The sequence below is a fragment of the Aurantimonas sp. A3-2-R12 genome (assembly GCF_036016755.1).
In the GTDB taxonomy this organism is placed as follows: Bacteria; Pseudomonadota; Alphaproteobacteria; order Rhizobiales; family Rhizobiaceae; genus Aurantimonas; species Aurantimonas coralicida_A.
In genome coordinates this window covers 1-43,494 of sequence record NZ_JAYXIH010000037.1, presented here as the reverse complement: position 1 = coordinate 43,494, position 43,494 = coordinate 1, and the positions used below count along the sequence as shown (strand labels likewise).

The following is a 43,494-nucleotide window of genomic DNA, read 5'->3' as shown; positions in this document are numbered from 1 at the left end:
GGCCACCGGCACCAAGCCAGAAACCGTCCGCATTTCCACCGCAGCCGCCTGAAACGGAGCCGCTTCAGTTACACCCCAATTTCCACCACGTTGACGGACACGACCCCGCATTGATGCGGATCAATGTCGAGGCTTGATCTTCCTGCACGGTGCACATCCCCCCGAGTGCGCGGGGCGTGCGGGGCGGAACATGCCTCGGTCTCTCCGGATTGAGACGAGCCCAGGGTTCAGGGGAAATTCCTCACGGAGGAGCACGAAAGAAGGCGGGCACAGTGAGATCACCGGATCTGACGCAGGAAGAGCAGGACGCGCTCGCTTTGCTCGAGTCGCGCATCGGACATCTGCATGTCCGACAGCGGCTCGGACTGGAGAGGGACTACGAGGCCCACGTGTTCCGACCGGGCACGCACTTCTTCCACATCGAGAACTGGTATTCGATCCACGGGCTGATCCGCGGTGGGCTGAAGCTCGTCGGCCTGCATCGGCGCGGCCAGCGCAACGCTCACGCCATCCGCGTCCGTCACAACGAGGTCCGCCTGGCGGGGTTGCCCGCGGCGTTCGATGGCTACACGATCCTGCAGCTCTCCGATCTGCACTTCGGCATGAGCTCCGGTTTTCTCGGGTCGCTCCTGGAGATGCTCGCGCCGCTTCGCTATGATCTCTGCGTCGTCACCGGTGACTATCGCGCACTCACCTTCGGCCCGTGGGAGGCAGCGGTCGACGACCTCCGCCGTCTGCGACCGCATCTGTCAGGCCCGGTCTATGCGATCCTTGGAAATCACGACACCATCCGCATGGTGCCGGCGATGGAGGAGGCGGGCTACAGCCTGCTCCTCAACGAGTGGGTTCGATTGTCGCGAGACGGCGAGACGGTTTATCTCGCAGGCATTGATGACGCGCATTTCTACCGACTCGAGAATTATCATCGCGCCGCTCACGACATCCCGCAAAACGCCGTCTCGATTCTGTTGTCCCACACCCCCGAGGCCTATCGGCACGCGGCCCATGCCGGGTTCGATCTCATGCTGTGCGGCCACACTCACGGCGGTCAGATCTGCCTCCCGGGCGGTATTCCCATCCTGACCGATGCCGACAGTCCCCGGGCCATGGCCAAGGGATCGTGGCGCTGGCACGACATGGCCGGTTACACGTCGGCGGGGGCGGGCACCTCGATCGTGGACGTGCGGCTGAACTGCCCGCCCGAAGTGACCCTGCACGGACTGCTGCGGGCATAGCCTCAATAAGGCCGGTCCCGGATCTTGAGCCGGTACAGCAAGACGGAAAGCAACGTTTCGAGGAGGATGAACGCAGCGATCAGGACAACAATATCGGCAGCGCCCAGATTCAGCTGAGCCTGGAGAACGAGGAGGGGCAGCAGGGATTCTGGAATTTGATCGAGCCCGAACGCCCGCGCATGCACCGCGAGGCCCAGGCGCCGCTTGCTGAAACTGGCAAAAAGATCGCCCGTCAGCGCCAATGCCGCGAGGATCGCGCCAAACCCCCAGCCCAGCCCGAAAAGACCGGCCGTCAGGCTGGTGCACAGAACCGAGGCGACGACACCGCGCATGGTCTTTGCCGCGCCAAACAGGCGTCGCCCGTCGAAGAATGTCGATCCGCCGTCAAGTGGCACAGCCAAGCGACCCGCTAGAAGCTTGGTCGCGAGGATAGGAGCGCCATTGGCGACGAGCAGCAGCGCAAGGATTCGAGCAAGCAGAGATGGGTCGGCTATCGTCAAAGATCCTTTCGTCAGCGAGAATCTCGGTCGGCTCGGCGGCGAACCGGCACTTTGTAGCAGCCAAGCATTCGGGCTTTCGCAGATGGTGTCATTGATCCCGCGCAAAGGGTTTGCCGACCGTTGCTTCGATCGTCCAGCGGCGCGGAGGGGGCTGGTCGAATTTGACGGAGGTCAATGCCGCGTAAACGAACTGGCGGATGCTGGGGGATCGCATTGGCGGATCGGCATGCCGCGGGCACGTCAAGAGCGACGACATGCGGCAAGGTATCCGCTGGCCCGGAAAATGAGGAGCGCAACCGGTGAAACGCCTTGAGACGACCATCGCCCCGCTTGGACTTTCGGCGACCTTGCGGCAGCCGGCTGCAGCCAAGGGCCTGATCGTGTTCGCCCACGGCAGCGGCTCCAGTCGCCTCAGTCCCCGCAACGTCGCCGTCGCCGAGGTGCTCGGCGAACGCGGGTTTGCGACGCTGCTGTTCGATCTTCTGACCGAGGTCGAGGAGGGGGATCGACGCAACGTCTTCGATATCCCGCTTCTGGCCGATCGCCTGCTTGACGCGGTTCGGTGGATCGAAGGCGAGTCCGGGCTATCCGAACTGCCGCTCGGTCTCTTTGGTGCCAGCACGGGTGCCGCGGCCGCATTGGTCGCGGCCTCCCGGCTCGGAACACGGATCGCGGCGGTCGTGTCGCGCGGCGGTCGTCCGGATCTGGCCGGCGACTTTCTGCGTGACGTCACCGCGCCGACACTGCTGATCGTCGGAGAGGCCGACCGCGAGGTGTTAAAACTCAACGAGGACGCCTTTGCCCAACTGCGCTGCAAAAAGGCTCTTCGGATCGTCCCAGGCGCCACCCATCTCTTCCCCGAGCCAGGCGCCCTCGAGACCGCGATCGAATTCACGGCGGAATGGTTCGGCGAGCATCTCGCGGGCGTTCCCAAGGCTGATTGACCTCGAGACACTCATCCGTCGGAGCGGCGGACGACCGACGCTGGGTGCCGTATCCCTCCATTCGGAGGCGCCCGGACGGATGCGTAGGACGCAGATGTCATTGACGGGCCGCTACTCCGATTCTCGGTAACCTATTCGATCCCGCTCCCCCCAGATTTCGATGAGCATGATCGTGATCGTGACGGCCAGAGGCCCCAGAATCAGACCGGCCATCCCGAACAGGACGATGCCACCAATCATGGAGATGAATGCGGGAACGGTATGAAGACGGAGCCGGTTTCCGACAAAGATCGGGCGCAGGATATTGTCGATCCCGCCGACGACCAGGGCGCCCCAAAACGGCAAGGATGGCGGCCTTGCCCAAATCGCCGTTCATGGCGAGGAGAATGGCCGCGGGTATCCAGACGATGAACGCGCCCAGCACCGGCACGATGGACAACAGGCCCATCACCAATCCCCAGAGCAGCGGGGTTGGCAAACCAAGAAACCAGAAGATCAGGCCGCCCAATGTGCCCTGGATCGCCGCGACCGCGATCGTCCCGAAGACCGTGGCATGGACCGTATCGAGCACCCCCGTGAACAGCCGCTCGGTCTCGGCGCTGGTCAACGGCAATCGTTCTGTCAGAAAACGTCTTGCCGTGGCCTGATCGCGCAAGAAATAGAACAACAGGTAAAAGGTCAGCACGAGCTCGATCACCTGCACGGCGGAGTTTCTCGCGAAGGCGGCGCCGGCGTTGCTCAGCCAGCTCGCGAGATTCGCTATCATCGCCGGCAGGTCGATCTGCTGCTCGATCCACTGGCCGACCGGGGCAATGCCGGGCTGGGTGTCGAGAAGCTGCTGGATAGCGCCCGACCTGAGCCTGTCTTGAATGAGCGAAACGCTCGCGGCCGCCTGTTCGATGAGGCGCTCGACCACGAAAATGGCTGGTGCCGCGACGAGGAGGGCGACGATCAGCACTGACATCAAGGCTGCGAAACTGGGGCGCGTCAGTGCCCTTCGATCTTCGCATGCAGCCGGGCAAAGAGGATCGCGAGGGTCAATGCCCAGGTGAGGGCACCCAGAAAAGGCGCAGCCAACAGGATACATATGACGAACCCGGCAATCGTTGCCGCGGCAAGGACGAGGACACCGACGTGTCCGCCTGTCTCCTTGCCCTTGCCCTTGCCCTTGTCTGGCGATGCGATGGATTCCGTGGTTCGCTGCTTCATCGGAAAGACGCGTTCCTGTCGTGCTCGCGGTCTGGCGATGCTGGATCAGCCTTGGCTCGGCTATACGCCGAACGGATAGGTGTCCGGCACTCCCTTCGGCCGCGGTGCCGGCAGGGGGGTGATTGCTCGCGTTTCTTCGAACCAGACATAGGCGTCGAATTGCTCGGACAGCACCGCCTCGAAATAATGGCTGTTGATCTCCGTTTCCGGACGGTAGACGACGCCGATGGCGCGCTCCAGGCGCGGCTTCGATAAAAGCTCGCGCACCTCGCCGTGTTTAGGATCGCGCAGGTCCGTCAGTGAGCGCGCGATCCCCGTCTGCCGGAAGACACGCTCGAAGGAATCGGGTCGCGACGGAAGCACGCGCTTGATCTGCATCCGCCCACCCCAATCGTCCGCGGCCGCAACGGTGCCGCGATCGGTGCCGAACCCGATCAGAGCGGCTTCGTCACGGTAGGCGGTCCGGCAGAGTTCGCCGATGTTGAATTCGCCCTGCCAGCCCATCGCCGTGGCCGCCGCATTGCCGATGTGGGAATTGTGCGCCCATACGACGGCCTTCGCCTTGGGGCCGCGCGCGTCCATGAGATTTTGAAGTGTATCGAACATGTGCCGGTCACGCAGGTTCCAGGACTCGGTCGAGCCGCGATACATGATGCGGTAATATCGCTCGGCCGTTCGCACGATGCGGGCATTTTGCGCTGCGTCGAGATAGTCCTCGCCATCCTTGCGCATATAGTCGAGGCGGTTTTCCAGAATGGTCTTGAGCTGTTCTACGACCGCGTCTTCGCAGGTGTCGCTATGCCCCAGCACAACCGACCTGCCGTAGAGAGCTGGATCCGCCCGCCAGGGCGTCAGGCAGCTGTAGCGCTGTAGCGCTGTCGTGCGGACTCGGCGGCTGTCGGGTCCACGCGCTCCAGATAGTCGAAGACGGCCGTCATCGAGGCGTACATCGAATAGACGTCGAGGCCGCGAAACTCGACGCGACGTTCAGCCGGGAGGTCTGCATTGTGCTGACGCAGCCATTCAGCGAACGCCGCGACCTCTTCGTTCCGCCACATCCAGGTCGGGAAGCGGGCAAATGATTCCTCATCATAGATCCCGGCCGCGCGGTGGCGGACATGACGATCGACCCGTGCCGCGTCGGGCCAGTCGGCTTCCACCGCGACGATGTTGAAGCCGTGTCGCTCGATAAGCTGCCGCGTGATGGCCGCCCGGGCGCGGTAGAATTCCGAACTGCCGTGCGTCGCCTCGCCAAGAAGGACCACGCGGGCATCGCCGAAGCGATCGAACATCGCGCCGAACGCCTCGGCTTTCTCGGGGGCGGGGAGCGGCTCGCAAGTGTGCCGGATCGCGGCGGCGGTCTCGTCGGCGCCTGCCGCCCGGAACAGTTCGGATGGAAGTAAATCTGCCATCGAGATCTCCTGTCGCGGGGAGGGCGGGTGCCATCTGGCCTCGGGGGCATCCGCGAATGTCAGCCCGCAGGTCGTGGGGTCGTTGCGACCAAGCTTCCCAACGATGGCGATCAATCTATCGGGGCGAACGACAAGCGCGTTGATATCCATCAAGACGTGCCCCGATGACGACCTGCGGGGCACGATCACATTCTTCCTGACAGACCCATTCGTCGGACGGATTGACGCAGATCAAGATATCACCTCGGCTGGCTGATAAAGTCAGGCTGAAAATTTCGCGCCTTGCATGCGCCGGCGCAAAATACGTCGTTCGTCGATGCATCGAACAAATGTGCTGCGTCGGGTCCGAGAAACCAATCATTGGCGGCGGGCATACGACTGTATTTTTTCGGCGGCCTTGCTGCCGCCCCCGCATCCGCTCCACTTGGAGCCGTCGCGGCAGCCGAGTTGGCGGTTGCTCGACGCAGTGGCGGATATGCGGACGAGGTTGAGCGCGTCACGGCTGGGTTGAGAAATGCCCCGCGGCACGCAGCGGTTCTGACGCCAGTCGTCGATGAATGTCCAACAGCGCGGTGAAATGAAGCGCGGAACAGCGGCCTTCATCCTAGGAGGAGCGTATCATGTCCGAAGTTGAACGTCCGGCAGCGACCACTTGTGAACCGCCTCTGCCATACCCGCAGGCCGGCGAGCCGGTCTTTCGACACGTCCTGGCCTGTCTGGATATGTCGCCGTTTTCGTACGCCATATTGGCTCATGCATCGGCGATTGCCTCGGCAATGAACGCCAGATTGACCATCCTGCATGTTCTCGAACCGTCGGGCGGCGGCACAGTGCCAACGGATCCGGTCGAATGGACGCTGCGCCACCGCGACGCGGAGGCCGAGTTGCACGACCATATATCGCGATTTGACAGCATCGACGCCGAAATCGTGGTTATCGATGGGCCGGCGGCCGAATGCATCTGCGCCTGGGTCCGCGATCACGGTGTCGATCTCACAGTCCTGGGAGTGAGCGGCAACAGCAACTGGCCTTTTCCGGGACTGGGGGGGACAGCGCGCCGCGTCGCCGAAACGATTGACGGTTCGGTCTTGCTGGCCCCGTCGGTCGACGTCGGCGACGATCCGATACGCTATCGCCGGGTGATGACGCCGCTTGACGGATCACCGAGGGGAGAATCCTCCTTGCCGATCGCCGTTGGCATCGCGGCTGCTCACCAAGCGGAGATATTGCTCGTCCATGCGGCACCTAACATCGATCTGACCGAAATCGGCCCGATCGAGGCGGAAGCCCGCGCCTTGCGAGATCAGCTGCGCCGTCGCAACGAACGCGTCGCTGAGCAATACATGGTGCAGGTGCGGTCGTGGTTGCCGATTGCCAAGTCGTGCGCGCGAACGCGGGTCATCGCGAGCAGCGATGCCCGCCATGCCCTCGCGGTCGCCGCCACCGAAGACCAGGCGGACATTATCGTCCTCTCCTCGACGGGTTCGAGCGGACATCCCGACATATCGGTGGGGAGCGTTGCGGATTATCTGATCAATCATGCCGAAAAGCCTATTCTTCTGGTGCGAGGGCATGAATGGAGCCCGCCGCGGGCTCTGCGATGTGCCGGTGATTTGCAGCCCGCAAGGTTGCCGAGTCGAGCGCTGATGTGATCGTCGCGCCCGTCCCGGAGAGCGCTGACGCTCCGGATAGGGTGCCAGCGCTTGCCGCCGCCGCCCTCAGGGCACGACACGACATCAACCCGGGCCAGCCTGAGCCGGCGCCCTCATGGCGTCGGCTTTCCCAAATCATTCCCTGGTTGGATCGCGCCCGCCAGTCTTGTGTCGAGCCACCGCATCACGCGGCCAAGGCCTCCGAATGGTTGCTCGACAACGAGTTTCATGTTCGCCGCGCGGTCCGCCAGGTGCGCGAGGATATGCCCGCGGCCTTCTACCGGCGGCTTTCGCGTCTTGCCGCGCCCGAATACGAGGGCATGCCGCGGGTCTTGGCTCTGGCCCATGGCATGCTTGACGCGGCGCATATGCAAATTGGTCTCGCTGGCGCAGCCGAATTCGTCAACGCCTACCAAAGGGATGCGCCTCTCACGATCGCCGAACTTTGGGCATTCCCGGCGATGCTTCGACTCGCCTGCCTGGAAACGCTGGTTCTGGCATTCTGCGAACTCGTGCCGGATCTGGCGCCACCGTTCGCGCCGACGCCAGGGTTGCGGCCGCACGAACCTGTCGACCCGACCGAAAGCGTGTCCCGCGCGATCTCCGCGCTTATGGCGGTTTCGAACACGTCGTGGAAGGCCTTTTTCGATCAGGTCAGTCGAGTTGAGGCGATCCTGCGGAACGATCCCGCAGGCGTCTACCGCACAATGGATTTCGACACCCGTGATCGATACCGCAAGGCGGTCGAGGAAATCGCCGCTGGCGCGGGGGCCCTCGAATGGAATGTCGCCGAGAACGCAATAAGGCTGACGCGCGCTCACGCGGGGACGTCGCGACGCGGCCACGTCGGATGCTGGCTGGTCGCCGAGGGACGGAAGGAACTGGAGCGAACGGTTGATTTCCGCCCACGGCTTGGCGCCGCTCTGCGTCGCGCCGTGAGCGGTCATCCGGGCCGGTTCTATGTCGGCGCTCTGACGGGTCTCGGCCTCGCCGCGCTCGCGGTTCCAATCTGGGCACTGGCCTCGCTTGGCGCGGGGGCAATGGCCTGGGCTGTCGGGATCGCCCTGTCGCTGATGCCCGCATCGATCATCAGCATCACGCTGACCCACTGGATCGTCACGCAGTTCATCCCGCCCTGGGTGCTGCCGAAGCTGGACGTCGAGCGCGGTCTTGGCGAGGGCTGCGAGACGGCTGTTGTGATGCCGGTGATCTTGCGCCGAGCCGAGGAGGTCGGAGCACTGATCGAGCGGCTCGAGGCCCATTGGCTGTCGAACCCGGATCCGTTCATCCATCTAGCCCTATTGAGTGATCTGGCGGACGCGGATTCAGAGCGTCTCCCAGAGGATGCTCTGATCGAGACGGCGCTGATCGAGGGAGTGCGGCGCCTGAACGCGCGCTATGCGGAGCACGCGCCGTTTTCGCTGCTTCACCGGGCGCGCCGCTGGAACGAGCCCGAGGGATGCTGGATGGGCTGGGAGCGAAAGCGTGGCAAGCTCGAGGAGTTCACGGCTTTCATCCTCGGTCATATGCCCGAGGCCTTCGCCGTGCAGGAGGGCGCTTGCGACGTCCTGTGTCAGGCCCATTTCGTTGTCACGCTGGACGCTGACACCACAGCGCCACCAGGCGCCATCAATCGGCTCATCGGGACGCTGGCTCACCCCCTCAATCGTGTGGAATTCGATCCCGAAACTGGCAAAGCATCCCTTGGCTACACCTTCATCCAACCGCGTGTCGAAATTTCCCCCGAAGCCGGCCAAAGTTCGCTGTTTACCCGGCTCTATACCGGCGACACGGCAATCGACATCTACAGCCGCGCGGTTTCGGACGTCTATCAGGACCTGTTCGGCGAGGGCATATTCACCGGCAAGGGCGCTTACGACGCCTCGGCCTTCCACAAGTGCCTGTCCCAGCGCGTTCCCGAAAACGCGCTGGTCAGCCACGATCTGTTCGAGGGGCTGCACGGACGCGCGGCACTGGCGAGCGACATCGTCTTTTACGAGGACTTCCCGCCGAATTATCTCGCCTATGCCCGCCGGGCCCATCGCTGGATTCGGGGCGACTGGCAGCTTCTGCCCTGGCTCGGTCGAACGGCGCCCATCCGCGGCGGGGCACGCGTGGCCAATCGGCTGTCGGCGCTGGATCGCTGGAAGATCATCGACAATCTGCGGCGCAGCCTGATTGCGCCAGCGCTGGTCGCGTTCGCGGCGGCGGGATGGCTGCTCCTTCCGGGCGAGACGCTGATCTGGACGATGCTGACGGTTGCCGCCCCCGGCGCCTACCTGTTCACCGACCTCGTGACGAATCTGGCGCGCGGGCGCCGCCGAGGCGCCGCCCGGAGCATGCTGCGGCAATTGGCCGATCATGCTGGTCGCTGGCTGCTCGCGATCGTCTTCATGGCGTATGAAGCCGTGCTTGCCATGGCCGCGATCGTCCAGACCGTATGGCGAGTTTTCGTCTCGCGGCGAGGCTTGTTGCAATGGACGTCGGCGGCGCATTCGGCCGCGCGGGTCGCGCAGGGGCGGACCGGGGTCTGGACCGACATGGCCGCGGCGCCGACGCTTGCGGCCCTGCTCGCGCTTCTGCTAGCCACGGTCGATCCCGCCAGCTTGCCGGGTGCCCTGCCGCTGCTCCTGGTTTGGTTCTTGTCGCCTCTGATCGCCGATATCATAGGCAGGCCGATGCGGCTCTTCAAGGAAGAGCTCGACGCGGAGGACCGCGTCTATTTGCGTCACGTCGCGCGGCGGACATGGCTCTATTTCGAAACCTTCGCCGGACCCGACGATAATTGGCTGCCGCCCGACAATTATCAAACCAATCCCCATGAGGAGACGGCGCACCGCACGTCCCCCACCAACGTCGGCATGCTGTTCCTGTCCTCGCTGACGGCTTGCGATCTCGGCCATATCGGCCTCTTCGACCTCGCCGCGCGGATGACCTGCGCGCTTGATTCGCTCGGTCGACTTGAGAATTACCGCGGTCATACGCTCAACTGGTTCGAGACGAAGACCCTCAAATCCCTTGAGCCGCGCTACGTTTCCACCGTCGACAGCGGCAATCTAGCGGTAAGCCTGCTCACCCTGCGCGAGGGCTGCCGCGAATATGCCCGGGGACCGGCGATGTCTGCTTCCCAATGGGCGGGTCTCGACGACGAACTCCGGTTGTTGCGCGAGGCCCTCACCGCGCTGCCCGGCCAGCAGCAGCGCGCGGTCTTCGAGCCGATCGATGCGATGCTGGAGCGTCTCCCTTCGATCCAATCCGACCCCGCGACCTGGCGGGCCGCGCTGGCCGACATCGCTACCGGGGACTGGCGGAAGGTTCAGACGCTTGTCGCGCAAGCTCTCGATGGCGTCGATCAGGTCGATCCGCATGCGATTCACGCTTGGCTGGAACGTGCCGATCATCACCTTTTGAATATGCGACGCGACCTCGACGCCCTGGAGCCGTGGCGCACGCTCATTGAATCCGGCCCGCCCGGCCTCGAGGTGCTAGCCGAAGTCTTCGAGGCGCTGCCGGTCGCCACGGACTCTCTCGACGGCAGCATCGAAAAGCTCGGTCGCGCGCGCGCTGCCTTATCCGGTTTGGTGCCAGCCGACGCTGCCGCTGAGCACTGGCGCTGCGAGCTGACCATCGCGCTTGGACAGGGAGAAACCGCGTGCAATGCCCTGCGCGAAAATTTGGAGAGCATTGCCCGGCGAGCCGGCGAGCGAGCGTTCGGAATGGACTTTTGCGTCCTTTTCGACAGCGAGACCCGCACCTTCTTGATTGGCTACAATCTCGGCTCGGACCGGCTCGACCAGCATCATTACGACCTCTTGGCAAGCGAAGCGCGGCTGGCGAGCTATTTCGCGATCGCCAAGCGCGATGTGCCTGTCGAACATTGGTTCCACCTGGGCCGGCCGATCACCCAAGCCGGCGGTGCACTGGCGGCGCTCTCCTGGAACGGCTCCATGTTCGAATATCTCATGCCGGCGCTGTTGCTGCCGAGCGATGCCGGGCGACTTCTGGGGCAGAGTGAACGTGCCGCAGTTTCCGCGCAACGCCAGTATGCAGATAGGCTCGGCCTGCCCTGGGGAGTATCGGAGTCCGGCTTCGCCTCCCGCGATGCCGCGCATCGCTACCAGTATCAGGCATTCGGGGTGCCAGGTCTCGGTTTGAAGCGCGGGCTATCCGCGGACTACGTGGTGGCACCCTACGCCAGCGCGCTGGCGCTGGCCGTGGCACCGGTCGCGGCCGTTGCCAATCTCCGCCGGTTGGAAAAGCTCGGCCTGTGTGGCCAGTATGGGTTTTTCGAAGCGGCGGATTTCACGCCGGACCGACGTCCGGCCGAAGGGGGCTTCACACCGGTCCGAGCGTATATGGCGCACCATCAGGGGATGATCGCCGCCGCTATCGGCAACGCTCTGAATGACAATATCCTCGTCAAGCGTTTTGGCCGGGAGCCCCACATGCGCGCAACCGAACTGCTACTGCAGGAACGTGTGCCCTGGGAGTTCCCGCCCGAGCAGGCCACCGATGCGGAAGACGCCACGCCCGACCTGGCGCGAACGCAGACGCCGACACTGCATGGCTGGACCGCGCCCGACGAGCCCATTCCACAAGTGCACGTCATCGGTAATGGAAGCCTCGCATCCTGGATCACCAGTGTCGGCGGCGGCGCGCTCTGGTGGCGCGGTCAGGCTCTGACGCGGTGGACCGGAGACCCCGTCAGCCGCGCAGGCGACGCACGGCTCTATCTCAGCGAGCCGGACAGCGGCGCGATACGGTCGGTCGGCGAGCATGGCCGGGGATTTTCTGAGACAAGCTTCCACGCTCACATGGCTGAGTTTCGTGATCGCGGAGATGAGCTCTCGACCCGTCTCGAAATCGCGATTGCGCCCGGCGACGATGTGGAGATCCGCCGCGTCACTCTCTTCAACGAGAGCGGCAGGACCCGCGAGATCGACCTGACCAGCTACGCCGAAGTTGTGCTCGCGCCGGCGGCGGCACATGAGCGGCATCCGGCGTTCAGCAAGCTGTTTGTCCACAGCGAGCGGATTGCCGAGCATGGTGGCCTCGTGTTCACCCGCCGCCCCCAGCGCTCTACGGACCGGCCCCCGGTTCTCGTTCATCGTCTGGTGGCTCAGGATTCGGCGGTGACGCCGGCCGGCTTCGAGACCGACCGTCGGGCCTTCTTGAGCCGCCATGGAAACGCGGAGCACCCGCCGGGCGCAATCGGAGTCTTGGCCGGCGGCGCCGGATGGGCGCTCGATCCGGTCATGGCACTCCGCGCTCGAATTCGCCTGGCTCCGGGAGCCCGGGCGCAACTCGCCTTCGTGACTTGCGCCGCCGGCTCGCGTGAGACGGCGCTCGAGATCGCCGAGCGCTATGCAACCGTGCCGGCGCTCGACTGGGCGATGGAAGACGCCTTGCGATCCGCGGCGATCGACGCGCGGCGTCTCGGCCTCGATACGCCTGCACTGGCCGAGGCGCAGGCACTGTGTCGCGATCTCGTCCTCCCGCGGCCGCCGGCGCACCTGTCGGCCGCCGCGTCGCAAACGAGCCTTCCCGCGCAGGCGCAGCTCTGGAGCATGGGCCTTTCCGGCGATTTGCCGATCGTTCTCGTGCGGGTAGCGGATGATTTGCATGCGCAACTGCTCCCAGGCGTGGTCCGGGCGCATCAGTGGTGGCTTCGGCGGGGCCTTCGGGTGGACCTCGTCATTCTGCGCGAAGGTGCTTCCGGCTATCAGGAGCCGACCCGCGAACTGTTGTTCTCCACACTCCGCGAAGCGCGCGTACCTGCGGGCCTTGGCGGCTCCGGGGGCGTTCATCTCCTGGCGGCGGACCAGTTCGGAGCGGGGGAGAGGCTCGCGCTCACCGCTTCGGCACGGTTGTCGCTCGACGGCGCGGCGGCCTCCCTCGCCAACGCGGTCACTGCTCCGCGCCCGGTGCGTATCGGACCACCCCACTTTCAACCGGTCGGACCGCGACCGCCGGAGCCGACGCCGGTCGCCGAACTCTCACGTCCGCCGGATACCTTGTTCGACAACTCCTATGGCGGGTTCTCACAGGCCAACGGCGATTACGTGATTCATCTCGACAGTGGACGCCAGACACCGGCGCCCTGGTGCAACGTCTTGGCCAACGAGCGTTTCGGGACGATCGTGTCGGAGTCCGGACTGGGTTTCACCTGGTGCATCAACAGTGGCGAGCATCGGCTGACACCCTGGTCGAACGACCCCTTGGTCGATCCGCAGGCGGAGGCACTCTACCTGCGCGACGAGGAGACCGCCCGGATCTGGACGCCGACGCCGCTCCCCTCCGGCGGCGATACGACGTGCCAGATCCGTCACAGCCCCGGAGCCACGACCTGGCAACGCCATGGAGAGGGGCTGGAGCAGCGTCTCACCGTCTTCGTTCCGCCCGACGCCTCCGTGAAATTGGCGCTGCTCAGCCTATCCAACCCGGGCTCACGCGGTCGCCGATTCACCGCCACCTACTACGCTGAATGGCTGCTGGGAGCACTGGGCAGCACGGCACGGCCGCACGTGGTCTGCGGCTATGATGCCGAGAGCCGGGCGCTGATCGCCCGCAACGGATGGAATCCGGAATTTGGCGACCGCACGGCGTTTCTGGCGGCAAGCCGCCCGCCTCATAGCCTGACATGCAACCGCACGACGTTTCTCGGCCGGCAGGGCGATTCAGCCCAACCCGCCGGACTCCTCGCGTGGAGCCTTGATGGCGTGCTCGATAGCATCGCCGACCCCTGCGCGGCGTTTCAGGTTCACATCGACCTCGCGCCCGGCGCGACGGAGGAGGTTGTTTTCGTGCTTGGCGAAGGCAACGACCCCACCGACGCGGGGCGGCTGGCCGCGCATTGGGCCGACGTCGGCACGGCCAGGATGGCGCTGGCCGCAAACCAGGCGATCTGGGAGCGGCGACTTGGCGCCGTCACGGTCACGACGCCGGACCCGGCCTTCGATCTTCTGGTCAACCGCTGGCTCGTCAACCAGACCCTCGCTTCGCGGATTTTCGCGCGCGCCGGCTTCCATCAGGCCGGCGGTGCCTTCGGATTCCGCGATCAGCTCCAGGACATGACGGCGCTCTTGTTCGTCAAGCCGCAGCGGGTGCGGGCGCACATTCTGGAGTGCGCAGCACGGCAGTTCGAGGAGGGCGATGTGCTGCATTGGTGGCATCCGCCGGCGGGACGCGGCGTGCGGACGCACTGCTCGGATGACCTTTTGTGGCTCGTCTATGCGACGGGCCGCTATGTCGGGGCCACCGGCGACACCGCGATACTGTCCGAAGAGGTTGCGTTCCTGTCCGCCGCTCCGCTCGGGGACGACGAAGAGGACCGTTACGCTCTCTTCGAGCCGGGTTCCGAACGCGCAACGCTGTTCGAACATTGTCGACGGGCCTTGGCGCGTGGAGTCACCGCGGGCGCTCACGGACTGCCGCTCATGGGGACAGGCGACTGGAACGACGGAATGGATCGGGTCGGCAGGGAGGGACGCGGTGAAAGCGTATGGCTCGCCTGGTTCGCCGCCGTCTGCGCCGACGCATTCGCGGAGCTGGCTCGGGTCGTCGGGCGCGAGGATCTGGACGAATTGTGGAAGGCGCGCGCAGGCGATCTGCGCATGGCCGGCGATACGGCCGGGTGGGATGGCGGGTGGTATGCGCGGGCCTTCGCCGACGACGGTCTGCCCTGGGGCTCGAAGGATAACGACGAATGCCAGATCGACAGCATATCGCAATCCTGGGCGGCTCTGGCCGGCGGGCCATCGCGGACGCGGACCGCGGCAGCGGTTGCCGCCGCGACCGAGCGGCTCGTTGATCCCGAAACACGGCTGGTCCGCCTGCTCACTCCGCCCTTCGATCGAACACCGCGCGACCCCGGCTATATTCGCGCTTATCCGCCGGGCGTGCGCGAAAATGGCGGCCAGTATACCCACGCGGCGGCTTGGCTGGGCTTGGCTCATGCGCGGCTCGGCGACGGCGATCGGGCTTACGAAATCTTCGACCTGATCAACCCGATCCGCCGCACCGCCAGCCGCGCGGGCGCGGAGCTATACGGCGCCGAGCCCTATGTCCTGCCGGGCGACGTGCGTGGTTCCGAGCCTGGAATCGGGGAGGCGGGCTGGACCTGGTACACCGGTGCCGCAGGCTGGACATGGCAGCTCGCCGTAGACGGCATTCTCGGCATCAGCCTTCGGCAGGGTGCCGTGCACATCGCTCCGCGCCTGCCGAAGCTCTGGGGCGGAGCCGAAGTCAGGGTGAAGGGACCTGCCGGAAGTTTGATGATCTGCATCGAGGATCCCGATCATCTAGGCACCGGACGGGTCGAGCTCACGGTCAACGACGCGCGCATCAAGGGCGATTGCGTCGCGTTCCCGACGGACGAAACGGAACACCGCGTGGTCGCACGCTTGTGTCCCATCGAGGCTGGGATCGCTTAGGCGAGATCGTCGTGACAACCCAAGGCGCGCGGCCGCGACACCGGGAGCGAGGCGCATGCGTCTTGCGGCATGGCGCCGCCGAAGCGGGCGGTGCAATCGTTGATCGGAATCAAAGGCCGCTGGTGCGCTGTAGCCTAGAGTGCCTCCCAACGGGTTCGGACCCCGCGGACGCGTATGCGCCGTGCCGGGACAGCCGCCGCCCCGGGATTTTGAGGCCGCGATGCAGGATGAAGGGGCGACAGGCACGGTGATCGCGGTTCGCGGCGCGGCTGGCCGGTCGTTCCGGACGACGTCACGCTTTCCAAGGCTCACTCCATACCGCGTGACGCAAAGAAGTTCACGCCGTGACCATTCTCGAAGCAGCCTCTACTCCGTAAAATGAAAAGATTGCATTCAGGGCACCGTTGACGGCGGCACTGCAAGAACATCACGATCGGCATTACGGAGCACTTTCTCCGCCACGCTACCAAGGAAAAACTTGGCCAGACCACTCCTGCCGTGAGTTCCGATGACAATCAAGTCCACCGCTCCGGCCTTCGCGGCGTTGAGAATCTCCTGCGCAGGTGTGCTCTCGTCATGGCGAACGATTTTATTAATGCGTCCTACCTCGGCGGAGTGCACGAATTCCGAAAGCGCCCGTGTGGCGTTCTTGCGTTCCCCTTCAAGGTAATGCTCCTTGTCGCTTTTTGGCATCGCATGGCTCATGCCCAGACGGAGGGCCGGTGCATCGAACACATGGAGGATCGAGACCCTCGCCCCATGCCCGATGTCCAGCGCAGAGAAATTCCGAGCCGCGCGTCTCGCGCCTTCGGAGAGGTCGGTGGTCAGCATTGCATGGCGATAAGGGCCAGCTGGAGGGGCATTCGCCATCAGAACTGGCAAAGTGACCGTCCGGATCGTACGCTCTGCCGTAGTGCCGATGAACACGTCCCGAAGCGCCTGTCGCCGATGAGGACCGATGACCAGCATGTCTGGTGCAATCTCTTCGACGGCTTGAGCGATGCCGGCAAACGCCGCGCCGAGAATTACCCGGGTCGCGCAGGTCACTCCATCGACATCTCTGACTGTCGCTGCCAGCTCATGCAGGAGTCGACCCGCGATATCGCGCTCACTTTCCACGATGCGCCGGGCCTGGTCGTCGTCGACGACATGAACAAGCGACATGGCCGCGCCGAAGTGCTTGGCAAGCAGCGTCGCGCGCCGCAGCGCCCGATCAGATCTCTCAGAGAAATCCGTTGCCACCATGATCGTCTTCATCGTGTGCTCCTTGCGGCGGTTCCTCCACGCACCGAAGCATGAAGGAACATCGCTTGCTTTGACTCACGTCAACGAAGATCGGCCATTCCTCGCTAATCTGCAGCAAACCGCTGCTTAGAGGCGTCTCCCCGATGGCCCGCGACCAATACCAGACCGTCAAGGAGGTTGCCGATCGTTTGAAGGTCAGCGAGGCAACGGTTCGTCACTGGATCAAGGGCGACGAGATCCACGCAATCGACATCGGCAAGGGATGGCGGATCGCAGACTGCGATCTCGAGGCATTTCTGCGCAGTCACGCCACACGGTCGCGGGAAGTCGATCCCGATGCGGAGAGGTCAGAGAAAGATGAGCCCCGGGCCGGTGGCGAGAAGGCCAGATGGACGCGCTGATCCATTCTCCTTTCGCCGAGGTGGCGTTGCTGCTCGTCATGGCTGCGGCCATCGGCTTGCCCGGCATCCTGCTCAGACAGCCGCTGATCGTCAGCTTCATCACGGTGGGCCTGATCGCGGGACCCTCGGCGCTCGACGTGGTGCATTCCGACGAGCAGATCGACCTTCTGTCCGAACTCGGGATCGCCGTGCTTCTGTTCATGGTCGGCATCAAACTCGATGTGAAGCTCATCCGGTCACTGGGCACGGTCGCACTTCTGACAGGGGTTGGGCAGGTCCTCTTCACGTCCATCTTCGGATACCTGATCGGCCTCGCGCTCGGCCTTGGATACGTCACCAGCCTCTATGTCGCGGTTGCGCTGACCTTCTCCTCGACGATCATCATCGTGAAGCTCTTGTCCGACAAGCGCGAGATCGATTCGCTACACGGCCAGATCGCACTCGGCTTCCTGATCGTGCAGGATCTCATTGTCGTGCTAGCGATGATCGTGCTCTCGGCCATCGGGATCGGCGCGGGGGACGGGCATGGCAGCGGATCGGTGGTGACGGTCCTCGCCTCCGGCGCGGCGATGGTGGCGTTGGTCGTTCTTCTCGTCAGATATGTGGCCAGTCCGCTGACAGAACGGCTGGCGCGCGCCCCTGAACTGCTGGTGATATTCGCCATCGCCCAAGCGGCAATGTTCGCCGCGGTAAGCGATTTGGTAGGATTAGGCAAAGAGGTGGGTGGCCTCCTCGCCGGCATGTCGCTCGCCTCCACCCCCTATCGCGAAACCATTGCGGCGCGGCTCGCCCCCCTGCGGGACTTCCTGCTGTTGTTCTTCTTCATCGCTCTTGGCGCTACGCTCGACCTGTCGCTGCTCGGTGCGCATGTTGCCGGCGCCGTCGTCTTCTCGCTCTTCGTGCTAATCGGGAACCCGCTGATCGTGCTCGCGATCATGGGAGCGATGGGCTACCGCAAACGCACGAGCTTTCTTGCTGGTCTGACCGTGGCACAAATCAGCGAATTTTCCCTGATCTTCATCGCCATGGGCGTCTCACTCGGCCATGTGCAGGAAGATGCGTTGGGGCTCGTGACGATGGTCGGTCTCGTGACCATCGCAGCCTCCACCTATATGATCACCTATTCCCATCAGCTTTACGCCGTCTGCGAGCCGCTACTTGGCATCTTCGAGCGCAGGGGCACCCCGCGCGAGCGGAGCGAGGCCGGCGCCCACCACGGCGACAGTTGCAAGGTGCTCATCTTCGGGCTTGGCCGTTTCGGTACGGCGATCGGGATACGCCTGAACAAGCGCGGCATCCGTGTGCTGGGAGTGGACTTCAACCCGCTGGCGGTGAGGCGATGGCGCGAGCTCGGACTCGACCCTGAATTCGGTGACGCGAGTGATCCCGAGTTCGTGGCCAAACTGCCGCTGTCGCGGGCCGAGTGGATCGTCTCCACCATCCCGATCCACCCCACGGGTCTCAGCCACGAGGACACGCGCATTACGCTTATCCAGCTGACCCGCGCCTCAGGGTTCCGCGGGCGCATCGCGGTGACGTCCCACAGCACGCGCGATACGGAGAACCTGTTTGGCGAGGGTGCGGACATCGTGCTGGAGCCCTTCCAGGACGCGGCCGACCGTGCCGTGGATCTGCTCTGCGGCGCTCCCGAGGAAGATCGCACCGAAATTCCTCCGATCGAGACGGAAGAAAAGCAGGCGTCATGAGCGTCGGGGCCGCACGCTCACGACCATCACCGAAAGCGATCGAATGACCGAGCAACGCCGAGTATCCGCCTTCCACGCCCTGCCATCAGATGAAGCGCTCAATCTGCTACAGGCTACCGCAGCGGGCTTAGGCTCGGAGGAAGCGGCCGTCCGCTTGCAGTCGCATGGGCAGAACCGCCTGCCGGAGCCGCCAAGGCGAAGCGCGCTGTTGCGGTTCCTTGGGCGTTTTCACAACGTGCTGATCTATGTGTTGATTGCCGCGGCGGTGGTGACAGCGGCTCTGCAGCACTGGGTCGACACGGGCGTGATCCTCGCGGTCGTCCTCGTCAACGCTGTGATCAGCTTTGTCCAGGAGGGGCGGGCCGAACAGGCGATGGAGGCGATCCGCGGAATGCTCGCGCCCCACTCGGCTGTGCTGCGCGACGGGCGGAGGCAGAGCGTCGACGCCGCCGACATCGTGCCGGGTGACATCGTTCTCGTGGAGGCGGGCGACCGGGTGACGGCCGATCTGCGCCTGATCGAGGCGCGGAGCCTCAAGGCCGAGGAAGCGATACTGACGGGCGAGTCCGTTCCGGTGGACAAGGGCACCGCGCCCGCGCTGGAGGAGGCTCCGCTAGGCGATCGGACATCGATGCTGTTTTCCGGAACGCTGGTCGCGGCAGGGGCAGGGCGCGGGGTCGTGGTTGCCACGGGCGGCGCCACACAGATCGGCCAGATCAGCGACATGCTGTCCGATGTCAAAACGCTTGCCACCCCGCTCGTCGAGCAGATGGACGCCTTCGCCCGCTGGCTGACGGTGTTCATCCTTCTGATCGCCGGCTCGCTCCTCGCCTACGGTTACTTCGTAGGCCACCTTCCATTCCCCGAGCTATTCATGGCCGTTGTCGGCCTCTCCGTCGCCGCGATCCCCGAAGGGCTGCCGGCAGTGCTGACGATCACGCTGGCCGTGGGCGTGCAGACCATGGCGCGCCGCAACGCCATTGTTCGCCGCCTACCGGCGATCGAGACGCTGGGCTCGGTTTCCGTCATCTGCTCCGACAAGACCGGCACGCTTACCCGCAACGAGATGATGGCGACGACGCTCGCCGCGGCCGAGCACGTCTATTCGGTGGGCGGCAACGGATACGCACCGGAGGGCGCAGTGCGCTGGCGCGACGCCGACGCGAGCCCGATAGAGCATGCCGTGCTGATGGAGTTCGCGCGCGCAGCAGCGCTCTGCAACGACGCGGTGCTTTACGGGGCTCAGGACATCTGGCGCGTCGAGGGGGACCCAATGGAGGGCGCGCTGATGGCGCTTGCGGGCAAGATCACCCGCGCGGGCCACCTTCCCTTCCGCGAGTGGAGCCGCACAGACGCGATCCCTTTCGACGCCGCGCACCGCTACATGGCTGTGCTGCACCACGACCATGAGGGTCACGCCGGCATCTTCGTCAAAGGCGCGCCCGAGGCGGTTCTGGCCCTTTGCGCCAACCAGCGCACGGCCGATGGCGGCGCCGAGCCGCTCGACGAGCGGCGCTGGCACGCGATGGTGGAAGATCTCGCCGCCGAGGGCCAGCGCGTGATCGCCGTCGCCGCGCGCGCCGTGCCGCAGGATCACACGATCCTGAACGCCGCCGACCTGGAGGGGCAGCTGACTTTGATCGGGCTGATCGGCCTGATCGATCCGCCCCGAGCCGAAGCGATCGAGGCCGTGGCTGAGTGCCACGCGGCGGGCATTCGGGTGAAGATGATCACCGGCGACCATGCTGCCACCGCCCGCGCCATCGCCGCACAGATCGAGCTGAAGAATACGACCCGTGTCCTGACGGGCGCCGATATCGAGACGATGGACGATGCCGAACTCGCCGAGGCCTCCGTGGGGACGGACATCTTCGCGCGCACCTCGCCGGCCCACAAGCTGCGCCTCGTCACCGCGCTCCAGTCGCGCGGCCTGACAGTCGCGATGACCGGCGACGGGGTGAACGACGCGCCCGCGCTCAAGCGCGCCGACGCCGGCATCGCCATGGGGCGGAAGGGCAGCGAGGCCGCCAAGGAAGCCGCCGAGTTGGTGCTGGCCGACGACAACTTCGCTTCCATCGCCGCGGCCGTGCGCGAGGGGCGCACGGTCTACGACAACATCAAGAAGGTTATCAGCTGGACCTTGCCTACCAACGCGGGCGAGGCCCTGACCATCGTCGTCGCGCTTTTCGTCGGCATGGCGCTGCCAATCACGGCGGTGCAGATCCTCTGGATCAACCTCATCACCGCCGTCACGCTTGGCCTCGCGCTCGCCTTCGAGCCCTCGGAGCCCGGCACCATGCGCCGGCCGCCCCGCCCGCGTAACGAGCCGCTGCTGACGGGCGGACTCGTCTGGCACATCGTTCTCGTATCGACGCTCTTCCTCGTCGCGGTGTTTGGCATGTACTTCTACGCGATCGACAGGGAGTATCCGGTCGCGCTGGCGCAAACCATGGCGATGAACACGCTAGTGGTGCTGGAGATCTTCCACCTCTTCTTTATCCGCAACATCCACGGCACTTCCCTTACCTGGTCGGCCGCAAAGGGCACGAAGGTCATCTGGGCCTGCGTTGTCGCCGTTACGTCCGCGCAGTTCGCAATAACTTACTTGCCCCCCTTGCAGGCCGTGTTCGGCACGCAGGGCGTCCGGCCGTCGGATGGACTCCTTATTATCGCCATCGGCGCGTTTTTCTTCGCTCTGATCGAAACCGAGAAGCAGATGCGCCTCGCCTTCCGGCGAGCTACACCGGACAACCGCTTTCGAGGCCTTGCTGACCATAAAGGAGGGCGGTTACCTTGACGATGAATAGGTCCGTGTCTGCTTCAACAGCCGACAGCTTGAAAACCCCAATGCCTTGAGTTCACGCTCCGCTGTCATCTCATCTATCACGATCCGGAATTCCTCAATGATCCGTCGCATGAGATTCCTACGGCGCCATCTCACGACCTCGCGGATCGCCGTGAACAGGCCCGCTCTTCGCGATCTTCGCCAGCGCCTGGCGTTGCGGTCATTCAACTCTGGGAGGGCTGCCTGGGGCTTTGCCGTCGACCAAGTCTTCCGGTCCCCGGGCGTTGAAGCGGAGCGGCTGGTTCCAGATGATCTGGAGGGCGACACTGCCGATTGTCGCGTCCGACCGCCACCCGCCAGTACCGAGGCGCCGCCTCCGCCCGACCGGACGAGCAAGGCAGCGCTCGTCGTCTTCGGCGCCGAACAGGGGTTCGCCGGAGCCTTCAACGAGCGTGTGTTGGAGACGATCGCCGACGAGGTGCTGGTGCCGGTGCTTTTTCTTATCGGCACGCGCGGATTATCCCATGCCGTCGAACGCGGCATTGCGGCCGACTGGACCAGCGCGATGCCATCCCATTCCTCCGGCATTCCGAAGCTTGCCAGCGACATTTGCGATGCGTTCTACCAGAGGATCGGAACAGGAGGGGTCGAACGGGTGACGGCGGTCTTCGCCAATGGGTCCGTCGGGGCCGAGCCGACGGTCGTTCGTCGGCTTCTCCTGCCGCCGGACCCTGCCACCTTCGCGGGGGCTGAGCACAGGGAGCCGCCGATCCTCAATCTGCCGGCCCGCAAGCTCCTGGCCGATCTCACCGCCCAATATTTGCATGCTCTGTTCTGCGAGATCGCGCTGCACGCCTTCGCCGCGGAAAACCAGGCACGGATGACGGCAATGGCCGCGGCGCATCGCGAAATCGATCGGCAGCTCGGCGCTTTGCGGGCGACGTTCCGACATGTGCGCCAGGAACAGATCACCGCGGAGATCATCGAGCTCGCAGGCGGCGCGGCGGCGAGCCAGGGGCGACCAGGAGTGTGAAGGCCGTGGGCCTGCCGTGAGGCGATTACCGACCTGAACGCGGCGACCGAGGGCAATCAATTCTGACGATAACGGCTGGAGCTTCCAATGAGCCAAGATAGCACGAAAACGGGCCAGGGGCCGATCCTCCGGTTCCACGGAGCGGCACAGGCCGTCACCGGCTCATGTTTCGAACTGGAGGTTGCCGGCGGCCGGCTTTTGATCGACTGCGGCCTGTTCCAGGGATCGAAGTCGGAGAAGGAGCTGAACTACCGCGCCTTTCCGTTCGAGCCGAAGCAGGTCGATGCGGTGCTGCTGACCCACGCCCACATCGACCATTCCGGGCTGCTACCGAAGCTGACCAAGCATGGGTTCGGCGGCCCCGTCTTAGCCAGCCGCGCGACCCAGGACCTGTGCAGCGTCATGCTGCCCGACTCGGCCTATATCCAGGATACCGAAGTCGCGCATCTCAACCGCCGCAACAAGCGGCGCGGTCGCAGGGTCGTGGCGCCGATCTATGACGCCGCCGACGTCGCCCAATGCCTGAGCCAATTCCGGGCCGTTGCGTTCGACGCGTGGTTCGAAGTGATGGCCGGCGTCAGGGCGCGTTATTGGAACGCAGGGCACCTTCTCGGCTCAGCCTCCATCGAAATCGAGATCGCCAGCTCCGGAGATCGACCACTGCGGCTGCTGTTTTCCGGCGACCTCGGCCCGGCTCACAAGCTGTTGCAAGCCGACCCGGACGCGCCGAGCGGCTTCGACTATGTCATCTGCGAAAGCACTTACGGCGACGAAGATCGAGCCGGGGCGTCGGAAGCCGATCGTCGCCGGATACTGCGGGACGCGGTGAGGGCGGCGAACAACCCGGACGGGGCGCTGCTGATCCCGTCCTTCGCGGTCGAGCGGACGCAGGAGCTCCTGGTCGACCTGCAGCGTCTCATCGAGACCGGCGATCTTCCGGCGATTTCGATCGTCATCGATTCGCCGCTCGCCACCCGTGCCACCCGGATTTTCCACGACCATGCGGGGGAATTGGAGCACGGCGACATTCTGTCCCGCGCTTTGCGCGCATCCAACATCCGCTTCACCGAGACGGTCGACGAGAGCAAGGCGCTGGACCGGCTGAAGGGCTTCCATATCGTGATCGCGGCCAGCGGAATGTGCGAGGCCGGACGCATCCGGCACCGTCTGAAGAACTGGCTGTGGCGGCCGGAAGCGACGGTGTTGTTCGTCGGCTTCCAGGCCCAGGGCACGCTGGGCCGGATCCTGAAGGACGGGACCCGCCAGGTCCGTATTCAAGGCGATGAGTTTGTCGTGCGGGCACAGATCCGCGAGATCGATCTCTACTCCGGCCATGCCGACGGACCCGAGCTTTGCGACTGGCTGTCGGAACGGCGTCCGGTGGAGGCCGGTCTGTTCCTTGTGCACGGGGAAGTGGAGGCGATCGAGGGGCTGAAGCAGCGTGTGAGCGCGGTGGTTCCGGAAGACCGGGTCATCGTGCCGCGATTGGACGACGGCTTCAGGCTCACGGCCGAGGCCGCCATCCCGCTGAAATCCGACACGCCGCGCCGCATCGACCCGGGCAAGCTGGCTCATCTCGACTGGCACAACGACGTTTCGAAACTCTTCCTCGACATCAACGATCGGCTCGAGAAGGCGGCCGACGACAAGGCGCGCGGGGTGGTGATCCGGACGCTTCGGCGCGCTCTCGGCGCGAGTGACGGCTAGATGCGTGAAGCTTCCTTCTCGGCTTGATCCGAATCCAGCGCCGCCAAGATGCGAAATCTTGATCAGGATCAATGCTGAAGTCGCATGCGCGGGCTTTGGTCATTCCGTTCAGCGGCACCGGCGGACGAGTCCGGTATCGCGACATGCTTCTAAGCCCGCAAGAAGGAAAAGGACTACTACCTCTCCGAGTGCCGTTACGGGTCCTTCACGCGCTCCTTCCGGGTTCCCGACGGGGTCGACGCCGACCAGATCGCGGCGAGTTTCACTAAGGGCGTGCTGACGGTCAAACTGCCGAAGACGGCCGAGGCGCAGAGCAAGGAAAAGAAGATCGCCGTGACGGCCGCCTGACCGGCTGGTCTGCCAAGGCGGGTGGTCGTCGCGGGTGTTACGGCGACCGCCGTGATGGTCTTGCCGCAGCCGCATTTCCCGCAGGTCTTGATGCAGTCGGAAGTGGACCGTCAAGACCGCGTGTTTCGATTGACGGGAGCCATACATGGCCAAGGATTCGCCGACGACGCTGCAAAAGCAGACAATCATCATCTGGTACGTCCTCGCGGCGATCTTCGGCTTCACCTTGCTGCAATGGGTCTGGGGAACCTATTCGGAAATCGAGACCATCCCGTTCAGCCAGTTCGAGGAGCTTTTGTCCAAGGACCGGGTCGCGCAGGTCACCGTCGGCGACGACACCGTCCAGGGAACGCTGAAGGAGGCTTTGCCGAGCGGCAAGACGCGTTTCGTCACGACCCGTGTCGACACCGGGCTGGCTGACAAGCTCATCGCCCATGGGGTCACCGTGACCGGCGCGCCATCCAGCGGTTTTTTGGGGACCCTGCTCGCCTGGGTGCTGCCGTTCTTCGTCATCTACGTGATCTGGATGTTCCTCTTCCGCCGCATGGCCGGCGGCGGGCAGGGCTTGGGCGGTCTCATGTCGATCGGCAAGTCGCGGGCCAAGGTCTATGTGGAGAAGGACACCAAGGTGACCTTCGCCAATGTCGCCGGTGTCGACGAGGCCAAGTCGGAACTGCAGGAGGTCGTCTCCTTTCTCAAGGACCCGACGACCTATGGCCGACTGGGCGCCCGCGTGCCCAAAGGCATCCTTCTCGTCGGGCCACCGGGCACCGGCAAGACGCTGCTGGCCCGCGCGGTGGCGGGAGAGGCGGGTGTGCCGTTTTTCTCGATCTCCGGGTCCGAGTTCGTCGAGATGTTCGTCGGCGTCGGCGCGGCGCGGGTCCGCGATCTGTTCGAACAGGCGCGCAAGGCCGCACCGTCGATCATTTTCATCGACGAGCTCGACGCCCTCGGCCGCAGCCGCACGGCGGGTGGCTATGGTGGCTTCGACGAAAAGGAGCAGACGCTCAACCAGCTACTGGCCGAACTCGACGGGTTCGATCCGAGTGTCGGCGTCATCCTGCTTGCCGCCACCAACCGGCCAGAAATTCTCGATCCCGCGCTGCTGCGCGCCGGTCGCTTCGACCGCCAGGTGCTGGTCGACAGGCCCGACCAGGCGGGCCGCCTTGCCATCCTCAAGGTGCATGCCGGCAAGATCATCCTCGATGACGACGTCGACCTTGCCAAGGTCGCTGGCCTGACCACCGGATTCACCGGGGCCGACCTTGCCAATCTGATCAACGAGGCGGCGATCGCCGCGACCCGCCGCGACGGGGCCTCGGTAACATTCGGCGACTTTACGACCGCCATCGAGCGCATCGTCGCCGGCATCGAAAAGAAGAGCCGTGTTCTGAGCGAGAGAGAGCGTCGCCGCGTCGCCTATCACGAAATGGGCCATGGGCTGGTCGCGGCCAATCTTCCGGGCGTCGATCCGGTACAGAAGGTCTCGATCATCCCGCGCGGCGTCGGCGCTCTCGGCTATACTATGCAGCGGCCGACGGAGGATCGGTTCCTGCTCGCCGCCAGCGAATTGAAGAACCGGATCGTCGTCCTGATGGGTGGGCGCGCCGCCGAAGATCTGATCTTCGACGGCGATGTGTCGACCGGCGCCGCGGACGATCTCCAGAAGGCGACCGATATCGCCATCGAAATGGTGACGCGGTACGGCATGGATTCCGGTCTCGGCGAACGGACCTACACGCGTCCCGCCCAGGCGTTTCTCGCCGTACCGCAGACCCGTTCATTCGAGGCCTCGCAAGCCACCGAGCGCGAGATAGATCTGGCCGTCCGGGAGATCGTCGAGGCCGCGCGCGTTCGCGCCAAGGATATCCTCGCAGGACAGCGTACCGATCTGGACGCCGGGGCGGAGATGCTGCTCACCCGGGAAACGCTGACGGCTGAGGAATTCGCGCCGCTGCAGAGAAGGCCGCAATCCGAGGCGGGTTCGCCCGCCCCGCCGTCGCCGTCGCCGAAGGCCGCGGTGAAGGCCTTCAGGACAACCGGATCAAAGCCGGCCTGACGGGCGATCCGAGGGAGGCGCCGACGCCTTTGCTGGATCTCCGCCGGCGGATCGACTGCAGGTGCTGGCGCCGAACAGGGCGTAGGCGGGACAGAACCGGATGAGCGCAGTGAGGACGAGGATCGCGGCGACGGCATAGGCCACCCACGACCAGGGCGATACCAGCGACGCATAGGCATAGGTGGCGAGCGCTATGCCGAGAAGGATTCGGATGACGCGGTCGGCGGTGCCAACGTTGGCGGTACTGAACATGGAAAGACCTCCTGCTGGGGGTAAGGCAGGGCGCACGTATCGTACCGTGGGCGCGCCCGCCGACTGGTCAGAGTTCGTTGATCGGCACCTTCAGATATCGCTTGCCGGAGACGTCCGGCTCGCCCGTCGCGGGTCTGAACCGACCCGGTCTCGAAGGCCGCGCGCGGGCCTTGCCTGGCTTTGACGGTTGCCCGGATTGCGGATTGATCTGTCGGGTCATCGCGTTCGCCTCATCGGTCGATGGTGCACATTCGCAGGGAGAAACCGTCGCGGCATTGATCTGGATCAGTGAATGTGTCGATGATTATCGGCATTTGAGCGGCGGCCAATCTCGTCCGGGATTTCTACGAAACCGCGCTGGCCGAGCATTCCGACGAGGTCGGAACACTGATGGAGCTTGGCGCCAAGGGGATGTCCTTGAGGATGGACGGGATCGGTAGGGAAACAGCGGCCGTGATCAACGCAAAGACCGGGCGGCAAACCCACGCGGTAAACTGACGGGCGGGACGCGGAGCACCGCGTGCGGCGCTTTGTGATGGTTCGGGGCCCGTCAGGAACCGCTCTGTCGCGGCGTCACCGCAACCCCGTCGCTGACAGTGTCGCTGGGAAACAGAATGATCTTCGCTTCCGGCTCCAGCCCGTCGATCAATTCCGCCGCCTCGGTGTCGCGATGGCCGATGCTGACTCCCGTCAGAACCGCGCGGCCGTCTTCCACGGCGTAGACGCTCCAATGATCGCCCGTACGGAACAAGGCGCCGAGCGGCAGCCGACGAACATCCTCGCCGTGCCAGAGCACGATGCGGGCGACCACGCGGTAGCGATGGCCGGGCCGCTCCTCGCCGTCGAGGGGTGACACGATGTCGAGCCGGACATTGACCCGTTGCTCCTCGATGCCGAGGGCAGAGACCTTGGTGAAGGCGGTCGGTTCGATGCGGCGAATGCGAGCCTGCAGGTCCGGCCCGCCCCAGCCCGTGATCGTCGCATCCGCGCCCTGACGCACAGCGACGGCATCGGCGGACAACAGGTCGACCACGACTTCGAGCCGCCTCGGATCACCGATTTCCGCGAGCGGAGTGCCGGTCGGTACGACCGTTTCGCTCTCCAGCGGGACCGACAGGACGACGCCATCGCTCGGCGAGAAAAGCGGAACGCAGTGGCAGGAACTGCCGGCATCGAGCGGGTCGCCCGGCTGCAGGAGCCGCGCCCTGGCGCTCGCGAGTTCGCTCTGGCGTATGGCGAGCTGAGCCTCTGCCCTGCGCAATTGGGCACGCTGGCGATCGACATCGGTGGCAGCCAGTTCGAGCGCCTTCGCCGAAAGGGTGCCGGTCTTGCGCAGCGTTTCGACCCGGTTCAACTCCGACTCCGACTGACGCAGATCGGCCTGGGCGTGATTGAGATCGGCCTCGGCCAGCGCCACGGCGGCATTCGCGGCGTCGATCGCTGCGCCAAGTTCGGTCTCGGATCGGGCGTCTATGAAGGTGGGATCGGAGGGGCGCAGGGTCGCAATCTGGGTCCGGTTGGCGATGACCGTATCGCCCACATGCAAGGAGCTGCGCTCGATCTTTGCCGGAAACGGCGCGGAAATCGCGTAGATCTCGCGAAATTCCACCACCCCTTCCTCGTCGATCGTGACCGTCAATGGTCCGCTCGCGATCGCCGCCACGTCCACGGGCACCGGCTTCGGGCGAAGCGCCTCGTAAAACGCGAAACCGACCGCCAGGGCGGCCAGAAGCGCGAGAAAGACTTTCAGCCAGCGGCCCATCTTCAGTCTCTCGTCTTGAGAACGCGGATAAGATCGAGCCGATCGACGCGTCGCCTTATGATGAAGGCGGAGAGCGCTGCGGCCGCCAGAACGACGAGGCTCGCCTTGGCAAATGTATGCGCCTCGAGGACGATCGGAAGCTGGAACAGGTCGCTTTCGAAGCCGCGGCCAACGAGGATGGCGAACCCGGCCCCGAGGCCCCAGCCAAGCGGCTGGGCTATCAGCACGATGACCGCCATTTCGATCAGCAGCACCCGCGACACTTCGCCGCGGGTAAAGCCGAGGACCCTCAGGCTCGCGAGTTCCCGCGCCCGTTCGGACAGTTGGATGCGGGCCGAATTGTAGATGACGCCGAATGCGATGATGACCGCCAGCGTTACGTAAAGCGTGGTCATGATGGTGATGTTGCGTTCGATGGTTTCGCGGAATTTTTCCCGCGACTGGTTTAGAAGGGTGATCGACGCGATCGTCGGGGTGTTCTTGACAGCGGAGTACAGCCGATCCATCGCCCGCGTGTCGAGGGCCAGATGGGCGCCGCTGACCCGGGGTCCATCGCCGGTCAACCGCCATAGGGCGTCCATGTCCATGAAGACCGCCAGGCCAAGGTAATTCTGGATGACCGCGCTGATCCTCACGTCGACCACCTCCCTCCTTCCGGTCAGGATCTCGACGGTGACCGTCTGGCCGCGGGTCAGGCCGAGAATGGCGGCGACCCGTTCGGAGATGGCAAGTCCGTCTGCCGGTAGGACCACCGGCTTCAGGTCTTCGTCGAGTACCCGCGAGAGCGTCGCGCCGGGCGGCTTTCCTGTGATGGCGAGTCGGTGCGACAGGCTGCCGTGTCGGAGCACGACCGGAAGGCTGCGAAAGGGCTCGGCCGTGAGGATTCCCGGCAGGCGGCCGACGGCCGCCATCACGGACGGTGGCCGTTCTTCGGCAAAGGCCAAGCTGGCATGCTGGCGGTCCGAACGGAAATAGATCGTATCGATCATGAAATTCACGGAATCGCCGGCAAACAGCGCCGTCACCAGCAGCGCGACCGAGAGCGCGATGCCGAAACTCGTGGCCGCAGCCCGCAGCGGCCGATGCACAAGATGGCGGATCGCCATGACCGTCAGGCGAGAGAACAGCTTAAACAGACCTAAAGTCTCGACGAAATGGTGGCGGTAGCGTGAGGGCGGCGGTGCCTGCATGGCGATCGCCGGCTCCAGGGCAAGGACCGATACGATCGCCTTCATCGCGCCAATCAGCGCCGCGGCGAGCGAGACGCCGGCAGCAAGAACATAAAGATCCACACTCGACTGGAAAATCAGGAAGGGGAAGGAGAAGAATTCGCCATATAGCCGTGTGAGACCTTGCCCGAGCCAGGTTCCGGCAATCGATCCGATCGCGATTCCGACCACGGATATGGCGATGACCAGCTTGGCGTAGTGCCAGGCGATCGCCCGGCCGAAATAGCCGAGGGCCTTGAGCAGCCCGATCTGCTCGCGCTCCAGCGCGATGAGCCGCGACAGCACGATGTTGATCAGGAAGGCCGAGACGACGAGGAAGATCGGCGGGATGATCCGAGCCATCGCCGACAGCTCCGTCAGTTCCGCATCCAGGAACGCGTGCGACGGCTGGTCCTTCCGGCCATATGCGGCCGTCCCGCCATAGGGGCGCAGCAGGCGATCGACGGTGGCGATGACGGCGGCCTCGTTCGCCGCGGGCAGGAGCCGCAACACCACATCGTTGAACGCGCCGTCCCGATCGAAGAGCGGGGCGAGCACATGCCGCGTCATGTACAGAATGGCGAAGCGGCGCGGATCGGGTACCAGGTCCCCAGGACCGAAGGAATAGATGAATTCCGGCGAGAGCACCGTTCCGGCGATCCTGAGCCGCTTCTTGCGGCCGTTGAGGATTGCGGAAAATTCGTCGCCGACCTGAAAGCCGTGGGCCACGGCGAAATCCTCATTGACCGCCACTTCCTCGGGGCGATCGGGCTGTGGCAGGTGGCCGGTGCGAATGACCAGGCGATTGACGCCAGCGCGGCCACGATCCGGGATGGAGACAACCTGTCCCGTCGCCGGTTCGCGGACACCGTCGAGATCGAGAAGAACCGTGCGGCTGATCCGCAATTCGAAAGCCGCGACTCCGTCGATCGCCGCGATCGACTGGCCGAGAGCGATCGGCGCGCGATTGGCCTGGGCAAAGACATGGGCGAAGCTGTAGCGCTCGTAATAGGCTTCGCGCGTCGCCAGCAGCGAGCGGTAGGCGCCGACGGCGATGATGATGGTCATGACCCCGCAGGCCATGACCAGCGCGACGGCCAATCCCTGCGCCCAGAGACGAGCGAGATCACGCAAAAGCTTGCGGTCGAGCGCGGTCATCGCATCACCACGTCACCTGGTTGGGCGCGACGCGTGTCTCGTTGCGGATGACCTGGGCGATGCGCCCGTCGACGAACTGGAAGACCCGATGGGCGATCGCCTGAATCCCGGCATTGTGCGTGATGATCGCCGTTGTCGTCCCCAGCGTTTCGTTGATTCCAATTAGCGCCTCGAGCACCTTGATGCCGGTGGCCGAGTCGAGCGCGCCCGTCGGCTCGTCGCACAAGAGCACTTCCGGCTGCTTGGCGACGGCGCGCGCGATAGCGACCCGTTGCTGCTCGCCGCCCGACAGCTGGGCGGGAAAGTGATCCTGCCGGTGTGAAAGACCGACGAGAGCAAGCGCATCGGCCGGGTTCATCGGCCTTGGCGCGATCTCGGTGACGAGCGCCACATTCTCGCGCGCCGTGAGGCTCGGGATCAGATTGTAGAACTGGAAGACGAAGCCGACATGGTTGCGCCGGTAAAGGGTCAACGCCCGGTCGGAACTGCTGGTCAGATCTTCGCCCTGAAACGTCACCCGGCCGGCGCTCGCGCGATCGAGTCCTCCCATGATGTTGAGGAGTGTCGACTTTCCCGAGCCGGACGGACCCAGCATGACGACGAATTCGCCGGCCTTGAGTTCGGCGTCGACGCCGCGCAAGGCCCAGACCTCGACACCGCCGGTCCGGTAGACCTTGGTGACCCCCTGCATCTGGAAGACTGAAGTGACGCTGGCCATGCTGATCAGCCTATCGGTCGCGCGGCCTCGGCACGTTGACCTCCATCAATTCCATTTGCTGAGCGGCGTTGTGCCCCGGTCCTGCGGCACGATCAACGGCCTACCGAGTCCTCCCTCAGTCGATTTCCACCTTTTCCGACAGGCTCTCGAGGCTGCGGGTGATGAGTTGGATCGCGTAAGCGGGGTTATGTGCGTAAGCGCCCGGATCCTTGGCGACGAACTGATAATTGTAGGCCGCTTTCAAAAGGCGCGGGGTCCAGCGCTGGTAGCGGTTTGGATAGGTGGCCTCGTCGGCTCCGACGTCGCCGTCGGAATTCGTGTCGTTGAAGAAATAGGGGTAGGTCCCCGACGCGTAGGCGATAGGCATGCGCGCGACCTCGGCCGCATAGGTCCGGATCGCGCCGGCCAGCTTGTCATGCAAGGTGTCGATTTCGCCTGCGATACCTTCGACACTATTGCCGTCTCCATCAACGTCGAGCCGGGTAGTGCGGATCGCTTTGGGGCTATCGACGTCCGTGTGGCAGGTCGTGCATTGCGTGACTAAGACCTTTGTGCTGTGCGGATCGTGACACGCGGCGCAGGTATCGAACGACGGCACGTGATTGAACCGCCCGGCATAGTCTTTTCCCTCGTACTGGTATCCGCCCCGTACCGTATCGCCGAAAAGCGTTGCAGCCGCTGCGCGATAGTGGATGTTGAGGAAGGTCAGATCAGCCGAGACCGTGTCGTTCTCGACTCCTTTCAGAGCCACATTGACGGCGTCGGTTGAACTGCGTCCCTGATGGCAAACCATGCAGATCGCCGAACGTCCCAGTCCGCCGATTTCTTCGCCGGACGGGAACGTCACGGTATTGAGGGTCGTGGCGGCGCTGTTATGACAGGCGGCGCAATCGATCGGCGATCCGACGGGGGCAGGGTGGTCGACCACGCTGGGAGCACTACCGTCGGCCCCCGCGAAATCAATGAAGCCGGGTCCCGAGTGGCAGGCGGCGCAGCTTTCCGGCACTTCGCCTTCCTTGTCCCAATGGGTGAAAGCTTCAGCCGTTCGATCGGCATGCGGCGAGGCGAGCCAGCTATCCACGATATCCGACAGCATGGGGCCATTCTGCGCCGGCACCGGTAGAGTGATGGCGAGCCAGGCGGCGCCCGCGGCTATCGATAGACGAATGGCGTGGCGAGCGAACATGGGTTGGCTCCTGTGGGGGTAGAGGGGCGTCTCTCCGTAGTGCCTTCATCCTAGCAGATGCATCGATCCGAAAATTGACGTGAATCAAGGCCGATCGCTACGGCAACGCCGATGCTGCTCCATCCCAGGGCCACGACCGGGCGGTAGCCACGGTGCCAAGCGGAGGGGCGAGAGAGGCCAATGCAGGTCAAGATTTCGCGGGGATGCGATATGGGGCTCGTCGGATCACCGGAACAGGCTATTCACGACGGCCCCGTGGTCCGCTCGGTCGCCCTCTCGGGCGTCGATTATCCCGGTATGCGGCCCAAGTTTGCGGTCGCCGAGGGAGATCGGGTAAGCGTCGGCCAGGTGCTGTTTATTGATCGCAAGCGGACGGAGATCGCCTTCGTTTCGCCGCTTGCGGGCATTGTCGCGGCGATCGATCGCGGCCCGCGCGGAACGCTCTCGGCCCTGGTTATCCGTCAAGATGACGTCGACGTGAGCGCCGACGCGGAGCCGGTTTGTCGCGCCACTGGCCAAGAGGTTCGCCAGACGTTGCTTGCCCGCGGCCTCTGGCCTGCCTTCCTGACCCGTCCCTTCGGCCGCGTTCCCGCGCCGGATGCGAAGCCCGATGCGATCTTTGTCACCGCGACGGACACCAATCCGCTGGCCGCCGATCCGCGGGTTGTGCTCGAGCCGCAGTTGGACATGTTCCGCCGTGGCGTGGAGCTTTTGACGATGCTGACCGACAAGCAGGTCTACGTCTGCCAATCGCCGGGGGCTGATCTGGTCGAGAGGTCGGACCGGGTCCGCACCGTCAGCTTTTCCGGTCCGCACCCGTCCGGTCTCGCCGGGACGCATGTGCATCGATTGCATCCGCTCGGCATGGGAGACCAGGTCTGGACCATCGGTTGCCAGGATGTCGCCGCGATCGGCGATTTATTCGAGACCGGCTGTTATCGCCCTGAGCGAGTAATCGCGCTGGCCGGCCCCCGCATTAGCCGGCCCCGGCTGATCCGCACGGTCCTGGGCGCCAATATCGACGACCTGACGAAAGGCGAAAAAACCAGGGCGGAGGGCAGCGCGAAGGTTCTGTCAGGCTCGGTGCTGGCCGGACGTGACGCCACGTATCTGGGCCGCCATCACTGGCAGGTCAGCGCCGTCGATAGCCCGCCGACCGTTCGCAAGCCGTCGCTGCTTGAGCGTCTCAATGCCCGGCGGGCAAGCCAGTCCCCGCGCCCGCTGATCCCGACCGAAGCGCTGGAAGGTGTCCTGCCCGCCGGTCTCCTGCCAGTCCCTTTGATGCGGGCGCTTAGCGTCGGCGACGCCGAGGCGGCCCAGCGCCTCGGCTGCCTGAGCCTGGTCGAGGAGGATCTGGCGCTGCTGTCTTGCCTTTGTACCAGCGGAGCGGATTACGGCGGGCTTCTGCGCGATGTTCTCGACGAATTGGCGGAAGCGGCATGAGGCGGCTTGCACTCACGGTCCTCGCGCCGCATGCGCCGTATCTGCGCAGGGGCTGGAGTGGGGCGCGGGTGACGGCGATCCAGGCGGCAGCGCTGGTTCTTCCGTTGCTGGCGGCACTGGCGGAGGCGGGAGGGGCGACCTTGGGCGTGCTCGCCGTGGCGCTTGCGGTGACGTTGGGTTGGGAGCTGCTCTTCACCCTTCTGCGCGGGCGGATCCTGATGTGGCACGGCCTGACCACGGCGATGATCGTCACGGTCATGGTGCCCGTCACGGTACCGCTGTGGCAGATCGCATTGGTGGTCAGCTTCGGCGCGGTGTTGGGCGAGCTGATCTTCGGCGGGCGCGGCTTTGGTTTTCTCAACGCGGCGGCCGCCGCGCTCGCGTTCCTGGTCTTCTCGTTTCCGGGTACATCGCTCGCAGGGAACGGTCCATGGGTGGCGGCGGCAACCATTCCGGCCGCCGTATTGCTGCTGGTGGCCGGGCTGATCTCCTGGCGTGTGATCGTGGCGTCGGTCGCCGGCTTCGTGGTTGTTACGCTGCTGGGAGGCGGGGCGCTGGCGTGGGGCGCGACTGGATCGGGGTTGGCGTTCGGTTTGGTGTTCCTCGTTTGCGATCCGCTCGGGGCGGCCGCGACCAATCCGGGCCGCTGGCTCTACGGCGCGCTGGCGGGCGGGCTGGTGGCGGTATTCGACACGGCGGGGGGCGCCGAGGTTCCAGCGTCGGCGCTGGTCTTCGCCGCTTTGCTCGGCAGCATCTTCGCGCCGCTTCTGGATCATCTGGTGGTGCTTGCGAATGCCCGTAGGCGGCGACATGGCTGATCCGCTCCGCCATTGGCGCAATTTTCTTGCGCGACCGAACGATGATCGGGTGAAGATTTTCGGCATTGCGGTCCTCGTCGCGCTAGCCTCCGCCGTGGTGGTTTCGGTCACGGCGGTCACGCTGAAACCCTTGCAGGAGGAAAATGCCCAGGTCGAGCGACAGGCACGCATGGATGCCATGCTCGACACCTTGCCGGGACTGCGCGACGTGATGGCCGAGGCCGGTGTCGATACGCTCGAAACCCGTGTGGTCGACCTGTCGGACGGCAGTTTCGCGCCCCAGATCGACGCGGCCGCCTACGACCAGCAGGCGGCGGCTGGCGACCCGGCGACCAGCATCGCCCTGCCGCCCGATGTCGATGTCGCCGGGCTGAAGCGCCGGGCGAATTTCGCACCGGTCTATCTCCTGGAGCGGGAGGGCGATCTGATGCTGATCGTCCTGCCGGTCCATGGCGCCGGCTACCAGTCCACCATTCGCGCCTATCTCGCACTCGAATCCGACCTTGAAACGATTGCCGCGCTGACGATCGTCGAACAGGCCGAAACGCCGGGCCTCGGCGCGCGAATCGAGGATACCGCATGGCAGGCGCTCTGGCCCGGCAGGGAAATCGCGAACGCCGCGGGTGAGATCGTGATCTCGGTCGTGCGCGGGGAGGCATCGAGCCCCTACGAAGTCGACGGCATTTCGGGTGCCACGCGGACCGGCAACGGGATCACCAACATGCTGCGATTCTGGCTCGGCGATCACGGTTTCGGCCCGTTCCTCCAACGGCTCGAGAGGGAGGGTCTGTGACATGTCTCTGATGCGCCATGTCACCACGCCGCTGATCGACGCCAACCCGGTCACGCTGCAGATCCTGGGTATCTGTTCGGCACTGGCGGTCACCACGTCGCTCTCGACCGCACTCACCATGTCCGTGGCGCTGACCGTCGTGTTGTGCCTGTCGTCGACCATCATCAGCCTTATTCGTCGCCACATTCCGCCCGCCATCCGCCTGATCGTTCAGATCACCATCATCGCCTCGCTGGTGATCGTCATCGACGAGGTGCTGCAGGCCTATGCCTTCGAGATGAGCCGGAAGCTGTCGATCTTCGTGGGCCTGATCGTCACCAACTGCCTGGTTTTGGGCCGGGCGGAGGCGTTCGCCATGCGCAATCCGGTCCTCCCAAGCCTGCTCGACGGGCTCGGCAACGGCTTGGGCTACAGCCTGATCCTGCTGATTGTCGGGGCTCTTCGCGAGTTTTTCGGCGCCGGTACTTTGATGGGACGCGCCGTCGTGACCACGGCGGCTGACGGCGGTTGGTTCCAGCCGCTCGGGCTCATGCAGCTCGCGCCCAGCGGCTTTTTCATCATCGGGTTGCTGATCTGGGCGATCCGCGCCCGATGGATCCGTCAGGTCGAGGAAGTCGAGTTTTCCGTCCGGACAGCGCCAGAGGGACGGAGCCCATGATCGATCTCTTCCTCACCGCGGTGCTCGAGGAGAATCTTGCGCTGTCCTTTTTCCTGGGCATTTGCACCTTCCTCGCGGTTTCCAAGCGCTTCGACACGGCGGCGGGGCTGGGGCTCGCGGTGATCGTCGTGCAGACCATCACGGTCCCGGTCAACCAACTTGTCTTTAACGGGCTCCTGCTCGAAGGAGCCTGGGCCTGGGTGGGTCTGCCTGAGGTCGACCTCTCTTTTTTGAAGATCGTCGGCTTCATCGGCGTGATTGCCGCAATGGTGCAGATTCTCGAGCTGACGCTCGATCGGTTCGCCCCAGCGCTTCACCGCGCGCTCGGCATTTTCCTGCCGCTGATCACGGTCAACTGCGCCATCCTCGGCGGCAGTCTCTTCATGGTCGAACGCCGTTACGATTTTCCCGAGGCGGTCACCTACGGTCTCGGCAGCGGGGCAGGCTGGGCTCTGGCGATTGTCATCTTTGCGGCCATTCGCGAGCGACTGAAATACAGCGATATCCCGCAGGGGCTTCGGGGACTTGGCAGCGCCTTCATTGTCACCGGCCTTATGTCACTGGGGTTTTCAGCCTTTGCGGCGCTGGGAATGTCATGATCGAGATCGCGCTCGGCAGCCTGCTTTTGACGGTCATCGTGCTGACACTCACGGCCACGGTGCTCCTGGCGCGGTCTATCCTTGCTCCCTCGCGTCCGGCGACGGTGACCGTGAACGGCGCAACGACGATCGCGGCGCAAACGGGCGACAAGCTTCTGGGCGTGCTGAACGACCACGGTATCAATATTCCCTCGGCCTGCGCCGGCGCGGGGACCTGCGGGCTCTGCCGCCTGAAGGTGACAGGCGGTGGCCTGGCTCCGCTTCCGACCGAAGCCGCGCTGCTCTCGAAGTCCGATCTCCGCGCAGGCATGCATCTCGCGTGTCAGGTCGTTGTGCGGGAGGACATGTATGTCGAAGTCGCCGAAAATCTGCTGGCGGCCGAAAGCTTCGAGTGCGTCGTGCGTTCGGCCCGACCGCTGACGCCACTCATCCGTGAGCTGGTGCTTGAGCTGCCCGAAGGCGCGCGTCCCGAGATCGCCGCAGGGGCGTTCATACAGGTCACCGCTCCACCCTTCGCACTCGACTATGCCGACCTGCCTGTGTCCGAGGAGCATTGCGCGGCATGGGAGCAGATCCGGGCGCTAACCGTCTCGAGCGATGCGCCGGTAAGCCGAGCTTATTCAATCGCGAACCGGCCCGAGGACACTGCGGAGGGTCGCGTAGTCCTCAACATCCGCTTGGCTCTGCCGCCACCCTCGGTTCCAGCGGCGCAGCCGGGGATCGTGTCCTCCTGGCTGTTCACCGTGAAGCCGGGCGACCTGATTGCCGCCTCCGGGCCCTTCGGGGACTTCCGGGCGCAGACTGGCGACCGCGAAATGGTGTTCATCGGCGGCGGAGTTGGTATGGCGCCGCTGCGCGCGATTATCTTCGATCAGCTGGAACGGCTCGGAACCGACCGAAAGATCAGCTACTGGTATGGTGCGCGAAGCAAGGTCGAACTGTTTTACGACGAGGAGTTCGAGGCGCTCGCGGCGCGGCACACGAATTTCACCTGGACGGTAGCACTTTCCTACCCCCAGCCGGCGGACCACTGGGCCGGTCCAACGGGCTTTGTCCACACCGTCGCGTTCCAGCGTTATCTGCGCGATCACCAGGCGCCCGAGGCTTGCGAATATTATCTCTGCGGCCCGCCGCTGATGATCCAGGCGGTACTGGCCATGCTCGACGATCTCGGCGTCGACGAGACCAGCATCTTCAAAGACGACTTCGGGGTCTGAGCCATGACGTCGACACGACGACGATTTCTCCTGGGGACCGCGAGCGCTGCGTTCTGCACGGCGCTCCCGGCTCGCGCCGCTGGCGTGCGCAGCATCGGCGATCCGGCGTTCGGCAGCACATGGCGGGTGGTCATGCCCGAGGCGATCGATCCACAGCCGGTCCGCGCGGCGATCGAGGCGATCGTCACCGAGGTCGACCGCACGATGTCTCCTTGGCGCGACGGATCCGACCTTGTCCGCTTTAACCGGAGCCGTGTGACTGACTGGATACCGGTGTCCCGCTCGACCTCCGCGGTGGTCGAGGAAAGCCTTCTCGTCGCGAAACTGAGCGGTGGAGGATTCGATCCCACGGTGGGGCCGCTGGTGCGACGATTCGGTTTCGGCCCGATCGAAGGCACAGCCGGCAGGCTGGCGGACCTGCGTGCGCAACCCGGAGCGCTCCGCAAGGCGGCGCCAGGTATGACGCTGGATCTTTGCGGCATTGCCAAGGGTCATGCGCTCGATCGGATGGCCACGGCGATTACGGAACTCGGATTGGAGGATGTGCTGATCGAGCTCGGCGGTGAGGTGAGGGGGCTCGGCCGGCACCCGGACGGTCGCCCCTGGCAGGTCGGCATCGAACGCCCGGGGACCGGGCCGGGAGCGATCCAGCGGATCGTGGCGCTGGACGGTCAGGCCATGGCGACGTCGGGTCGCGAACCCAACGGATATAGCGACGGGCGCCGCGCCCTCAGCCATATCATCGATCCGCGCACCGCGCGGCCAGTGCAAAATGGCGTCGCCACGGTTTCGGTTTTGGCGCCGACGGCCATTCGCGCCGATGCTCTGGCGACTGCTCTGATGGTAATGGGTGCCGGACCGGGTGCGGCACTGGCCGAGCGGATGGGCGTCGCCGCGCTTTTCCTCGTCGCTGCGGGTGACAAGCTGACAGAGGTTATGACGGACGGCTTCGCGCGGCACATACTTGCATAGGAGACGACACCGATGGGCACTTTCCTTCTGGCCTTCGCCATCATTCTCTTGGCCATTGCCGGCCTTGCCCTCGGTGTGATGTTCGGGCGCATGCCGTTGCGCGGCTCCTGCGGCGGCCTGTCCTGCATCAAGGATGCAGAATGCGGCGCCTGCCGCCGACGGACAGGAGCGGGACGATGATCGAAAGGCCGCGGATCGATGACTACATGTCCCGCGACCTGATAACCCTGACGCCTGGGATCGAGATCAACCACGCCATGAATATCCTGCTCGATCGTCGTCTATCCGGTGCCCCGGTCCTCGATGAGACGGGTCGGCTCGTGGGGGTTCTGTCCAAGAAGGACTGCCTGAAGGCCGCTCTGCACGCGAGCTATTTTCAGGAGTGGGGTGGCACCGTCCGCGACTACATGAGCCAGAACGTGGAGACGCTGGATGCGGGGACGGATATCGTGGAGGCGGCGAATGCCTTTCTCGCCAGTCCTTTCCGGCGCTTTCCAGTCATGAGAAATGGAAAGCTGGTCGGTCAGGTAAGTCGTGCCGACATCCTCAGGGCGTTGAGGGATTGCTGGGACTGACGGGACTCCGGCAGATCAGTGCGCGCACTGTGTTCTTCGGCCGGGTCCGACTTGGAGATTTTCGTCTGCGCGTATCGCCGTTCATAGGAGGTTTCCCAGTCAGCGCGGTTCGACCGGTCGCCCGCGGCTCCCATAACAGCGACAAACATTCCGCTGGTCGACGGCGGACGGCGCCCCCAGAGACTGAATTGGTTTGATTGAAGTCAAGGCCATTAGTTTGACAGAATGTTACGGAGCAATTTCAATCCAGTGATAAGGTATCATCACATGGCGACCGTAAGACAATTGCTCGACAAAAAAGGGAGCAGCGTCCTGTCTGTTGGACCGGACGATACGGTTTTCAACGCGATCCAGACGATGTCGGATAACAATATCGGATCACTGGCCGTGTTGGAAGGGAATCGACTGGTCGGCATCGTCACAGAACGGCATTACGCACGGAACGTATTTCTGAAAGGCCGGTCGTCACCGAAAACATCGGTGAAAGAGATCATGACGACACATGTGGTTTGCGCCAGACCCGAACAATCGGTCGAGGAATGCATGGCTATCATGACTGAAAAGGCTGTGCGGCATATGCCGGTGCTGGAAGACGACAGATTGATTGGAATTGTTTCGATTGGCGACCTGGTCAAGAACATTATCAGCGACAAGGAATTCGTCATCGACCAGCTCGAACATTATATTACCGGTTAGATCAGCTTGAGATGCAGCTCGAAGACGCGCGAGCTGCTGCGACCGAAGACGAGCTTGGCCGCCGAACAGGCCGCGCCAAGACGACGACAGTTCAGCCGTTTGTCCGCAAACGCCCCTCAAAGAAACCCTTCCCGGAGCATCTGCCCCGTGAGAGACCGTTTGAGAAGGGTTGGCATGGAGGCCCGATTGTNCAGCCGTTTGTCCGCAAACGCCCCTCAAAGAAACCCTTCCCGGAGCATCTGCCCCGTGAGAGACCGTTTGAGAAGGGTTGGCATGGAGGCCCGATTGTGATTCACGCTTTTGATGTGGACCTCAGCGAGCCGTGGCCGAATGGCCGATATCGAGAAGCGATCGAAGCGTTATCCGACTGATCTGACGGATCGGGAGTGGGCGGTTGTTGCGCCGTTCCTGCCGCAGACGGCGAGGTCGGGACGCCAGCGATCGGTCGATCTACGCGAGGTGCTGAACGCCATTCGCTATCTGGCTCGCACCGGCTGCGGTTGGCGCATGCTGCCGAAGGATTTTCCGCCGTGGCAGACGGTCTACTGGTGGTTTCGCCGCTTCATCCGACTGTTTCTGTTCCGCACGATCCACAATACCGCGCTGATGATTGACCGAGAGCGGGCGGGTCGGGAGGCGAGCCCCACCGGGGGCATCCTCGACAGCCAGTCGGTCAAGGCACCCCAGGGCAAGGCTCGCGGCTTCGACGCCGGCAAGAAAGTGAATGGCCGCAAGCGCCACATCGCCGTCGATACCGACGGACGCCTGTTGATGGTCAATCTGACCACTGCCGACATCTCCGATAGCGCCGGCGCCCAGATGATCCTCGACGCGGTCCGCAAGCGCTGGCCGTTCCTGAAGCATCTGTTCGCTGACGGCGCCTATGATCGCAAGCAATTGATGGACAAGGCGGCCTATCGCGACTTCATCGTCGAGGTGGTCCGTCGGATCGACAAGGAGCCGGGCTTCAAGGTGTTGCCGCGACGCTGGGTCGTGGAGCGATCCTTCGGCTGGATGGTTCGCTGGCGCCGGCTCGTGCGTGACTATGAGGAACGCACAGACGTCTCCGAGGCCATGATCCACGTCGCTATGGGCGGTCTTCTACTGCGAAGGATCGCTCACTGATGAAAGTTCTCAAACGGACTCTTAGCCTGATCGATCAGGTTGAAGCTGACGCCCATACACTGGATATGGAAGCCTCGGTGCACCTTTCGTGTCTGGTGGAAGCAGATTGCCCCATGGACGGACACGCGTTCTACCAAAGCTGCATCAAAGCGGTGCTGCTAAAACACCAGCCGATCTGGTCGAAGGCCATGCGCAGCGGGCGCAGGCGGTTTGTGCAAACACTCGGCCCCAACGACCAAGATGTCTTTGCTGCGGCAGGGCTCATGGACGATCCGACGCCACATCATGTCGTGACGTGGTGGGACGCAGTGTCCGGTTATGCACGCCTGATGTCCGATCAGGAGAAGATGGAGCAAGGCCGGTTCGCAGAAATTCTGACGCTAGACCATGAGCGTGCGCGGTTGAATGCCATGGGCATCGAAAAAGAGCCCGAATGGCCGGGCTTTGACGACAACTACGCCGGTTACGATGTTCTATCCTACGACCAAGGTGAGACTGGTCTCCTGAACCGAATGATCGAGGTGAAATCGACCACCGTTTCACCCCTTCGTTTCATCTTGACCCGCAATGAGTGGAATTAGGCTGAAAAGACCGGCGCGTCCTATATTTTTCACGTTTGGGACATGAACAAAAAGCCGCCGGTTCTTCACATTCGCACCGTGGCCGAGGTTGCTCCGCACATCCCTTCGGACAACGGAAAAGGCAAATGGAGCAACGTCGCTATTCCGGTCGCAACCCCTGACTTCTCCTGAATATGGCGCACCGCTTGTGCGGACGGGCTGTCGTGAACCGAGCCTGTAGTCTCGGCCAGCCGGCTTCCATCCCTTGCGCGTGCTGAAGCCAGCCGTGACCGGCTGACACTTCCCCTTTCTTGTTCGGGGCTTGCAGCCCCAGGCCATCAAGGCCCAAGCGCCCATTCGGGCGCGCTGCGGCGCGTATCCCCGCCCTTCCTCCCTTTGGTCGTGCAGGGCGGGTGATCCCCCTCGCGCCGCGCGAGCCTTGACGGTCTCCCCCTGCTCATTGGCGCGGGCCTAGTCCGGTTGCATGCGCAACCGAATATCCAAGGGAAGGAAAAGCCAATGAAACAAGACGTTTATCAAAAAGTTACCGATAAGATCATAGTCGATCTTGAGCAGGGCGAACTCACATGGCTGAAGCCGTGGAGCGCCGGAAACATGGACGGGCGGATCGTCAAGCCGCTACGGCACAACGGCGTTGCCTATAGCGGAATCAATATCCTGATGCTGTGGGGCGCGGCGATGGAGGCGGGCTATCTTTCGCCGTACTGGATGACATTCAAACAGGCGAAGGAGCTTGGCGCAGCGTTCCTTTGTGCCGATCTGACGTTAACGCCGGAACCGGGCACCGACCATGCGGCCTATATCCAAAGCTGGCTAAAGGTCTTGAAGGAAGACAAGCGGGCGATTTTTAGCGCCGCCGCTCATGCCCAGCGGGCAGCCGACCACGGTTCCGCGGCCGTCCAGCGCCAGCGCGCCGGCGTCGTCCTCGGTAAGGGGCACTGTTCCCAGATAGGTCTGCGGCGCGAGCCGCCGGTTGAGACGAACTTCCTCGCGGCAATTGGTCTCGCGGGCAGCCAATGTGGTGAAATCCAGGAACGGGAAGCGGACCGGCTTCTTCAGCTTGTA

Annotated in this window: 33 protein-coding genes and 3 pseudogenes; 25 read left to right on the top strand and 11 right to left on the bottom strand. The window is 64.3% G+C overall.

Annotated elements, in window-relative coordinates; translation table 11 throughout:
- The first annotated feature begins 272 nt into the window (after nucleotides 1–272).
- Nucleotides 273–1,235 carry a metallophosphoesterase gene (locus VSX60_RS17075; RefSeq protein WP_327625465.1) on the top strand — a complete coding sequence of 321 codons (963 nt, stop codon included), beginning with the start codon at nucleotides 273–275 and terminating at the stop codon, nucleotides 1,233–1,235.
- Nucleotides 1,236–1,237: 2 nt separating this feature from the next.
- On the opposite strand, the gene VSX60_RS17070 is transcribed toward VSX60_RS17075, so the two are convergent.
- Complete coding sequence (locus VSX60_RS17070; protein ID WP_327625464.1) at nucleotides 1,238–1,735, bottom strand: CDP-archaeol synthase; 498 nt, start codon at nucleotides 1,733–1,735, stop codon at nucleotides 1,238–1,240.
- A 299-nt stretch (nucleotides 1,736–2,034) separates the two neighbouring features.
- Between VSX60_RS17070 and VSX60_RS17065 the strand changes: the two genes are divergently transcribed.
- The gene (locus VSX60_RS17065; protein WP_327625463.1) at nucleotides 2,035–2,679 is read left to right on the top strand and encodes a dienelactone hydrolase family protein; all 645 of its coding nucleotides are present in this window, start codon (nucleotides 2,035–2,037) and stop codon (nucleotides 2,677–2,679) included.
- A 97-nt stretch (nucleotides 2,680–2,776) separates the two neighbouring features.
- Here the strand turns inward: VSX60_RS17065 and VSX60_RS17060 are convergent, their stop codons facing one another.
- The 4 genes from VSX60_RS17060 to VSX60_RS17045 are packed head-to-tail and all read right to left on the bottom strand — an operon-like array spanning nucleotide 2,777 to nucleotide 5,300.
- Nucleotides 2,777–3,643, bottom strand: a complete 867-nt coding sequence (locus VSX60_RS17060) for an AI-2E family transporter (protein ID WP_327625462.1) — start codon at nucleotides 3,641–3,643, stop codon at nucleotides 2,777–2,779.
- A gap of 23 nt (nucleotides 3,644–3,666) precedes the next feature.
- A complete protein-coding gene (locus tag VSX60_RS17055) occupies nucleotides 3,667–3,888 on the bottom strand; it encodes a hypothetical protein (RefSeq protein ID WP_327625461.1) in 222 nt (73 codons plus the stop codon).
- Between the two features lie 60 nt (nucleotides 3,889–3,948).
- The gene (locus VSX60_RS17050; RefSeq protein WP_327625466.1) at nucleotides 3,949–4,743 is read right to left on the bottom strand and encodes an erythromycin esterase family protein; all 795 of its coding nucleotides are present in this window, start codon (nucleotides 4,741–4,743) and stop codon (nucleotides 3,949–3,951) included.
- On the bottom strand, nucleotides 4,740–5,300 hold the full coding sequence (locus VSX60_RS17045) for an erythromycin esterase family protein (RefSeq protein ID WP_327625460.1): 561 nt from the start codon (nucleotides 5,298–5,300) through the stop codon (nucleotides 4,740–4,742). Before VSX60_RS17045 ends, VSX60_RS17050 begins: the two co-directional genes overlap by 4 nt.
- Nucleotides 5,301–5,920: 620 nt before the next feature.
- On the opposite strand from VSX60_RS17045, the gene VSX60_RS17040 reads away from it, so the two are divergent.
- Nucleotides 5,921–6,952 (top strand): universal stress protein, encoded by a 1,032-nt coding sequence (locus VSX60_RS17040; RefSeq protein WP_327625459.1) that lies wholly within the window; start codon nucleotides 5,921–5,923, stop codon nucleotides 6,950–6,952.
- A 41-nt stretch (nucleotides 6,953–6,993) separates the two neighbouring features.
- Entirely contained in the window at nucleotides 6,994–15,384 is an 8,391-nt protein-coding gene (locus VSX60_RS17035) for a GH36-type glycosyl hydrolase domain-containing protein (protein ID WP_327625458.1), read from the top strand.
- A 393-nt stretch (nucleotides 15,385–15,777) separates the two neighbouring features.
- Here the strand turns inward: VSX60_RS17035 and VSX60_RS17030 are convergent, their stop codons facing one another.
- Nucleotides 15,778–16,641, bottom strand: coding sequence for a universal stress protein (locus tag VSX60_RS17030; protein WP_327625457.1), 864 nt, complete (start codon nucleotides 16,639–16,641; stop codon nucleotides 15,778–15,780).
- A gap of 131 nt (nucleotides 16,642–16,772) precedes the next feature.
- Here VSX60_RS17030 and VSX60_RS17025 point away from each other — a divergent pair, with 131 nt between their 5' ends.
- The 7 genes and pseudogenes from VSX60_RS17025 to ftsH all read left to right on the top strand — a co-directional run bounded on the left by VSX60_RS17025 (nucleotide 16,773) and on the right by ftsH (nucleotide 26,668).
- Nucleotides 16,773–17,030, top strand: a complete 258-nt coding sequence (locus tag VSX60_RS17025; protein WP_327625456.1) for a helix-turn-helix domain-containing protein — start codon at nucleotides 16,773–16,775, stop codon at nucleotides 17,028–17,030.
- The gene (locus VSX60_RS17020; protein ID WP_327625454.1) at nucleotides 17,018–18,736 is read left to right on the top strand and encodes a cation:proton antiporter; all 1,719 of its coding nucleotides are present in this window, start codon (nucleotides 17,018–17,020) and stop codon (nucleotides 18,734–18,736) included. The genes VSX60_RS17025 and VSX60_RS17020 overlap by 13 nt, the downstream gene beginning before the upstream one ends.
- A 43-nt stretch (nucleotides 18,737–18,779) precedes the next feature.
- Nucleotides 18,780–21,533, top strand: coding sequence for a cation-transporting P-type ATPase (locus VSX60_RS17015; RefSeq protein ID WP_327625453.1), 2,754 nt, complete (start codon nucleotides 18,780–18,782; stop codon nucleotides 21,531–21,533).
- A 118-nt stretch (nucleotides 21,534–21,651) separates the two neighbouring features.
- A complete protein-coding gene (locus VSX60_RS17010; protein ID WP_327625451.1) occupies nucleotides 21,652–22,554 on the top strand; it encodes a F0F1 ATP synthase subunit gamma in 903 nt (300 codons plus the stop codon).
- Nucleotides 22,555–22,641: 87 nt separating this feature from the next.
- Complete coding sequence (locus VSX60_RS17005; RefSeq protein ID WP_327625450.1) at nucleotides 22,642–24,261, top strand: MBL fold metallo-hydrolase; 1,620 nt, start codon at nucleotides 22,642–22,644, stop codon at nucleotides 24,259–24,261.
- A gap of 159 nt (nucleotides 24,262–24,420) precedes the next feature.
- A pseudogene (locus VSX60_RS17000) lies at nucleotides 24,421–24,609 on the top strand (Hsp20/alpha crystallin family protein); the annotation flags it as partial.
- Nucleotides 24,610–24,754: 145 nt separating this feature from the next.
- Nucleotides 24,755–26,668, top strand: a complete 1,914-nt coding sequence (gene ftsH, locus VSX60_RS16995) for an ATP-dependent zinc metalloprotease FtsH (protein WP_327625449.1) — start codon at nucleotides 24,755–24,757, stop codon at nucleotides 26,666–26,668.
- Here ftsH and VSX60_RS16990 read toward each other — a convergent pair.
- The 5 genes from VSX60_RS16990 to VSX60_RS16970 form a co-directional block, all read right to left on the bottom strand.
- A complete protein-coding gene (locus VSX60_RS16990) occupies nucleotides 26,654–26,920 on the bottom strand; it encodes a YgaP family membrane protein (RefSeq protein ID WP_327625448.1) in 267 nt (88 codons plus the stop codon). The two genes, ftsH and VSX60_RS16990, sit on opposite strands and share 15 nt — an antisense overlap.
- Before the next feature lie 550 nt (nucleotides 26,921–27,470).
- Entirely contained in the window at nucleotides 27,471–28,682 is a 1,212-nt protein-coding gene (locus VSX60_RS16985) for an efflux RND transporter periplasmic adaptor subunit (protein ID WP_327625447.1), read from the bottom strand.
- A 2-nt stretch (nucleotides 28,683–28,684) separates the two neighbouring features.
- Complete coding sequence (locus VSX60_RS16980) at nucleotides 28,685–31,048, bottom strand: ABC transporter permease (RefSeq protein ID WP_327625446.1); 2,364 nt, start codon at nucleotides 31,046–31,048, stop codon at nucleotides 28,685–28,687.
- A 4-nt stretch (nucleotides 31,049–31,052) separates the two neighbouring features.
- Nucleotides 31,053–31,766: an ABC transporter ATP-binding protein gene (locus VSX60_RS16975; protein WP_327625445.1), complete on the bottom strand. Its 714-nt coding sequence runs from the start codon at nucleotides 31,764–31,766 to the stop codon at nucleotides 31,053–31,055.
- Between the two features lie 115 nt (nucleotides 31,767–31,881).
- The gene (locus tag VSX60_RS16970; RefSeq protein WP_327625444.1) at nucleotides 31,882–32,952 is read right to left on the bottom strand and encodes a polyheme membrane-associated cytochrome C; all 1,071 of its coding nucleotides are present in this window, start codon (nucleotides 32,950–32,952) and stop codon (nucleotides 31,882–31,884) included.
- A 180-nt stretch (nucleotides 32,953–33,132) separates the two neighbouring features.
- Here VSX60_RS16970 and VSX60_RS16965 point away from each other — a divergent pair, with 180 nt between their 5' ends.
- From VSX60_RS16965 to VSX60_RS16900, 14 genes and pseudogenes are all read left to right on the top strand, one after another.
- A complete protein-coding gene (locus VSX60_RS16965) occupies nucleotides 33,133–34,395 on the top strand; it encodes an NADH:ubiquinone reductase (Na(+)-transporting) subunit A (RefSeq protein WP_327625443.1) in 1,263 nt (420 codons plus the stop codon).
- Nucleotides 34,392–35,213: an RnfABCDGE type electron transport complex subunit D gene (locus VSX60_RS16960; protein WP_327625442.1), complete on the top strand. Its 822-nt coding sequence runs from the start codon at nucleotides 34,392–34,394 to the stop codon at nucleotides 35,211–35,213. Before VSX60_RS16965 ends, VSX60_RS16960 begins: the two co-directional genes overlap by 4 nt.
- Nucleotides 35,206–36,006: an NADH:ubiquinone reductase (Na(+)-transporting) subunit C gene (gene nqrC / locus VSX60_RS16955; RefSeq protein ID WP_327625441.1), complete on the top strand. Its 801-nt coding sequence runs from the start codon at nucleotides 35,206–35,208 to the stop codon at nucleotides 36,004–36,006. Before VSX60_RS16960 ends, nqrC begins: the two co-directional genes overlap by 8 nt.
- Before the next feature lies 1 nt (nucleotide 36,007).
- Entirely contained in the window at nucleotides 36,008–36,664 is a 657-nt protein-coding gene (locus VSX60_RS16950; RefSeq protein WP_327625440.1) for an NADH:ubiquinone reductase (Na(+)-transporting) subunit D, read from the top strand.
- Entirely contained in the window at nucleotides 36,661–37,263 is a 603-nt protein-coding gene (gene nqrE / locus VSX60_RS16945) for an NADH:ubiquinone reductase (Na(+)-transporting) subunit E (protein ID WP_327625439.1), read from the top strand. The genes VSX60_RS16950 and nqrE overlap by 4 nt, the downstream gene beginning before the upstream one ends.
- Nucleotides 37,260–38,480 carry an NADH:ubiquinone reductase (Na(+)-transporting) subunit F gene (nqrF, locus tag VSX60_RS16940; protein ID WP_327625438.1) on the top strand — a complete coding sequence of 407 codons (1,221 nt, stop codon included), beginning with the start codon at nucleotides 37,260–37,262 and terminating at the stop codon, nucleotides 38,478–38,480. The genes nqrE and nqrF overlap by 4 nt, the downstream gene beginning before the upstream one ends.
- A gap of 3 nt (nucleotides 38,481–38,483) precedes the next feature.
- Entirely contained in the window at nucleotides 38,484–39,452 is a 969-nt protein-coding gene (locus VSX60_RS16935) for an FAD:protein FMN transferase (RefSeq protein ID WP_327625437.1), read from the top strand.
- Nucleotides 39,453–39,464: 12 nt separating this feature from the next.
- The gene (gene nqrM / locus VSX60_RS16930) at nucleotides 39,465–39,632 is read left to right on the top strand and encodes a (Na+)-NQR maturation NqrM (RefSeq protein WP_327625436.1); all 168 of its coding nucleotides are present in this window, start codon (nucleotides 39,465–39,467) and stop codon (nucleotides 39,630–39,632) included.
- The gene (locus VSX60_RS16925; RefSeq protein WP_327625435.1) at nucleotides 39,629–40,027 is read left to right on the top strand and encodes a CBS domain-containing protein; all 399 of its coding nucleotides are present in this window, start codon (nucleotides 39,629–39,631) and stop codon (nucleotides 40,025–40,027) included. Before nqrM ends, VSX60_RS16925 begins: the two co-directional genes overlap by 4 nt.
- 267 nt (nucleotides 40,028–40,294) lie before the next feature.
- Nucleotides 40,295–40,723, top strand: coding sequence for a CBS domain-containing protein (locus VSX60_RS16920; RefSeq protein WP_327625434.1), 429 nt, complete (start codon nucleotides 40,295–40,297; stop codon nucleotides 40,721–40,723).
- A pseudogene (locus VSX60_RS16915) lies at nucleotides 40,720–40,878 on the top strand (hypothetical protein); the annotation flags it as partial. The gene VSX60_RS16920 and the pseudogene VSX60_RS16915, both read left to right, overlap by 4 nt.
- 148 nt (nucleotides 40,879–41,026) lie before the next feature.
- Complete coding sequence (locus VSX60_RS16910) at nucleotides 41,027–41,848, top strand: IS5 family transposase (protein WP_327625433.1); 822 nt, start codon at nucleotides 41,027–41,029, stop codon at nucleotides 41,846–41,848.
- Nucleotides 41,848–42,429, top strand: a complete 582-nt coding sequence (locus VSX60_RS16905) for a DUF3883 domain-containing protein (RefSeq protein ID WP_327625432.1) — start codon at nucleotides 41,848–41,850, stop codon at nucleotides 42,427–42,429. The genes VSX60_RS16910 and VSX60_RS16905 overlap by 1 nt, the downstream gene beginning before the upstream one ends.
- 498 nt (nucleotides 42,430–42,927) lie before the next feature.
- Nucleotides 42,928–43,317, top strand: a pseudogene (locus VSX60_RS16900) (ArdC-like ssDNA-binding domain-containing protein); the annotation flags it as partial.
- Between the last annotated feature and the right edge of the window lie 177 nt (nucleotides 43,318–43,494).

Bases quoted from the DNA above. Each gene is read 5' to 3' on its own strand.
- VSX60_RS17060 (WP_327625462.1), bottom strand. From the start codon at position 3,643: ATGTCAGTGCTGATCGTCGCCCTCCTCGTCGCGGCACCAGCCATTTTC.
- VSX60_RS17055 (WP_327625461.1), bottom strand. From the start codon at position 3,888: ATGAAGCAGCGAACCACGGAATCCATCGCATCGCCAGACAAGGGCAAG.
- VSX60_RS17045 (WP_327625460.1), bottom strand. From the start codon at position 5,300: ATGGCAGATTTACTTCCATCCGAACTGTTCCGGGCGGCAGGCGCCGAC.
- VSX60_RS17040 (WP_327625459.1), top strand. From the start codon at position 5,921: ATGTCCGAAGTTGAACGTCCGGCAGCGACCACTTGTGAACCGCCTCTG.
- VSX60_RS17030 (WP_327625457.1), bottom strand. From the start codon at position 16,641: ATGAAGACGATCATGGTGGCAACGGATTTCTCTGAGAGATCTGATCGG.
- VSX60_RS17025 (WP_327625456.1), top strand. From the start codon at position 16,773: ATGGCCCGCGACCAATACCAGACCGTCAAGGAGGTTGCCGATCGTTTG.
- VSX60_RS17020 (WP_327625454.1), top strand. From the start codon at position 17,018: ATGGACGCGCTGATCCATTCTCCTTTCGCCGAGGTGGCGTTGCTGCTC.
- VSX60_RS17015 (WP_327625453.1), top strand. From the start codon at position 18,780: ATGACCGAGCAACGCCGAGTATCCGCCTTCCACGCCCTGCCATCAGAT.
- VSX60_RS17010 (WP_327625451.1), top strand. From the start codon at position 21,652: ATGAGATTCCTACGGCGCCATCTCACGACCTCGCGGATCGCCGTGAAC.
- VSX60_RS17005 (WP_327625450.1), top strand. From the start codon at position 22,642: ATGAGCCAAGATAGCACGAAAACGGGCCAGGGGCCGATCCTCCGGTTC.
- ftsH (WP_327625449.1), top strand. From the start codon at position 24,755: ATGGCCAAGGATTCGCCGACGACGCTGCAAAAGCAGACAATCATCATC.
- VSX60_RS16990 (WP_327625448.1), bottom strand. From the start codon at position 26,920: ATGTTCAGTACCGCCAACGTTGGCACCGCCGACCGCGTCATCCGAATC.
- VSX60_RS16985 (WP_327625447.1), bottom strand. From the start codon at position 28,682: ATGGGCCGCTGGCTGAAAGTCTTTCTCGCGCTTCTGGCCGCCCTGGCG.
- VSX60_RS16980 (WP_327625446.1), bottom strand. From the start codon at position 31,048: ATGACCGCGCTCGACCGCAAGCTTTTGCGTGATCTCGCTCGTCTCTGG.
- VSX60_RS16975 (WP_327625445.1), bottom strand. From the start codon at position 31,766: ATGGCCAGCGTCACTTCAGTCTTCCAGATGCAGGGGGTCACCAAGGTC.
- VSX60_RS16970 (WP_327625444.1), bottom strand. From the start codon at position 32,952: ATGTTCGCTCGCCACGCCATTCGTCTATCGATAGCCGCGGGCGCCGCC.
- VSX60_RS16965 (WP_327625443.1), top strand. From the start codon at position 33,133: ATGCAGGTCAAGATTTCGCGGGGATGCGATATGGGGCTCGTCGGATCA.
- VSX60_RS16960 (WP_327625442.1), top strand. From the start codon at position 34,392: ATGAGGCGGCTTGCACTCACGGTCCTCGCGCCGCATGCGCCGTATCTG.
- nqrC (WP_327625441.1), top strand. From the start codon at position 35,206: ATGGCTGATCCGCTCCGCCATTGGCGCAATTTTCTTGCGCGACCGAAC.
- VSX60_RS16950 (WP_327625440.1), top strand. From the start codon at position 36,008: ATGTCTCTGATGCGCCATGTCACCACGCCGCTGATCGACGCCAACCCG.
- nqrE (WP_327625439.1), top strand. From the start codon at position 36,661: ATGATCGATCTCTTCCTCACCGCGGTGCTCGAGGAGAATCTTGCGCTG.
- nqrF (WP_327625438.1), top strand. From the start codon at position 37,260: ATGATCGAGATCGCGCTCGGCAGCCTGCTTTTGACGGTCATCGTGCTG.
- VSX60_RS16935 (WP_327625437.1), top strand. From the start codon at position 38,484: ATGACGTCGACACGACGACGATTTCTCCTGGGGACCGCGAGCGCTGCG.
- nqrM (WP_327625436.1), top strand. From the start codon at position 39,465: ATGGGCACTTTCCTTCTGGCCTTCGCCATCATTCTCTTGGCCATTGCC.
- VSX60_RS16925 (WP_327625435.1), top strand. From the start codon at position 39,629: ATGATCGAAAGGCCGCGGATCGATGACTACATGTCCCGCGACCTGATA.
- VSX60_RS16920 (WP_327625434.1), top strand. From the start codon at position 40,295: ATGGCGACCGTAAGACAATTGCTCGACAAAAAAGGGAGCAGCGTCCTG.
- VSX60_RS16910 (WP_327625433.1), top strand. From the start codon at position 41,027: ATGTGGACCTCAGCGAGCCGTGGCCGAATGGCCGATATCGAGAAGCGA.
- VSX60_RS16905 (WP_327625432.1), top strand. From the start codon at position 41,848: ATGAAAGTTCTCAAACGGACTCTTAGCCTGATCGATCAGGTTGAAGCT.